Origin of the sequence: Thioalkalivibrio sp. XN279 (assembly GCF_011089885.1) — a bacterium.
In the GTDB taxonomy this organism is placed as follows: Bacteria; Pseudomonadota; Gammaproteobacteria; order Steroidobacterales; family XN24; genus XN24.
The window spans coordinates 1-56,493 of sequence record NZ_JAANBD010000023.1; the positions used below are offsets into that span (position 1 = coordinate 1).

General features: G+C 67.2%; 53 protein-coding genes (1 of these 53 only partly in view). 24 read left to right on the top strand and 29 right to left on the bottom strand.

The genetic code is table 11. The annotated features are described in order from the left end of the window. Positions 1-309: 309 nt before the first annotated feature. Complete coding sequence (locus G8346_RS02895) at positions 310-1,494, bottom strand: iron-containing alcohol dehydrogenase (RefSeq protein WP_166048054.1); 1,185 nt, start codon at positions 1,492-1,494, stop codon at positions 310-312. Between the two features lies 1 nt (position 1,495). After that, positions 1,496-2,020, bottom strand: coding sequence for a hypothetical protein (locus G8346_RS02900; protein ID WP_166048056.1), 525 nt, complete (start codon positions 2,018-2,020; stop codon positions 1,496-1,498). 125 nt (positions 2,021-2,145) lie between these two features. On the opposite strand from G8346_RS02900, the gene G8346_RS02905 reads away from it, so the two are divergent. Next, on the top strand, positions 2,146-2,442 hold the full coding sequence (locus tag G8346_RS02905) for a hypothetical protein (protein ID WP_166048058.1): 297 nt from the start codon (positions 2,146-2,148) through the stop codon (positions 2,440-2,442). On the opposite strand, the gene G8346_RS02910 is transcribed toward G8346_RS02905, so the two are convergent. Beyond that, the gene (locus G8346_RS02910; RefSeq protein WP_166048060.1) at positions 2,439-3,038 is read right to left on the bottom strand and encodes a 1-acyl-sn-glycerol-3-phosphate acyltransferase; all 600 of its coding nucleotides are present in this window, start codon (positions 3,036-3,038) and stop codon (positions 2,439-2,441) included. The genes G8346_RS02905 and G8346_RS02910 overlap by 4 nt on opposite strands. 104 nt (positions 3,039-3,142) lie before the next feature. On the opposite strand from G8346_RS02910, the gene G8346_RS02915 reads away from it, so the two are divergent. After that, positions 3,143-3,616 (top strand): hypothetical protein, encoded by a 474-nt coding sequence (locus G8346_RS02915; protein WP_166048062.1) that lies wholly within the window; start codon positions 3,143-3,145, stop codon positions 3,614-3,616. Between the two features lie 17 nt (positions 3,617-3,633). Here the strand turns inward: G8346_RS02915 and G8346_RS02920 are convergent, their stop codons facing one another. From G8346_RS02920 to G8346_RS02955, 8 genes are all read right to left on the bottom strand, one after another. After that, positions 3,634-4,725, bottom strand: coding sequence for a ketoacyl-ACP synthase III (locus G8346_RS02920; RefSeq protein WP_166048064.1), 1,092 nt, complete (start codon positions 4,723-4,725; stop codon positions 3,634-3,636). Positions 4,726-4,791: 66 nt separating this feature from the next. Then, positions 4,792-5,220, bottom strand: coding sequence for a TA system VapC family ribonuclease toxin (locus G8346_RS02925; RefSeq protein WP_166048066.1), 429 nt, complete (start codon positions 5,218-5,220; stop codon positions 4,792-4,794). Next, positions 5,220-5,468 (bottom strand): hypothetical protein, encoded by a 249-nt coding sequence (locus tag G8346_RS02930; RefSeq protein WP_166048068.1) that lies wholly within the window; start codon positions 5,466-5,468, stop codon positions 5,220-5,222. The genes G8346_RS02925 and G8346_RS02930 overlap by 1 nt, the downstream gene beginning before the upstream one ends. Before the next feature lie 51 nt (positions 5,469-5,519). After that, complete coding sequence (locus tag G8346_RS02935) at positions 5,520-7,013, bottom strand: wax ester/triacylglycerol synthase family O-acyltransferase (protein ID WP_166048070.1); 1,494 nt, start codon at positions 7,011-7,013, stop codon at positions 5,520-5,522. Then, positions 7,010-9,220, bottom strand: a complete 2,211-nt coding sequence (locus tag G8346_RS02940; protein WP_206202558.1) for a saccharopine dehydrogenase NADP-binding domain-containing protein — start codon at positions 9,218-9,220, stop codon at positions 7,010-7,012. Before G8346_RS02940 ends, G8346_RS02935 begins: the two co-directional genes overlap by 4 nt. A gap of 29 nt (positions 9,221-9,249) precedes the next feature. Next, positions 9,250-10,515: an iron-containing alcohol dehydrogenase gene (locus tag G8346_RS02945; RefSeq protein WP_206202559.1), complete on the bottom strand. Its 1,266-nt coding sequence runs from the start codon at positions 10,513-10,515 to the stop codon at positions 9,250-9,252. A gap of 45 nt (positions 10,516-10,560) precedes the next feature. Continuing rightward, on the bottom strand, positions 10,561-11,142 hold the full coding sequence (locus tag G8346_RS02950; protein WP_166048071.1) for an outer membrane beta-barrel protein: 582 nt from the start codon (positions 11,140-11,142) through the stop codon (positions 10,561-10,563). Between the two features lie 31 nt (positions 11,143-11,173). Next, positions 11,174-11,881 (bottom strand): TMEM175 family protein, encoded by a 708-nt coding sequence (locus tag G8346_RS02955; RefSeq protein WP_166048073.1) that lies wholly within the window; start codon positions 11,879-11,881, stop codon positions 11,174-11,176. A gap of 120 nt (positions 11,882-12,001) precedes the next feature. On the opposite strand from G8346_RS02955, the gene ppk2 reads away from it, so the two are divergent. From ppk2 to G8346_RS02970, 3 genes are all read left to right on the top strand, one after another. After that, positions 12,002-12,880: a polyphosphate kinase 2 gene (gene ppk2 / locus G8346_RS02960; protein WP_166048075.1), complete on the top strand. Its 879-nt coding sequence runs from the start codon at positions 12,002-12,004 to the stop codon at positions 12,878-12,880. Between the two features lie 38 nt (positions 12,881-12,918). Next, a complete protein-coding gene (locus G8346_RS02965) occupies positions 12,919-14,151 on the top strand; it encodes an OmpP1/FadL family transporter (protein ID WP_166048077.1) in 1,233 nt (410 codons plus the stop codon). A gap of 79 nt (positions 14,152-14,230) precedes the next feature. Next, positions 14,231-14,602, top strand: coding sequence for a nuclear transport factor 2 family protein (locus G8346_RS02970; protein WP_166048079.1), 372 nt, complete (start codon positions 14,231-14,233; stop codon positions 14,600-14,602). Positions 14,603-14,642: 40 nt separating this feature from the next. Here G8346_RS02970 and G8346_RS02975 read toward each other — a convergent pair whose 3' ends face one another. The 3 genes from G8346_RS02975 to G8346_RS02985 all read right to left on the bottom strand — a co-directional run bounded on the left by G8346_RS02975 (position 14,643) and on the right by G8346_RS02985 (position 16,803). Beyond that, positions 14,643-14,867: a helix-turn-helix transcriptional regulator gene (locus tag G8346_RS02975; RefSeq protein ID WP_166048084.1), complete on the bottom strand. Its 225-nt coding sequence runs from the start codon at positions 14,865-14,867 to the stop codon at positions 14,643-14,645. After that, positions 14,864-15,286: a hypothetical protein gene (locus tag G8346_RS02980; RefSeq protein WP_166048086.1), complete on the bottom strand. Its 423-nt coding sequence runs from the start codon at positions 15,284-15,286 to the stop codon at positions 14,864-14,866. Before G8346_RS02980 ends, G8346_RS02975 begins: the two co-directional genes overlap by 4 nt. Positions 15,287-15,369: 83 nt before the next feature. Then, entirely contained in the window at positions 15,370-16,803 is a 1,434-nt protein-coding gene (locus G8346_RS02985; RefSeq protein WP_166048088.1) for a hypothetical protein, read from the bottom strand. Between the two features lie 74 nt (positions 16,804-16,877). On the opposite strand from G8346_RS02985, the gene G8346_RS02990 reads away from it, so the two are divergent. Further along, positions 16,878-17,702, top strand: coding sequence for a hypothetical protein (locus G8346_RS02990; RefSeq protein ID WP_166048090.1), 825 nt, complete (start codon positions 16,878-16,880; stop codon positions 17,700-17,702). Here G8346_RS02990 and G8346_RS02995 read toward each other — a convergent pair. From G8346_RS02995 to G8346_RS03005, 3 genes are all read right to left on the bottom strand, one after another. Next, a complete protein-coding gene (locus G8346_RS02995) occupies positions 17,693-19,063 on the bottom strand; it encodes a permease prefix domain 1-containing protein (RefSeq protein ID WP_166048092.1) in 1,371 nt (456 codons plus the stop codon). The genes G8346_RS02990 and G8346_RS02995 overlap by 10 nt on opposite strands. A gap of 3 nt (positions 19,064-19,066) precedes the next feature. Next, complete coding sequence (locus tag G8346_RS03000; RefSeq protein WP_166048095.1) at positions 19,067-19,426, bottom strand: PadR family transcriptional regulator; 360 nt, start codon at positions 19,424-19,426, stop codon at positions 19,067-19,069. 101 nt (positions 19,427-19,527) lie between these two features. Next, positions 19,528-21,942, bottom strand: a complete 2,415-nt coding sequence (locus G8346_RS03005) for a fused MFS/spermidine synthase (RefSeq protein ID WP_166048097.1) — start codon at positions 21,940-21,942, stop codon at positions 19,528-19,530. A 189-nt stretch (positions 21,943-22,131) separates the two neighbouring features. Between G8346_RS03005 and G8346_RS03010 the strand changes: the two genes are divergently transcribed. Both G8346_RS03010 and G8346_RS03015 read left to right on the top strand, forming a co-directional pair. Beyond that, a complete protein-coding gene (locus G8346_RS03010; protein ID WP_166048099.1) occupies positions 22,132-22,656 on the top strand; it encodes a hypothetical protein in 525 nt (174 codons plus the stop codon). Continuing rightward, entirely contained in the window at positions 22,653-23,165 is a 513-nt protein-coding gene (locus G8346_RS03015; RefSeq protein ID WP_166048101.1) for a hypothetical protein, read from the top strand. Before G8346_RS03010 ends, G8346_RS03015 begins: the two co-directional genes overlap by 4 nt. Here the strand turns inward: G8346_RS03015 and G8346_RS03020 are convergent. Beyond that, positions 23,128-23,976 carry an alpha/beta fold hydrolase gene (locus G8346_RS03020; RefSeq protein WP_166048103.1) on the bottom strand — a complete coding sequence of 283 codons (849 nt, stop codon included), beginning with the start codon at positions 23,974-23,976 and terminating at the stop codon, positions 23,128-23,130. The two genes, G8346_RS03015 and G8346_RS03020, sit on opposite strands and share 38 nt — an antisense overlap. A 97-nt stretch (positions 23,977-24,073) precedes the next feature. Here G8346_RS03020 and G8346_RS03025 point away from each other — a divergent pair, with 97 nt between their 5' ends. From G8346_RS03025 to G8346_RS03045, 5 genes are all read left to right on the top strand, one after another. After that, the gene (locus G8346_RS03025) at positions 24,074-25,339 is read left to right on the top strand and encodes an MgtC/SapB family protein (RefSeq protein WP_166048105.1); all 1,266 of its coding nucleotides are present in this window, start codon (positions 24,074-24,076) and stop codon (positions 25,337-25,339) included. Between the two features lie 173 nt (positions 25,340-25,512). Next, positions 25,513-26,895, top strand: a complete 1,383-nt coding sequence (gene mgtE, locus G8346_RS03030) for a magnesium transporter (RefSeq protein ID WP_166048107.1) — start codon at positions 25,513-25,515, stop codon at positions 26,893-26,895. A 29-nt stretch (positions 26,896-26,924) separates the two neighbouring features. Then, complete coding sequence (locus tag G8346_RS03035) at positions 26,925-27,797, top strand: neutral zinc metallopeptidase (RefSeq protein ID WP_166048109.1); 873 nt, start codon at positions 26,925-26,927, stop codon at positions 27,795-27,797. 18 nt (positions 27,798-27,815) lie between these two features. Beyond that, positions 27,816-28,850, top strand: a complete 1,035-nt coding sequence (locus tag G8346_RS03040) for a sodium:calcium antiporter (protein ID WP_166048111.1) — start codon at positions 27,816-27,818, stop codon at positions 28,848-28,850. Beyond that, entirely contained in the window at positions 28,847-29,758 is a 912-nt protein-coding gene (locus tag G8346_RS03045; protein WP_166048113.1) for an aldose 1-epimerase, read from the top strand. The genes G8346_RS03040 and G8346_RS03045 overlap by 4 nt, the downstream gene beginning before the upstream one ends. Here G8346_RS03045 and G8346_RS03050 read toward each other — a convergent pair. The 4 genes from G8346_RS03050 to G8346_RS03065 are packed head-to-tail and all read right to left on the bottom strand — an operon-like array spanning position 29,737 to position 34,955. Further along, positions 29,737-31,518 carry a glycoside hydrolase family 2 TIM barrel-domain containing protein gene (locus tag G8346_RS03050; protein WP_166048115.1) on the bottom strand — a complete coding sequence of 594 codons (1,782 nt, stop codon included), beginning with the start codon at positions 31,516-31,518 and terminating at the stop codon, positions 29,737-29,739. The two genes, G8346_RS03045 and G8346_RS03050, sit on opposite strands and share 22 nt — an antisense overlap. A gap of 2 nt (positions 31,519-31,520) precedes the next feature. Continuing rightward, positions 31,521-31,946: an HIT family protein gene (locus G8346_RS03055; protein ID WP_166048116.1), complete on the bottom strand. Its 426-nt coding sequence runs from the start codon at positions 31,944-31,946 to the stop codon at positions 31,521-31,523. Continuing rightward, the gene (locus tag G8346_RS03060) at positions 31,943-32,767 is read right to left on the bottom strand and encodes an amidohydrolase family protein (protein ID WP_166048118.1); all 825 of its coding nucleotides are present in this window, start codon (positions 32,765-32,767) and stop codon (positions 31,943-31,945) included. The genes G8346_RS03055 and G8346_RS03060 overlap by 4 nt, the downstream gene beginning before the upstream one ends. 19 nt (positions 32,768-32,786) lie before the next feature. Then, complete coding sequence (locus tag G8346_RS03065; protein WP_166048120.1) at positions 32,787-34,955, bottom strand: winged helix-turn-helix domain-containing protein; 2,169 nt, start codon at positions 34,953-34,955, stop codon at positions 32,787-32,789. Between the two features lie 206 nt (positions 34,956-35,161). On the opposite strand from G8346_RS03065, the gene G8346_RS03070 reads away from it, so the two are divergent. From G8346_RS03070 to G8346_RS03095, 6 genes are all read left to right on the top strand, one after another. Then, positions 35,162-36,187, top strand: a complete 1,026-nt coding sequence (locus G8346_RS03070) for a hypothetical protein (protein WP_166048122.1) — start codon at positions 35,162-35,164, stop codon at positions 36,185-36,187. A gap of 163 nt (positions 36,188-36,350) precedes the next feature. Continuing rightward, the gene (gene dmeF, locus G8346_RS03075) at positions 36,351-37,325 is read left to right on the top strand and encodes a CDF family Co(II)/Ni(II) efflux transporter DmeF (protein WP_166048125.1); all 975 of its coding nucleotides are present in this window, start codon (positions 36,351-36,353) and stop codon (positions 37,323-37,325) included. A gap of 11 nt (positions 37,326-37,336) precedes the next feature. Then, positions 37,337-38,440 (top strand): SMP-30/gluconolactonase/LRE family protein, encoded by a 1,104-nt coding sequence (locus G8346_RS03080; RefSeq protein ID WP_166048127.1) that lies wholly within the window; start codon positions 37,337-37,339, stop codon positions 38,438-38,440. Positions 38,441-38,487: 47 nt separating this feature from the next. Beyond that, positions 38,488-39,381 carry a DMT family transporter gene (locus G8346_RS03085; protein ID WP_166048129.1) on the top strand — a complete coding sequence of 298 codons (894 nt, stop codon included), beginning with the start codon at positions 38,488-38,490 and terminating at the stop codon, positions 39,379-39,381. Positions 39,382-39,519: 138 nt separating this feature from the next. Then, entirely contained in the window at positions 39,520-40,305 is a 786-nt protein-coding gene (locus tag G8346_RS03090; RefSeq protein ID WP_166048131.1) for a hypothetical protein, read from the top strand. 100 nt (positions 40,306-40,405) lie between these two features. Beyond that, positions 40,406-42,487: a tetratricopeptide repeat protein gene (locus tag G8346_RS03095; protein ID WP_166048133.1), complete on the top strand. Its 2,082-nt coding sequence runs from the start codon at positions 40,406-40,408 to the stop codon at positions 42,485-42,487. Here the strand turns inward: G8346_RS03095 and G8346_RS03100 are convergent, their stop codons facing one another. The 5 genes from G8346_RS03100 to G8346_RS03120 form a co-directional block, all read right to left on the bottom strand. After that, positions 42,488-43,462: a transporter gene (locus G8346_RS03100; protein WP_166048134.1), complete on the bottom strand. Its 975-nt coding sequence runs from the start codon at positions 43,460-43,462 to the stop codon at positions 42,488-42,490. Between the two features lie 30 nt (positions 43,463-43,492). Further along, positions 43,493-43,963: a hypothetical protein gene (locus tag G8346_RS03105; RefSeq protein WP_166048137.1), complete on the bottom strand. Its 471-nt coding sequence runs from the start codon at positions 43,961-43,963 to the stop codon at positions 43,493-43,495. Between the two features lie 120 nt (positions 43,964-44,083). After that, positions 44,084-44,857: a glutaredoxin gene (locus G8346_RS03110; protein ID WP_206202561.1), complete on the bottom strand. Its 774-nt coding sequence runs from the start codon at positions 44,855-44,857 to the stop codon at positions 44,084-44,086. Positions 44,858-45,017: 160 nt separating this feature from the next. Then, positions 45,018-46,799, bottom strand: coding sequence for a TIR domain-containing protein (locus G8346_RS15055; RefSeq protein WP_166048139.1), 1,782 nt, complete (start codon positions 46,797-46,799; stop codon positions 45,018-45,020). 124 nt (positions 46,800-46,923) lie between these two features. Then, positions 46,924-48,363 carry an MFS transporter gene (locus G8346_RS03120; protein ID WP_166048141.1) on the bottom strand — a complete coding sequence of 480 codons (1,440 nt, stop codon included), beginning with the start codon at positions 48,361-48,363 and terminating at the stop codon, positions 46,924-46,926. A gap of 95 nt (positions 48,364-48,458) precedes the next feature. Between G8346_RS03120 and G8346_RS03125 the strand changes: the two genes are divergently transcribed. Together G8346_RS03125 and G8346_RS03130 are read left to right on the top strand one after the other, a co-directional pair. Next, positions 48,459-49,076 (top strand): glutathione S-transferase family protein, encoded by a 618-nt coding sequence (locus G8346_RS03125; protein ID WP_166048143.1) that lies wholly within the window; start codon positions 48,459-48,461, stop codon positions 49,074-49,076. Between the two features lie 51 nt (positions 49,077-49,127). Further along, positions 49,128-50,117 carry an L-threonylcarbamoyladenylate synthase gene (locus G8346_RS03130; protein WP_166048145.1) on the top strand — a complete coding sequence of 330 codons (990 nt, stop codon included), beginning with the start codon at positions 49,128-49,130 and terminating at the stop codon, positions 50,115-50,117. A 244-nt stretch (positions 50,118-50,361) separates the two neighbouring features. Here the strand turns inward: G8346_RS03130 and G8346_RS03135 are convergent, their stop codons facing one another. After that, positions 50,362-52,395 carry an alkyl/aryl-sulfatase gene (locus G8346_RS03135; RefSeq protein ID WP_166048147.1) on the bottom strand — a complete coding sequence of 678 codons (2,034 nt, stop codon included), beginning with the start codon at positions 52,393-52,395 and terminating at the stop codon, positions 50,362-50,364. Positions 52,396-52,648: 253 nt separating this feature from the next. Between G8346_RS03135 and G8346_RS03140 the strand changes: the two genes are divergently transcribed. Next, positions 52,649-54,034 (top strand): MipA/OmpV family protein, encoded by a 1,386-nt coding sequence (locus tag G8346_RS03140; RefSeq protein ID WP_166048149.1) that lies wholly within the window; start codon positions 52,649-52,651, stop codon positions 54,032-54,034. After that, positions 54,031-54,609: a hypothetical protein gene (locus G8346_RS03145; protein WP_166048151.1), complete on the top strand. Its 579-nt coding sequence runs from the start codon at positions 54,031-54,033 to the stop codon at positions 54,607-54,609. Before G8346_RS03140 ends, G8346_RS03145 begins: the two co-directional genes overlap by 4 nt. Here the strand turns inward: G8346_RS03145 and G8346_RS03150 are convergent. Beyond that, the gene (locus tag G8346_RS03150; protein ID WP_166048153.1) at positions 54,606-55,745 is read right to left on the bottom strand and encodes a PQQ-dependent sugar dehydrogenase; all 1,140 of its coding nucleotides are present in this window, start codon (positions 55,743-55,745) and stop codon (positions 54,606-54,608) included. The two genes, G8346_RS03145 and G8346_RS03150, sit on opposite strands and share 4 nt — an antisense overlap. A 123-nt stretch (positions 55,746-55,868) precedes the next feature. Between G8346_RS03150 and dbpA the strand changes: the two genes are divergently transcribed. Continuing rightward, positions 55,869-56,493 carry the beginning of an ATP-dependent RNA helicase DbpA gene (gene dbpA, locus G8346_RS03155; protein WP_166048155.1) on the top strand. Its footprint extends 749 nt past the window's final position, so 625 of the gene's 1,374 nt are visible here — the first part of the coding sequence; the start codon lies at positions 55,869-55,871; the stop codon falls past the right edge of the window.

The following is a 56,493-nucleotide window of genomic DNA, read 5'->3' on the forward strand; positions in this document are numbered from 1 at the left end:
GCCGGCGGTCCGGGCTCGGCTCGGTAAACTGGCGGTCGGTTACGTCGCCATCCGTGTTCTTAATCCGGTCGATTCCGAGCCACGGCCGTTGCCGTCGGCCCGCCGAGCCGCGCTCGGGAGCGTCGGCGGCGGTCCCGGAGTCGCCATGCGCCACCAAAACCCTGCACCTGCAACCCAGCAGCGGGGTCGGGACGTGCAACGCTCACTGAACGAGATAAAGATTTCCGAGTGAAGGGAGCGTTGCACGACGCGGCCCCGCGGTCAGGGGCAGAGTCGCCGGGTCCCGGTGCGGTCGGTTTCTCCGGCGCGCTACCAGGCCCGGCGCAGCACGGCCAGCGCCTCGTCGTGATCGACCTCGACCGGGTTGAAGATGATCGAGCCGTCATCGAGCGACATGGCAGCGACCTGCTCCAGCTGGGATTCCTGCACCTTGCCGGTCTCGGACAGCGTGCGCGGCAGCCCGCAGCGCTGGTGGATCTCGTCCTTCAGCCACTTCAGGTGCGCGATGGCCTTGTCGGCGCGCTGCTCGGGCGGCGTGGCGGCGTAGGTCTCGGCGCCGGCCAGCGGCAGCAGCAATTCGCCGATGGCATCGCGGCGCGCCTCGAGGTTGTACTCCAGCACGGCCGGCAGGAGGATGCTCATGCAGGTGCCGTGGTGGACGTGGCACAGCGCGCCGACGGAGTGGCCGAGGGCGTGCACCAGCCCGACCATGGAGTTGGAGAAGGCGACGCCGGCCATGGCGGCGGCCTGCGCCAGCGCGAGTCGGCCCTCTGCGTCGGCGGGATGGTCCAGCACGTGCAGCAGGTTGGCGGACACGGCGCGGATCGCCGCGGTGGCGTAGGCGTCGCTCATCGGGTTCTTGGCCAGGCAGATGTACGCCTCGCAGGCGTGCGTCATGGCGTCCATGGCGGTGGCGGCCGTGATCTGCGCCGGCAGCCCGAGGGTCATGCGCGGGTCGAGCACCGCCGCGTCGGGCATGAGGAAGGGCGAGGCGAAGGGCAGCTTCACGCCGCGCTCCTCGTCCTTGACGATGGACACGTAGGTGACCTCGGAGCCGGTGCCGGCGGTGGTCGGTATGACCAGCAGCGGCTTGAGGCGGCGCGGCAGGTTGCCGACGCCGGAATATTTCGCCGGGTCGTCGGTCTGGTAGGAGGCGAGGATGTTCGCCGCCTTGGCGGTGTCGATGGGTGAGCCGCCGCCCAGCGCAATGAGCGCATCGCAGCCGGCGTCACGATAGGTCCGCGCGATGGCCTTCACCGCGGCGAGCGAGGAGTCCGGCGGCACCTCGTCGTAGACGGCTGCGATCTCCAGCCCGCCCGTGGCAAGGATCTCGCGCAGCTTCTCCACCAGCCCGGCGCCGGCGACGCCGCGGTCGGTGACCACCAGCGGCCGCTTCGCGCCGAGCGCGCCGAGCTCGAAGGGGATGGTCTCCAGCGCGCGCGCGCCGGCGATCAGCTTCACGGGGCAGAAGAATTCGTAGTAGGTGTCGTTCACGTCAGCTCCTCGTGACCAGGTCGAGCGCGATGCGGCCGTAGATCTTCAGGTTCATGCCCAGCTTCTCCCCGAGCCCGAGGTCCGCGGGGTAGCGCTTCACGCCGCGCGCTGCGATGAAGCGCGGCATCAGCAGCGCCTCGAGGCGGTACATGCAGCGCACCAGGCGGATGCCGGAAGCGAGGTCGCCGTCCACCACCATGCGATCGCGCGCGAACGCGGTCGGCGTGCTCTCGATGAAGGCGAAGACGCGGAATGCGTACTCGAGATGCTTGAAGCGGATGGCCAGGCCCAGCCCGTCGGGGAGGCGCCCGCCGAGATAGCGCAGGCGGCCGTCGGGCGTCTTTTCCAGCACCATGCTGGGCCCGTCGGGCAGGGTGGTCATGGCGATCACGATGCCGTCGGGGAATCCCGCGGCCTCCGCGCGCACCACGGGGTCCACCCGGCTCATGGCGCGCAGGCCCCAGCCGACGATCCGCATCATCACGACGACGTACACGCGCTTCAGGCGCTGGCGGAGGCTGCTCATGGAATCCGGCTCCCCGGTGGTTTTGCGGCGCTGCATCGTAGTGTAGCGCCGCCGGCCGCGTGCGTGTGCCTGTGCGGGCCACGCGCCGCGGCTCGGGCTAGAATCGGCGCCGAGAGAGGTGAGTCATGAGCATGGATTCCCTGAATTGCTGGCGCTGCGGCGCGGCGGTGGTCGACGAGCCCTTGCCCCTGTCGCGCACGGCGGCATGCCGCCAGTGCGGGGCCGAGCTGCACGCCTGCCGCATGTGCGAGTTCTACGACACCAGCAAGGCCAAGGCCTGCCGCGAGCCGGTGGCCGAGCCGGTGTCGGACAAGACGCGCGCCAACTTTTGCGGCTGGTTTCGCCCGCGCTACGGGCTGGCCGGCAAGCAGGACGATGCGGCAGCCGCGGCGCGCAAGGCGCTGGACGACCTGTTCGGCTAGCTCTTGCGGAAGCGCAACTCGCTGGCCTCGCCCGGGCGGCGGCCGCGCTTGTCGGCATAGAAGGCACGGATCAGCTCCATGTCCTGCTCCGCGTCGCCGCTGAAGCGCACGAACTCCCTCAGGCCGACGGTCTTGGACGGGTAGTCGATGAAGCCGAAGCCGACCGGCACACCGGCCCGCACCGCGATCTGGTAGAACCCTGACTTGATGTGATCGGTATGCTTGCGCGTGCCTTCCGGCGCCAGTGCCAGCCACAGCCAGTCATGCGTGCCGAACTGTTCCACCGCTGCGCCGATGAAGCCGCTGGCCGCGCGCCGGTTCACCGGCACACCGCCCATGCGCCGCAGCAAGCCGCCGAAGGGCCAGCGGAACAGCGAGTCCTTGCCCATCCAATTGGTCGCCAGCCCGGTGCCGAAGCGGTACAGCACGGCGATGAGGAAATCCCAGTTCGAGGTGTGCGGGTAAACGATGATCACGCCCCGCGGGCCGGGCAGGGGCGCCACCACCGGCGTCCAGCCCATGGCTTGCAGCAGCCAGAGGCAGAAGCGCCGCCACCAGGACTGGCGCGACGGCTGGGTGGGGCGGTTGAGCTTCATGACTGGAGGCGCTCCCGGGGGTCGACTATGGTTAAGGGGCTAAATGTTGCAGCCAGGACGTGACAGGGGAGAGGTGCAGCACACACAAGCAGAGGAGAGCACCCATGACGACAACCGTTTGCCGGCAGTGTAACGCCGATACCATGCCATTGCGGCTCGGCCGCCTCGAGGGCGAAGAACACGGCGTGCACATAGTAATTGAAGGGCTGCCCGCGCTCGACTGCAGCAACGGGCACAAGCGCTTCCCGACCCCGGAGTTCCCGCTCGAGTTCATCCAGCGCATGCTCGGCGACGAGGGCCTGATCACCGCCGAGCCGGCGGTGGAGAAGGGCCTGTTCCGCAAGCGCCGGCTGTGCCCTGACTGTGGCACGGAGCTGTCCGGCGAGCCGAACGGGAAAAGCACCCACCAGGCCACGGTCGATGTCCCCGACAGCGAGGCGGTCAGCGTCGAGCTTTCGCTGCCGGTGCAGAACTGCAGTTGTGGCCGTGAGGTCACCTTGCCGAAGAGCGAGGTCGAGCGCGGCGTCATGCAGGCGGCGGCGAACGCCTTCCGCAGCGCGGAGATTCCGCCGGGCTGAGCGCCAGTGCGGGGGGGCTACTCCGGCGTCATTTCTCCGCTGCCGCGTTTCGCGGCCAGGTAGCCCTGCACCATTTCCAGCGCGCTCTGCTCGCAGGGCGGCATTTCGACATGGGTCTCGTGCAGCGGCGTGATGCGCTCGCCCCAGCGCAGCAGCTGCGCCGACCAGGTGAGGCCGCCGCCGAAGCCGGTCAGCAGGATGTTGGCGCCGGGCTTGATGCGGCCTTCCTCCAGCGACTCGACCAGCGCCACGGGCACCGTCGCCGCCGACATGTTGCCGTAGCGGTGCACGTTGACGAAGCAGCGGTCCATGGACAGCCCGGCGCGCTTGATCACGGCCTCGATGATGCGCAGGTTGGCCTGGTGCGGCACGACGAGATCGACGTCCTCCGGCCCCATGCCGCACTGTTCGAGCACGGCCTGGCAAGCCTGGCTCATGCCTACCACGGCGCGCTTGAAAATCTCCTGGCCCTCGAACACCCACTGGGTATCGCCGTTGTACCAGCCGCAGTTGGCGTAGCGCTGCCCCATGCCGTGCACCAGCAGGATCTCGCGCACTTCGCCATAGCAGCCGAGCTTGCTGGCGCGCAGGCCCTCGTCCTTGTCCGTCGCCTGCAGCACGGTGGCGGCGCAGCCGTCGCCGAACAGCACCGCCACGCCGCGGTCGGTCCAGTCCATCAACGGCGAGATGAGTTCGCCGCCGATCACCAGCGCGTTGTTCACCACGCCTTGCGAGATCATCGCTGCGGCGCTGGTGAGGCCATAGAGATAGCTGGTGCAGGCGGTGTTCACGTCCATGGCGCCGGCATTCACCGCGCCGATGCGTTTCTGCACACCGGAGGCCGTGTTGGGCACCTGCTGGTCGAAGCTGCAGGTGCCGAAGACGATCAGGTCGAGCGCGTCGGGCGCGAGATCGGCGCAGGCGAGGGCGCGATGCGCCGCGATCGTCCCCATCTCCTCCAGCGACAGGTGGGAGATGCGACGCTCGCGGATCCCGGTGCGGGTGGTGATCCACTCGTCGTCGGTTTCCAGGAAAGTGGAGATGTCGTCGTTGGTCAGCGTAGCCGGTGGCATGCACTTGCCCCAGCCGGTGATGGTCGCGTTTCTCACCCGAGGATTCCCCGCAGCAAATTGCACGATTCTAGCCCAGAACGGGGCCGGGTCATGGGGTCGTGGCTATATCCGGACGAGGTGAGTGTGGGTGGCGCCCGCCACAGAGTTCAGCGGGATCGAGCGGTCGAAGCTGACCAGGCGCGCGTCGTGCTGCACGGCCAGCGCCAGCAGGTAGACGTCCGTGACCTGGCGCGAGCCGAGGACCGCGTTCCAGTCCACCACGCCCTCGTGCAGCAGGCTCACTGCATCAGGCCAGAACGCGTGCCAGCGCGTGGCGGTGGCGGCTCGGAGCCGCGCGGCCACGGCGGCGGCGGGCAGGGCGCCGGGATAGGACGGCTGGGACATGATGCGGATGCAGCCGTTCTCCGTCAGCGGACATGAGGCCCAGCCCTGCTCGATATTGGCCGCCAGCCAGGCGTGGGCGGTTGCATGGTGGACGTGGTCGGCATCGAGCAGCGCGATGAGGACGTTGACGTCCAGCAGCGCCCGCATCAGATGCCCTCTTCGTCCCGCAGCCGCTCCACCAGCTCGTCGCTGACGACGACGCCCCGCGAAGCGAAGGGCCGGAAACCGTAATGCGCCGCCGGCTCGGCGACGACGCCGGTCGTGAGGGCGTCACCCTGGGTCATGGCGCGTCGTAACAGCTCGGACACCACCCGCCCGGTAGTTTTGCGTTCGCGACGCGCGCGTTCCTTGGCCGCGGCCAGTACGTCGTCATCGATATCCAGGGTGGTCCGCATCATCATCTCCGTTGATGCGGTGATGCTAGTGCATCAGGTGCGTTGATGCAATCAGGACGTGCGGCCCCGGCTCCCGGCAGCCCTCTTGCGCGTCGCGCCCGTCTTTTTTCTCGTCGCGGTAGTCTTGCGCCGCGTCTGCGGCTTGCGCCCCAGCAGCGCCGCCTCCAGCTCCTCGACAGCATCCGCCGTGTACACGGCGATCTTCTGCATGCTCGGCACCGTGGTATGGCAGGCCGTAAAGCCGAAGTTCATCAGCCCGGCGTAGCTCTCGCAGGTGATGTTCAGGGCCTGTCCCTGGGTGACGATGGAGGCCGGGTAGATCGCCACCAGCTCGGCGCCGCGGAAATACAGCGGCTGGTCCGGGCCGGGCACGTTGGAGATGGTGATGTTGAACATGGGCCGGATGCGCCCGCCGATGCCGGTCAGCAGGGTGATGATGGTGGGCGCCATCAGCAGCATGGTGTATTGCAGCATGGCGCGGCGCGGCAACTGCCGCACGTGGTCCTTGCCGTGCTGCACTGAGGCCTTGATCGAAGCCAGGCGCAGCTTCGGGTCGACGATGTCGGTGCCGAGCGTGGCGAGGATGAAGCTGATGGCGTTGCCGGCGCCTTCGTCGTCCTTGGGGCGCACCGAGACCGGGATGCCGGCCACCAGCGGCTTTTCCGGCAGGCTGTCGCGTTCCGCCAGGTAACGCCGCAGCGCGCCGCCGCAGACGGTCAGCACGATGTCGTTGATGGTGCAGCCGCCGGCGTCGGCCAGCTTGCGCAGGCGCTCCAGCGGGAACTGCTGGGTGGCGAAGCGCCGCTTCTCGCGAACGCGGCCGTTGAGGATGGACATGGGCGTGTCGAAGGGGATGGCGAGGCCGTCGTCATCGCCGCCGATGCGCTTGAGAAACTGCGCGAAAGCGGTCACGAGCTGCGGCACGGTGCGCACCTGGGCGCGCAAGCCGCCGATGGCCGAGGCCATGACGTTGGCCATGGTCGGCACCGGCGCCGACTTGCCGGGCTGCGACTTGCGCCGGCCGCGCTGGGCCCAGAACGGCGGCAGGTCGAGGCTTTCCTCCCGATCGAAGGACATGGCGCGCTGCAGCAGCATCATGCCGCTGACGCCGTCGATGAGCGAGTGGTGGATCTTGATGAACAGGGCGAAGCGATTGCCCTTCAGCCCCTCGATCACCGTGCATTCCCAGGGCGGCCGGCTGAGGTCGAGAGGCGTGCTCTGCAACAGGCCGATCATCTCGCCCAGCTCGCGCTCGCCGCCCGGCCAGGGCAGGCCGGCGTGGCGCACGTGGTACTCGAGGTCGATGTCCTGGTCTTCGACCCAGGCGGGTACCGGGTTCTTGGTGAAGGGATACTTCAGGCGCCGGTTCCAGGGCGCAGTGAAACTGCGGTGACTGCGGAACTCGGCCATGAGCTGGCGCAGGTAGTCCTTGGGCGCATCGTCGGGCAGGCGGAACTGCAGCAGGCCGCCGACGTGATTGGGCGTGGCCCGCGACTCGGTGAACAGCCAGGCGGTGTCGAGCGGGTTGAGCCGGGTGGCGCTCATTCAGTCGCTTTCTTGCGCGCAGCCGGCTTTTTCTTCGCCGTCGCCTTGCGGGTGGTGGCTTTCTTTTTCGTGGCAGGCTTGCGGGCCGGCGCCTTCTTGCGCGCACTCTTCTTTGCAGCAGCCTTCTTCTTCGCTGCCGGTTTCTGCGCCGGCTTCGCGTCGCCGCCGCCCTGCCAGGTCTTGCGTGCCTCCTTGGCCAGCGCCACCACGCGGGCGATGTCCTCGTCGGTGTAGACGCCGTTGGCGCCGGAGATCGCCGCCAGCTTCATGCCGTGCCTGAGGCCGAGCTTGTAGATCTCCTTGACCTTCTCCCACTCGGTGTCGCGGCCGATGGTGAACACCTCGAAGCGGCCCTCGAGGGCGAGGACGATGGTCTCCGCCAGGCAGGCATAAATCACGTTCGGCGGCAGGCCGATGTTCTTCAGCCCCTTCACCGGCGTCGGCAGCTCGATCTCGCCGGACTCGATGACCAGCACGTCGGGCCGCTTGGCGACCTCTTCGGGCGGCAGGTCCAGCGGCCGCGCCACGTCGGTGATGACGCAGCCGGGCTTCACCTTGGTGATGTCGAGGATCTTCTTGCCGGCGCCCGAGGTCGAGGTGACGATCATGTCCATCTCGCCGAGCAGCTCGTCGTAGTTGGTGGAGCAGACCACGTTGGCGCTCGGCGTGTCCTTGAGGATCGAGGCCTTGAGACGCTCCAGCTTCTTCATGTCGCGCCCGGCGATGACCACTTCCTCGAAGGCCATGGCGAGCAGCCGCGCACTGACCGAGCCGATGGAGCCGGTGGCGCCGATCACCATGGTCTTGGCCATGACGTGCTTGTCCACCGGGTGCAGCTTCACCAGGCCCATGCGTTTCATGGCGTCGTGCGCGGCCCACAGCGCACCCGAGGCGGAGTAGCTGTTGCCGGTGGTGATGGGGATGCGCGCGCGCCGCGCCACGGTGACGCCGGCGTCGCCCACCACCTTGGTGAAGGCGCCCAGGCCCATGATCTGCGCGCCCAGCTTCTCCGCCATCTTCGCCGCGGCGAGCAGGCGGCGGTACGTGAACTCGGGGCTGCGCGCCAGCATTTCCTTGGGCGTGCCGCCGACGGTGATCAGCCAGCCCTCGGCCTCGGCGCCGGTGGGCGAGATGATGTTTTCCATCTTGCAATAGATCATCGGCGGCAGGTGCGCGGCCAGGGACTCGACGCGGTTCATGACGAACTTCGGCGTGCCCTTCGGCACAGGGAAGCCCTTGCGGATGTATTCCTGGCTCAGCGGGTGGATGACGAAGGCGAAGCGGCGGATGTCGCGGAACTTCCCGCTCGGGTGCAGCAGCCGCGGCTTGATGTCGAGCTCCTCGATGATCTCGATGAAATCGTCGTCGGACACGGCCTCGTGGGGCTTGCGCAGGGAAGCGAGGACCATCGCCTCGAGCACGTTGATGCCGACCACCTTCTCGAACAGCTGCGGCGAGACGTCGACCACCAGGTTGACCTTGCAGGCTTTGAAGAAGGCTGCCGCCTCCTCGTCCACCGCCGAGGTGATGAGCGTCTTGCCGGCGAGGTTCTTCGCCGTGCCGACTGCTTTCAGCTCCGGGAAGGTGCCGACGATGACATGGGCCTTGGCCACCTCGCGCGCCATGCACTTGCTCTTGAACCCGGTGAGCGCGCTCTCGAGCATCTCGCCCGGCCGCCCGGACAGGACCATGTCGCTGCCCCTGGCGTACAGCTCCAGCTGGCGCAGGGAGGTGAGCATGGTCGGCGCGCCGGTCTGCGCCAGCGCGTCGGCAAAGCGCAGGTTCGGCGTGTAGTCGGACATCGCCAGCGCCATGTCGTAGTTGCGCATGCCCGAAAGGAACAGCACCAGGTTGTTGTTGAAGTAGCTGCCGAGGTGGTTCTGCACGTAGCGCACCGCGCTGACCTGCAGCAGCCGCCGCAGCTTGGCGCCCGTGGTCACGGGGACGCGCGTCACGACCTTGGTGAGGCGCCGCGTCTCGCGGTTGGTCACGGTGTCCTGGCCGACGTGGTAGTGGTCGGCGACCTCGCCCAGTCCGATGGCGTCCGCCTTGCCCTGCGCGCGCCGCATCAGCTCCCAGGCCCTGTTGACGTCACCGTCGGCGCCCACGCGGCGCACCTGGAAGCGGTGTCCCAGGAAGTCGGTCTCGAATGAGAAATCACGCTCGGACGAGCCCAGCGTGACGGCAACAACTCTCTTCATGCTCATATCTTCGTCCCCAGGTATTCTCTCGCGCCTCAGGCGGCGGCCTTGCGGCGCCGCTCCGGCGGCGCGGACGGCGGCAACACGCGGCGGATGATGTCCTCGCATTGCCGCTGCGTCATGTAGCGCGGCACCGGGTAGCCGGTCTCCGCCTCGTGGCAGGCCGCCTTCGCCAGCGCCGGGATGTCCTCTGCGCGCAAGGCGTCGAGGTGCGTCGGGATCCCCAGTTCCCGGTTCAGTTCGACCACGGCGGCGATGAATTTCTTCGCCAGAGTGCGCTCGTTCTCGTGCTCTTTGCCCAGGCCGGCGCGCACCGCGAGGGCGGCGAGGCGGCCGCCGATCTTCGGCGCCGAGAACTCCAGCACGTGGGGCAGCATGATGGCATTCGCCAGGCCGTGGGGCGTGTGGTACTTGCCGCCGAACTGGTGCGCGATGGCGTGCACGTAGCCGACATTGGCACGGGTGAAGGCCATGCCGGCGTAGGTCGAGGCCAGCGCCATCTTCTCGCGCGCCTCGAGGTTGCCGCCGTCGTGGTAGGCGGTGCGCAGGTTCTCGAAAATGAGCCCGACCGCCGACAGGCCCAGGCCGTCGGTGTAGTCCGTGGCCCACTTGCCGACGAAGGACTCGACCGCGTGTGTCAGCGCGTCCATCCCCGTGGCGGCCGTGATATGCGGTGGCAGCCCGGTCATCAGCGCCGGGTCGAGCGCCGCCATGCGCGGCACGATGCGCGTATCCACGATGACCAGCTTGCTCTCCTTGTCCGGGTCGGAGATCACGGCGGCCACGGTGACCTCGGAGCCGGTGCCCGCGGTCGTCGGCACGGCGTAGACCGGGACCGGGTTGCGCAGGCCCTTGAAGTAGCCGGCCAGCTTGCGCAGCGGCTTGCCCGGGTTGGCGATGGCCACCGCCACGGCCTTGGCGGCGTCCATGGAGGACCCGCCGCCGACCGCCACGATGGCGTCGCAGCCCTCGGCGCGGTAGAAATCGATGGCCCGCTCGACCAGCGGTATCGGCGCGTCCGGCGTGATCTCGTCGAACACGGCGTACTGCGCGCCGCCGGCCTCGAGCGCGTCGGTCAGGCCCTTGAGCAGCCCCAGCTTCACGATCATGGCGTCGGTGACGATCATGAGCTTCTCATGCCCGAATCCCGCCACGGCCTGGCCGAGGCGGCCGCTGGAGCCCGGGCCCACCAGCAGGGTCGGGCGCGGGATGGGCAGGAAGCGGGTCACCATGCCGGCGCCCTTCATCAGGGCGGACAAGCCGGTGGCACGCGGTGCTTCGGGAATCAGGTCGAGAATCACGGGTCAACCTCCGTGGCCGTCACGGGCGCAGCAGTACGGGCGGGCTCAGCGGCCCCAGTGCCAGCGCAGGCCGGCGCCGTAGGAGGTCGATTCCTCCCCGAACACGACCTCGGCACCGAGAGCGAACTGCGGCGTCAGGAAAAAGCGGGCAGCGAGGCCGTAGCTGGTCTCGTCGCCGAGGTCGCTCAGGTCGACGTAATCGACGTAGCCTTCCAGCTCGATGTTGGTGGCCGGGCGTGTGCGCAGGCCGAGGGCGAGTCCGTAGCCGTCGTCGTCCACGGTGACGCCGAAGGTCTCGGCTTCCGCGCTGACGTAGCTGGCTTTGCCGTACATGCTCGAAGCATTCCCGACCGGCCAGGCGTAGCCGAGCCCGAAGTCGTACTCGCGCAGGTCCACGTCGAAGCCGCCGACGTCGATGCCCAGGTCGGAGTAGCCGCCGAACAGGAAGAGGTTTTGCGAGACCTCGAAGGATGCCCGCAGCACGAAGCCGTCGGCATCCTCGTCGAAATCGTCTATGTCGACGCTGGCATACGCGGCGTCGAGGTAGTTGTAGCTGACGCCGTCGGCCTTCAGGACCAGCGGGACGAAGAGCAGGGCACAGCCGAGCGAGATAAGAGCGGAACGCATCTGGATGACTCCGTGTTGCCTGCTCGCGACTCTATCCCCGGCGGTGGCGACGGGCAAGGCGCGCCTGTGTGATCCCGATGGCGGGACCCGCCACGATCAGCAGCATGTAGACCCAGGACGCCAGCGCCAGCCGGTCCTCGGGCAGGGTCCAGGCCAGCACGATCGACAACAGGCCGAAGCTGCCGACGAAGAGCCATGCGACGCTCTCGGCGCCGCAGTCGAAGGACTCGGCGGGGCTCATCTGCAGCCGATGTCGCTGCTGCCAGGCGCGGAAATACAGTCCGGCCACCATGCCGTTCAGGGTAATGAACCCCACCCCGTAGATGGTGAGCAGGCCGCGGAATTCGGCGGTGCTGGCAAGCGAGAAATTCAGCGGCAACCAGCCGCCCGACACGAAATGGAACGCAGCGCCGAACATGATTTTCAGCGGGTAGACATAGATCATCACCACCGTGACGAGGCCGAAGGTGAGCAGTACCGAGCCCAGGTCCTCGAGGCCGAAGCGCTTGCTCCAGGACTGGTGGGCGCGCCAGTAGAGCAGGAGGATCGCGAGGCTGGCGATAAACGCGGGCCCGTCTTTCAGCGCGGCCGCCAGTTCCTGGTAGGACGAGGGGATATCGTCGATGGAGATCGCCAGCAGGGCGGTGGCGAAGGCGAAGGCCGCATCCGTGAAGATGCTGAGGCGCGTGACCTCCTGGCCGCGCTCCGGGAAGGCCTCGGTTTCGTGCCTTGCGGCCATGACGGATCCCCGTGGTCGTGTTGCGTGCAGGACGGATTCTAGCGTCCACGGAACATCGACGCCCCCCGGGATGCGGACGCGCCGGCCTGTGGCACACTCTGCACAGCAAGGAGGTGACCCATGACCAGCGACCTGCCGTTCGACGGGGCGGTAAGCCGTTATCTCGCCGCGGAGGCGCCGGAGGAAGTGCGGCTTGCCGTGGAAGAGGGCAAGAAGCGCGACATCCTCGACGACAGCTATCCGTATGAGCGCTGGCTGAAAAAGCCCGACTACGAGGACGAGCTCGACCGGCTGCAGATCGAGCTGGCGAAATGCCAGCGCTGGGTGCAGGACAGCGGAGCGCGGCTGGTGGTGATCTTCGAGGGTCGCGACGGGGCGGGGAAGGGCGGCGCCATCCGGCGCATGACCATGAACCTCAATCCGCGCGTGGCGCGCGTGGTGGCGCTGTCCAAGCCCAGTGAACGTGAGCGCAGCCAGTGGTATTTCCAGCGCTACGTGCCGCACCTGCCCGCGGCGGGCGAGATCACGCTGTTCGACCGCAGCTGGTACAACCGCGGCGTCATCGAGCAGGTGTTCGGTTTCTGCACGCCGGAGGAGCGCGCCCGGTTCTTTGCACAGCTGCCGGGCTTCGAGAGCACGCTGGTCAGCGAGGGCATCGTGCTGGTGAAGCTGTGGCTCAACGTCGGCCGCGCCGAGCAGCTGCGGCGCATGCTGGCGCGGGAATCCGACCCCCTCAAGCAGTGGAAGCTCAGCGCCATCGACATCCAGGGGCTGGCACGCTGGGACGACTATTCAAACGCCATCGAGCAGACCTTCCGCCGCAGTCACACGCCGGTGGCGCCGTGGACCGTGATCCGGGCCGACGACAAGTACCGCGCGCGGCTGGCCGTGATCCGGGCCGTGCTCGGGGTGCTGGACTACACCGGCAAGGACGAGACCCTGGTGGACGGCAACGACCCGGCGATCTGCGGCGGGCCGGAGCTGTGGCGGCCGGCCTGAACCGGCCGGCTCGGCGAACCTGCAGCCTGGAGAGAGTGATGCTCGGTTCCCGACGCCGTTTGCTCGTCAGCATGTTGTTCCTCACGGCGGCCAGCAGCCCGGCCTTCGCGCGCCCTTACCCGCTCGGCACCGGCCTTGCCGCGTCCGCGGACAGCGCGCAGACCGCGGGCTCCAACCCTGCGGGCATCGCCCGCTTCAACGAGCGCGCGCTCAGCTTCGAGTTGCTGTATTTCAGCAGCGAGTCGCGGTGGGAAAGCGCCTTCAGCGGCACCGGCGCCGAGTTCAACACGAACAGTTCCGGCGACACCGTCGTGCCCCGGGTCGCCCTCGTGCAGCCCATCAACGACAGGTTCACCGCGTCGTTCACTTTCCTCGGCACGGGCTTCTCCGACAACCTCGGGGAGTGGCCGGGACGCTATTTCATCCAGAGCTACGACTCGGTGTTCGTCAGCGCCTTCCCGAGCCTGGCCTACCGCATCAACGAGCAATGGTCGGTCGCCGCCAGCGCGGCAGTCACCTATAACCGCTTCGAGCAGGAGCGGGCGGTCCGCAACATCTTCGACCCTGGCTTTCCCGATGGGCTCTCCAGGATCGAGGCCGACAGCGTTTCGTTCGGGTTCGGGCTGTCAGCGCTCTACCAGGGCAGCGAGCGCACCCGCTGGGGGCTGACCTACAGCTCGGAGATCAATCCGCGGCGCCGTGCAGACAACGCGCTTTCCGGGCTGGGGCCGAACACGGAGGCCGTCATGCGCGGCCTCGGGCTGCTGGAGCGCAACCTCACTATCGAGAGCACGTCGCCGGAGTCCATATTCGCCGGCGTCTACCACGAGTTCGGCAACAGGTCCGCCGTGACGCTGGACGTGGCGTGGATCAACTTCAGCAATTTCCGCCTCTCGGAGTTCTTTTACGACGGCGAGTCTTTCGCGCGCAACGACAGCAGCTATGACGATATCTACGCGCTGAGTGCGAGCTACACGTGGCCGGCCGCGGAGCGCTGGATGCTCGGCGTGGGTGCGATGGCGACCAACCAGATGATCGATGACGAGCAGCGCGGCATGACGCTGCGTCTCGACGCGGCCTGGTCGCTCGGCCTCACGGCCGAATGGCAGTGGACCGACAAGCGCCGGGTGATGATGGGCCTCAGCTACTTCGGCCTCGGCGACGCGCCCGTCGCCACGCCCAGCATCCCGGGTCTCGGCTCGCTGGAGGGCCGGTTCAAGTCCCGCGATACCTTCCTGTTCCAGGTCGGGATAAGCTTCGGGTCGCTTTAGCGCGACGCGCGCCATGGCCGCGATACCCGCTATCATGCTCCCGAAGCTGGCGGCGATGCAGGCCTGAAGGAGCCCGGGAATGTCAGATAACAGCTATGTCGACGAATTGGACCAGGTCACGGCCACCATGCAGGCCTATATCGAGGGCGGGCGCGCCGGCAAGAGCGCCGCGCTCAAGCCGGCCTTCCACGCCGACGCCAACATCTGCGGCTACGTCGGCCCGGACCTGTTCTGCGGCCCGATCCAGGGCTTCTACGACTGGCATGACGAGAACGGCCCGGCGCCCGGCCTCCAGGCGCGCATCGCCAGCATCGACATCGTCGGCACCGCGGCCTCGGTGCGGGTAGACATGGACGACTGGACCGGCCACCGCTTCACCGACTTCTTCACGCTGGTGAAAGTCGACGGCCGCTGGCAGATCCTCAGCAAGGTGTTCTACCTGCATCCCTGAGCCCGGGATGATCGCTAACCTGGCCTGAGGGCTCGGGCGTTCAGTCGCCGGGTTCCGCCTGCCACTGGAACACTTCGTCCAGCGGCACATGGAACACCGCGGCAATGCGGAACGCGGCTTCCAGCGACGGTGAGTACTTCCCCGCCTCGATGGCGGCGACGGTCTGGCGCGTCACGCCGATACGCTTGCCGAGCTCGGCCTGGGTCATTTCACCGTGCTGGAAACGCAGCAGCCGGACGCGGTTACTTATCGTGCCTGCCCTCATGACTGTCGCCGGTAGGCGACAACGGCGACGCCGTGGGACACGAGTTCGGCCAGGACGATCGCGAAGATGGCCCCGTTCACGATGGCCCAGCCGCCGGCGTAGAAAGGCATGATGATCGCGACCATGATCACACCGGCGATCAGCGTGCCGTAGGCGATGCTGACCGAGCGCCGCTCGATTGCGAGGTCGCGCTCGTCGGCCGGCTCCCGGGCGTCCTCCGGTGTCCGCAGGCGAAACACGGCATGGCCGGCCAACAGGATTGCGACCTGGACCGCGACGGCCACGGCGAAGAGCCAGAGCTGGCGCAGGTTAGGCATGGCGTCGTCGGGCGGAGCCGTCGCCACGATCGCGAAATAGGGCCCGAAGGCAACGACCATCGCGAGCAGCGACAGCCAGGCGACTTTCTCCCGGTAAGACATGCTCGATTCCTTCTCAGGCGCCGTTCTGATGGAAAGCATGTTTTACGCGATGGTAAATATCTTTGTCAACGTGTAATAAAAACCTAACTTTCTTCGGGTAGCGGATCCGAATCCGGGATGTCGCCAGCGGGGCTGCCCCGGGGATCGGGCAACGCCCGCTCGAACTCGGGCGCGAACAGGAAAGGGATGTCGAAGTCGAGCCGGGCTTCCGTGTAGCGATCGTCGATCGGGACGTCGTCGCTGCCGGCATGGGGGTTCCAGGTCACTGACAACACCTGCAGCCCCGGCGCAAGGCCGTCGAGCGGCACCACCCCGGTGAGGCCGCGCATGCCCAGGTCCAGCCGCTCGCTGGCGAGGAAACGGCCGAGATCGACGGGCTGCCCGTTCAGGGCCACGGACCACAGCCGCGCCAGGCAGGGGGCGCCGAGTCCCTCTTCCTCGCCGGGGCAAAGGCGCTCCAGCAGGAGGTTGTCGCGGATCGGCTGGTAGGGCAGGAACAGTCGCAGGTGGCTGCCACGCTGCTCGAAGCTGGGGATCATCGGCCGCGCGCGCAGGCGATCCTTGCCGTGGCGCATGTCCTCGTAAAAGCTGCTGCGAAAGACTGCTCCGGCGAAATGCTGCTCCTGCTGGTCGTCCAGGTAGCGGAACTGGTCCGAGACGGTGAAGTTCACGGCGCGGTTGAAGCTGAACTGGCCAAGCACCACGATGGCGATCACGGCCACCACGAACAGGATCATGGCGATGATCGGCCGGGTGTTGCTCTGCAGGGTCAGCTGCACCGGGAGCACCAGTCGCTGCGGCACCAGCCAGCCGTTGATCCTGCTGAGCACGCTGACCAGGCCCCGGAACCACGCCGCACGTTGCAGGGCCGGTACGCGTTGCGCCAGCAGTGCGTCGAGGATCCACAGCAGCACGGCGCTGCCCGCGGCGACGGCCACCAGTCCGAGGGCCGCGGCATTGATGCCGAAATTCGTGGCGCCGAAGCGTGAGCCGACCAGGCCGCCGAGGCTCGCGGCCAGGGTGATCAACAGCACGATCCAGACGATGGCGAGCGCGATGACGCTGATGACCGCGAACAGGGAGGACGCGAGGCGATCGGAGCGTTCGATGGCGCTTTGCAGGTCCGGCAGGCGACGGCGGTAATTTTCCCGCGTGAGAGGCCCGATCCCCGGGGTGCGGTTCCAGTCGATGCCTTGCGGAAACACGGCGCGCAGGCCGATCAGCCCGACCCAATAGGCGCGCGCCAGCAGGTGCAGCAGGAAACATGCGCCCAGGCCGTAGCACAGGCCGGTGAGCAAGAGCAGCGCCGTGCTGCTGCTGACCACCAGGGTCACGGAAAGGTGCATGTAGGCGTCGGCGAACCGCTCGAACAGCCATCCCGGCAAGGTGAACAGGGCGAAGGTGGTCAAGCTCGAGATGATCAGCTCGAGCTCGTCGGTGCGATCGCGCAGGCGCGCCAGCTCCTCGCTGGACTCCGCCGTGTGCGTTCTGGGGTCCCTCTGCTCCTGCTCAGCCATGCGGCACTCCTCCTCGGCAAGCGCGGCCCGTGCGCGGGCTCGCAGCGTCCGGGCAAGGCTGCCACAATACCCGAATGCATACCGTAGTTCCCCTGCAGCGCAGCGCTGCCAGCTGGCTCCAGAGACCCGGCCGCATCTGGCTGAGCTGGAGCATCTTCAATCCCAACGGCCCGACCGTGCATGCCCTTGGCCTGCGCGACACCGAGGTGTCGGGGCGGGCCGAGGTGTTTCATCGCTGGATGCATTTTCTCGGCGGAGAGGACCATTGCCTCGGCTACGTGGACACCCGCGCGGATGACGTGGAGGCGCACATCGCTGAGATCTTCCGCCGCGCTTTCTCGCTGCAGCCCCCGCAGGGCTTTGCGCGCTTCCCCATGGTGACCTGCATCCCCAGCCTCGTGGTCTCGAACGTGTCCGAGGACTGGCAAGCCCTGTTCAAGACCTGTCTCGAGCAGAGCGCCGCGATACAGGCCGCGGACTGGGGGCGCGAGAAGTACCTGCTGGCGAAATACGGCAACCGGCTGTTCGATCGCGCCGGCGAGGAGTTGCGGGAAGCCTACGAGAGAATGCGCCGCGAACAGGCCGCAGGTGACGCGCAGGCTGCCGAAAACCTGGACCTGGTGTACAAGCTGTATCAGCAGGTGCCGACGTTTGCCGAGTGGGAGCCAGGCCGCTACGTGACGCGCGGCCTGCAGGCGGGCGACTTCGAGGCCTGGTGGGACGCGATCACGGCAGTGAGCTTCTGGCCCCCGGTCACGGCCCAGGTGGCGCACGCCTGGAACAACGCCGCCAAGCAGACCACGCTTCCTTGCCGGACGCCGATGGTGGAAGTGCGCGACTTCTTCGCCGCTTACGACCTGCCGATCTTCAGCGCCCTGTCCGTAACGGGTCAGGCGTAGCCGAACAGCGGCGGAAAGATGACCACCACCAACGTCGCCCAGGCAACGTAGACCGGGAGGTAGTCCGTCTGCCAGCGTTCCAGACGGGTGAAGGCTGCACGGCCGCGCAGGAAAAGGATATAGAGCACTGCTGACCATGAGAGGTTGACCAGCAGTATCGCGTTCACGCCCAGCGCCGTAACGCGGTTGGGACTGAAGCCGAAGTCGGAAATGCGCGCGGCAATGGCCCACAACGCAACCGCATCGACCAGCAAGGCGCTCACCACCAGCAGCACCTGCGCGGTGTCGAACAGGCCGGGCGGCGCCTGGGGATCGCGTGCCGAGACGGAGTACAGCAGCAGCCCGAGCACGACCACCAGCAGCAGGTCGAAGGCGATGAGCATGTCGCGCTCGATGTTCACGCCGCGCCCGGTCCAGGCCAGCACCACCAGGAACGTGATGAGCACGGCGGCGAACAGCGGCGTGAACAGGCGTGTCAGCACCGGCGCCATGTTCTCGATGACGCTCTGCTTGGCCTCCACCAGCCAGGCGGCGATCACTACGGCACCCATGGCGCCGCAAGGCAGCAGCCAGGACTCGAAGAAGGGCTCGATGTCGATGCCGATGGCGGAGAAGATCAGCGCCATGAACGCGGCCAGCACGCCGCCGCCCAACGCGATCAGGACGAAATAGATGAACAGCTCGCCGGAGAAGCGGATGAAGTCCATGCGCCCGCCGGTCTCGCGCCAGCGCGCACCGGCGTAGGCGACGCCCACCACCGCCCAGAGCGCGATCGGGAGGTGCAGCACGGCGAGCACCTCGGTGTGGCTGCCGGGCTGGAAGGGCCAGGCATTGGCGAACACCGCCGCGACCACGAAGGCTGCGCCCAGCCAGCGCCATGTGCCGGGCGCCAGCTGCCGTTTCCAGGCGAAATAACCGGTCAGCAGCGGCAGGACGAAAAACGACAGGTTCCGGGCATAGAACATCTCGTGCGCATTGCCCCAGGGCAGGCCGAACAGTTCCGGTAGCTTGATGGCGACGGCCGCCGCGATGGCCAGCAAGAAGGCTGCCCAGGCCTCGGACTCCCCGGCCGCCTGAGCCGGGTCGGCAGACGGCATGATCACCAGCTGCTTCCAAAGGCGTTCGGAGTGCTCGCGCGCGAACTCCCGCGACAACGAATCGAGGTCGCCCATGCGCTTCACGGCGACAAGGAAGGCTTCTTCACTGTCGAGGCCGGCATCCTCGAGGTTCGCCACCTGCTCGCGCAGGTGGTCCTCCAGCTCCGCGACGTCGACCGCATGGATCACTTGGCGCCGGCGCAGGTAGTTGCGCCACTGGCCGATCTGTTCCTCGAGCGCTGCGGCGTGACCCGGGTGCGACATGCTTCAGGTTCCTTGAGGTAGAGGAGGGTCGACCGCGATGGAGCGCCACAGGCCGCGCAGCGTGGCGTCGACCGCCTGCCACTGGCGGCGTTCTTCGGCAAGCTGGGTCCGCCCGTCGGCGGTGATGGAGTAGTACTTGCGGCGGCGGCCGGTCTCGGCGACGGCCCAGCGCGACTTGATGTAGCCCAGGCGTTCCAGCCGGTGCAGGACGGGATAGAGCATCCCGTCCGTCCACTCCATGCGTCCGGCCGAGAGCTCGCGCACCCGCTGCAGGATGGCGTAACCGTAGCTGTCGGATTCGGCCAGGATGGCAAGCACGATCGGCGTGGAGGAGGCGGCGACCAAGTCCTTGTTGATGTCCATGGCGCGGACTTTACCTTGAAGCCCTATACATAGCAATACTATGTATAGGGCGGAGAACAGCGCCTCTGGGCTGGGGCCCGGGAGCAGGGGCCTGCCGTGCCTCAGAAATCCTGGGCGCGCATCTGCTCCTCGTAAACCCGGATATAGTCGCGGTAGTGCCGCGTGTACTTCTTGAAGTGGTTTTCCAGCGCGGTGAGCTCGCCCGCTGAGCCGCTGAAGTACTCGAGCAGGTCTTCCTGCTGGAACTCCAACAGCCGCCCGAGGTTGGGCGCCACGTCCTCGACGTTGTAGAGGTCCATGTCCGAGTACTCGAGGATCGGCCGGTTGTCGGTATGCAGCGCCTGGCCGGCCACCAGCAGGTCGACGTCGTTCTCGCCCAGCAGCAGCATGCTGGCGAGCTCGTAGACGCTGTCGATGTCCAGGGTGCGCAGGTCCGGCGCGACCTGGACCATCTTGGCCCTCAGTTCGGGCAGGTCCACCAGCGTCCGCTCCGGCGTGCCCACCAGGATGATGAAATGCGTCGGGAACTGGGTGAAATACCAGGCGGTGGTGTGCGGGAAGACCGCATCGAACGTGGCGATGAGCGTCTTGAGGTCGTTGAAGGACAAGCCTCCGACCGGCAGCCAGGCCGCCGCGACCCCGGTGGGGCTGAGCGCGTCGCGCATGATCTCGAAATATTCACGCGTATAGAGGTAGGGATTGCGCTTGTACTTGAGGTTGGTGACGTCGGTGACGATGACATCGAATTCCTGTTCGGTCGTGGCGATGTAATTGCGCGCGTCGTCGAGCACGATGTTGAGATTGGGATCCGCGTAGGAATCGTAGTTGACTGAGCTGAACAGCGGCGCGGCCTCGATGATCTTCTCCTCGATCTCGACCGCGTACACGTCGACTTCGTGCAGCAGCATGCTGCCCGAGGTGGTTCCGGTGCCGTAGCCCACGGTCAGTGCCGACCCGGGCTCCTTGGCCAGCAGCAGCGGCACGTGAGCCAGCATCCGCGAGTCGGCCAGCAGCACGATATCCGTGCCGGACACGTTCTGGCCATCGACGAACAGGCCGCGGTAATCGCCGCGCTCGACCGCGCTCACGGTGCCGGACAGGCCCTCGGCGTAGTAGATCACCTCGAAACCACCGGCTGCCGCGCGCATGTCGCGGCCCTTGAGCTCGGCATGGAAAGTCTTGCTGTCGGCGAACACGAGCAGGTTGGCGACGACGGCGACCACCAGCAGCGAGGCCCACTGCAGGCGCGCCGGACGCCGGCCCCGCAGCAGGAAGGCCAGGGCGATCAGCAGGCTCAGGTTGACCAGGATCAGCGTGGTGTTCCACATGCCGACAAAGGGGATGAGCACGAATCCCGTCAGCAGGCTGCCCAGCACGCAGCCAAGCGTGTTGGAGAAAAAGGTGTTGCCGGCCTTGGCCCCGATGCGGTCCACGTCGTGGGCATAGATGCGCACGCCGAGCGGGAACAGGATTCCCATGAAGACGGCGGGGATGAACGACACCGTGAAGGCGAGCGCCATGCCGAGCGTCAGCTGGCTCGCCGGCGTCGCGTCCGCGAGCAGGAGGGTCAGCGCCTCGAACTGGCGGAATATCAGCAGCACGACGGCGCCGCTGAAGGCCGTGACGATGCAGACGGCGCTGAACCAGGCCTCGAGATCCTGGCGGCGGTCCACGGTGCGCGCGACGAACCAGGCGCCGACGGAGAACCCGAGCAGGAACCCGGCCAGGATGAGCGCGAAGGCCTGCGAGGTCGACAGCCCGTAGGTGGACAGGATGCGCACCCACAGCATCTCGTAGCCCAGGCTGATGAAGCCGGTGAGAAACAGGAAGGCCAGCATGTACGTGTAAGGCGCCTGCCCGGCAGGAACGGGCTGGACAGCCTGCGAGCCGCGCTTGCTCAGCGCCACGATCAGGGCCACGAGCAGGTTGCCGCCGATGGCGATCATCAGCGTGCCGATGACGCCGAACAGGCGCACGAACACGAAACCGGTCAGCAGTACGCCGGCACTGGCCCCCAGGGTGTTGAGGTAATACAGCTTGCTGAAGCTGGAGCCGAGGTTCTCCGGGTTGCGCAGGAAGTACTTGGCGAGCAACGGCATGGTGCCGCCGATCAGGAACACCGGCGGCAGCAGCACCAGCGTCGACAAGAGGAGGCGTGCGACGGAGAGCCCGTAGAAGCCGAGGTTGTTGTAGGCGTACTCGTAGAGGTAGCGGTAGACCGGCAGCGCCTCGATGACCACGTAGGCCAGCAGCGAAGTGGCCGCGATGCCGATTTCCACGTACAGGTAGACCCGCAACGGGTCGCGGATGCGCTCCGACCAGCGGCCGAAGAAATAACTGCCCAGGCCCAGGCCCAGCAGGAACACCGCGACCACCGTGGCGACGGCGAAGCTGCTGACACCGAAAACCAGGCCCAGCAGGCGCACCCAGATCAGCTGGTAGATCAGGGCGGAGGCGCCCGAGATGAAAATGGCCGTGAAGAGCAGCCTGTTACTCAGGTTCAGAACCATCAGCATGAGCCCTCGGGCTGGGTTGGCTGTACCGGCGCCAGGCCTGCAACGGCAGGCACGACACGCGTGGGCGAGCGGCCATATTACCCACGGAAAACGTGCCGTCGGGAATTCGCAACAACCCCTAGTGGAGCGATGGCCACGGGCAGGAAATGGGAATGGCGGGATTTCCGCCTGCAGTGCGTTAACCGGTACATGAACCTCTCGCACCAGGACGCCGGTCGCATCGAGCTCGAGCACGTGCCCGCCCAGTGGGTGATCGGGCTCGGCGCGGTGTGCTTCGTCCTCGTGATCGGACTCGTGCGGGCGCTGTTCGAGGGCGCCGTCCAGGGGGCACTGGTCGCGCTGGCGATGCTGGCCGCATTGTCCTGGTTTGTCCTCACGCGCGTCTTCCGCCGCTTCCGGCTGGTGCTGGATCGCGGCACCGGAGTGGTGCGCGTCACCGCCAGCACGGTGTTCGGCGAAACCGAGACGACTTACCCGCTCGGCGACCTGCTGCGCGTTGAGGTCGACACCCGCTACGAAGAGGGCCACAGCGCTGCGCAGCCGACCCTCGCGCTGGTGCTGGCCGATGCCGGCAAGCCGCGCCGCGTGCGCCTCGACCCGTTCCGACCCCGCCCCGAGGACCTGCTGTGGGCGTCCGGGCGGATCAATGCGTGGCTGGGGACGGACCCCGACACGCGACAAGAAGCCAGCGATGCAGGAGAGTCGAGGCCATGAAAGTCGTCACCAACACCCCGGAGGAGCTCGAACTCCTGATCGAGCTGCCGAAATTCATCCTCTGGTTCATGCTGGGCCCGATCGCGCTGTTCGGCGGGCTGTTCACGCTGGCGCTGCTGCTGGGCGGCGAGTTCCTCAATGCGCTCGGCACGGGGCTGGTGATCGGCGCCATCGTGGCCGTGGGCGGCTACTTCATCACCCAGCGCACCCGATTGCAGCTCAACGCTCGCGACGGCAAGGTGTACCTGCTGCGCACTTCGTGGCTCGAGCGCCGCACGCACGACTTTCCCCTCGAGCACCTCGACGGCGCCGAGGTCGAGCAGCGCCAGGATCGCCGTGACCACGATGGCGGCACGAACCGGCCGACCAGCACCGTCAGCCTGGTATTCAACAACACCCGCCCGGCGACCCGGGTGCCGCTCACGCTCTGGGCGGTGTCCGGCGGCGGCTCCGGCATGCTGGCGAACGCGATCAACGACTGGCTGCGCGAGCGAGCTCAAGATGCTTGAGCAAAACTTCGTTCAGGTGTTCCGCCTGCCCGATCGGCGTCCAGTGGTCGCCGGGAAAGCGCTGGTAGCGCCACGGCCCGTCCACCCACTGCGCTGAACGGGTCATCTGCGACTCGAGCAGGAAGCGATCGCCCTCGGCCCAGATGCCCAGGGTCGGCGCGCTCGGCTTTGGCTGCTTCTGCAGGAGGATAGTCGCCACATTGGCGCGGTAGATGCGCAGCGCCGCGGTCATGCGGCCGGGGCGACGCAGTCGCTCGAGCACCTGCTGCTTGCGCGGATGCTGGAAGTAGCGGGTGAGGCTGAGCGGACTGTCGCCCTGGAGCAGCCGGTCGCTGATCCCGGCGAGCAGGAAGTAATAGGTGTACCAGGCCAGCAGCTTCTGTTTCAGGCCGGCGCGGGCGTAGGCGGTGGGATGGCCGACGCCGAGCACGGCGAGGCTCCGGACTCGGTCGGGGAAGTGTCCCGCGAGCAGCCAGGCCAGCACCGACCCCCAGTCGTGACCGACCACGTGGGCCCGGTCGATGCCCAGTTCGTCCAGCAGCGCGACGTGATCGCGCACGATCTCGAGGGCGCGGTAGTCGCCCAGCCGGGGCGCGATGTCGGACTCGCCGCAACCGACGGTGTCCGGCGCTATGCAACGGTAGCCCGCCGCATGCAGGGCGGAAACCTGTTCCGACCACAGTCTCGCCTCGTCGGGAAAGCCGTGCAGCAGGAGTACCGTCGGCCGTGTCCCGTCTCCCGGCGCGGAGTCCAGGTAGGAGAGCGTGAGGCCGCGGTGATCGAAGTGGCGGCGCGGCGCGATGCTGTGCACGACGAACCTCGCGGGCTGGCGTTGCCGTGGCTCCCGAGTCTGCCACGGGACAGGTGTGCCTGCTACGGCATCCGCCTGGGCCGACTATATTTGTGGCATGAGCGAGGCGCAGCTTGCCTTCTATTACCTCGGCGTGGCGCTGGCGATCGGCCTGCTGATCGGCATCGAGCGCGGCTGGCATGAGCGCGAGGCCGGGGAGGGCCGGCGCATCGCCGGGGTCCGTACCTACGGGCTGATTGGGCTGATGGGCGGCGTCCTGGCCTTGCTGGCGGAGCAACGCGGCACGCTCGTGCTGGGGCTGGCGTTTATCGGGCTGGCGGGTGCGCTCGCCGCCGTCTACGTGGTCAACCAGCAGCAGGGCGACGACGACGTCGGCATCACCAGCCTGGTCGCCGGACTGCTCACTTTCGCTTTCGGCGCCCTGGCCGCCACGGGCGAGGTCGCGCTTGCCGCGGCCGGCGGGGTCGTGACGACGCTGCTGTTGAGCCACAAGCCGGTGCTGCACCGCTGGGTCGGCAGCCTCGAGGCGGGTGAGCTGCAGGCCGCGATCAAGCTGCTGCTGATCTCGGTGGTGCTGCTGCCGATATTGCCCAACCAGGGGTTCGGGCCGTGGCAGGCGCTCAATCCGTACGCCATCTGGTGGATGGTGGTGCTGATCGCGTTGATCTCCTTCGCCGGTTATGTCGCCATCAAGGTGGCCGGCGCCCGCCGCGGCACCGTGTTCACTGGCCTGTTCGGCGGGCTGGCGTCCTCCACCGCCGTGACGCTGCACTTTTCCCGCATGTGCCGGCGCAAGTCCAGTGCGGCGCCGATCCTGGCCACCGGCATCCTGCTCGCCTGCGGCACCATGTTCCCGCGCATGCTGCTGGTCGCCAGCGTGCTCAATCCCGGCCTGTTCCAGCTGCTGGTGCTGCCTGCCGCGGTGATGGCGCTGATGGCCTACGGGCCGGCGGCCGCCTACTGGCGCGGTTCATCCAGCGACAACGTGGACTCGGACGCATTGCTGAAGAACCCGCTCGAGCTACGCACCGCACTCGGCTTCGGCGTCCTGCTGGCGCTCGTCATGCTGCTCGGCAAGGCCTTGCGTCACTGGTTCGGGGCGGGCGGCGTGCTGGCGCTCGCCGCGGCCTCCGGTGTCGCGGACGTCGACGCCATCACGCTCTCCCTGGCGCGCATGACCCAGGACGACCTGGCGCTGCCGATCGCGGCCACCGGAATCGTCATCGCCGCAGCGGTGAACAGCCTCGTCAAGGGCGGCATGGCCACCTTTATCGGCGGGCGCAGGATCGGCATGTATGTAGGCCTGCCGCTGCTGGTTGCTGCCGGTGCTGGTCTGCTGACGGTGTGGCTCTGGGTCTGGTAGGGGATTCTCGTCCTGGGACAGCCCGGCCGGCCTGCATTGCCAATTACGCCCTGGCCCTGGTCTACGCAGCGTGCGCGGGAGAAACTGGCGACCCTGAGGGAGGCAGGCTGAGCTTTCGCCACGGCACTCCGCGTAAGATATCGGGGCCACGCCGAGTATAAGGGAGCCCCCCGATGCAGCAGCCGGAGCACAGCGAGGACGTCGCCGAAGTCCTCGAGGAAATCACCCCCGAGCAGTGGCAGGTGATCCGTGCCGCCATCGCGGCGGAGGACGCGCTCGCGCTGAAGACGGCGCTCGAGCCCGTCCATCCGGCGGACATCGCCGACCTCCTCGAGCAGCTCGACTCGGAGCAGCGGACAACTTTTCTCCGGCTCTACGCCTCGGAATTCGAAGGCGACATCCTCTCCGAGATCGACGAGTCGATCCGCGAGGAAGTCATCGAGGTCCTGCCGCCGGAGGTGCTGGCCGAGGCGGTGCGGGAGCTCGACTCGGACGACCTGGTGGACATCCTCGAGGACCTCGAGCAGCCCGAGCGCGACTTCATTCTCGACTCGCTGGAGAGCGAGGACCGCGAGGCGGTGCAGAGCGCCATGGCCTGGCCGGAGGGCTCGGCCGGCCGCCTGATGCAGGTGGAGACGGTCACCGCCCCCGAGCATTTCAGCGTCGGCGAGATGATCGACTACCTGCGCTCCGCCGAGTGGCTGCCCGACCAGTTCTATCACATCATCCTGGTCGATCCCGACGGCCATCCTACGGGCTACGCCACGCTCGGGCGGGTGCTGGCCTCGCGGCGCGACGTGCTGCTGAAAGACATCACCGAGGAGAGCTTCCGCACCGTGAAAGCGGCGGAAGACGAGGCCGAGGTGGCACACCTGTTCAACAAGTACCACCTGATCTCGATGCCCGTCACCGACGAGTCCGGGCAGCTCGTCGGGGTGATCACCATCGACGACGCTATGAACGTGCTCGACGAGGAGCTGGAAGAGGACATCCTGCGCCTGGCCGGCGTCAGCGAGGAGAGCTCGCTCAGCGACCGCATCTGGGACACCACGCGCGGGCGCTTCATATGGTTGTTCATCAACCTGCTGACAGCAATCTTCGCTTCCTTCGTGATCTCGTTGTTCGAGGAAGAGCTCGAGGCGATGGTGGCGCTGGCGGTGCTGATGCCGATCGTGGCCTCGATGGGCGGCAATGCCGGCACGCAGTCGATGACCGTGGCCGTGCGCGCCCTGGCCACGAGGGAGTTGACCGGCCAGAATGCACGGCGCGTGCTATGGCGCGAGGTCGTGGTCGGCGTGCTGAACGGCGGCGCCTTCGGCATGATCATGTCCCTGGTCGTCGCGTACTGGTTCGGCGTCCCGATGCTCGCGGCGGTCATCGCCATGGCCATGATGTTGACCCTGGCGGCGGCGGCCTTCGCCGGTATCGTGCTGCCGCTGGCGCTCGACAAGCTGGGCGTCGATCCTGCGCTGGCATCGGGGCCCTTCGTTACCACGGTGACCGACGTGGTGGGGTTCTTCGCGTTCCTCGGGTTGGCGTCGCTGGTTCTGCTCTGAGGCCGTCGGGCGCAAGTGGGAGTCATGGCATGAAATGGAAAGGTCGTCGCGGCAGCACGAATGTCGAGGACGCGCGCGGCCGGCGCGTGGCGGCGGGCGCCGGCGGGTTGGGCATGATCCTCAACCTGGTCGGCCGGACCTTCGGCATCAAGGGCATCCTGGTGCTGGTGGTGCTCGGTTTCATCGGCTGGCAGATGGGCCTGCTGGATCCTGCTGCGCTCATGGGCGGCGGCCAGGTGCAGGAGACGGCTTACCAGCCGAGCCCGGAAGAGCAGGAGCGCTTCGAGTTCGTGCGCGTCGTGCTGGCCGACACCGAAGACGTGTGGGCGCGGGAGTTCGAGCGTATCGGCCGGCAGTACGTCGAGCCCGGGCTGGTGATCTACAGCGGCCAGTACCCCACCGCCTGCGGCATGGGCGATGCGCGCATGGGACCGTTCTACTGCCCGGCGGACCGCAAGATCTACATCGACCTGACGTTCTACGATGAGCTGGCGCGGGCTTTCGATGCGCCGGGCGATTTCGCCCAGGCCTACGTCATCGCCCACGAGGTCGGCCACCACGTGCAGAACCTGCTCGGCATCTCCGAGCAGGTCGCCGCGCTGCGTGGCCGCCCCGAGTACAACCAGAACTCCGTGCGCCTGGAACTCCAGGCCGACTACCTGGCCGGCGTGTGGGCCCACCACAACCACCAGTACCTGGAGCACGGCGACATCGAAGAGGCGATGCGCGCCGCGAACCAGATCGGCGACGACGCCATCCAGCAGCGCACCCAGGGCCGGATCGCGCCCCATGCCTTCACTCACGGCAGTTCCGAGCAGCGTATGCGCTGGTTCAAGCGCGGCCTGGAGAGCGGCCGGGTCGAGGAAGGCGACACCTTCGAACCGGCCTACGAGCGGCTTTGACGGGGCTCCGCCCGCAGCGTGGAAAGTTTTTTTCAACAACTGGCGCTGCCGTGGATCGGCGCCGCATTCCTGCTCTCCGGCGTGGTGATCGCCGTGGTCGGCACGATACTCACCGGGGTGGTCGACCGGCTTGCCGACCGGACGCGCCTGGGCGAAGCAATCAGCGGCGGACTGATGCTGGGCGCCACCACGTCGTTGCCGGATATCGTCGTCTCGGCCTCCGCCGCCGCCTCGGGGCACGCCGAGCTCGCCGTGAGCAACGCCCTGGGCGGTATCGCGGTGCAGACAGTGTTCCTGGTCATGGCGGACATCGCCTACCGGCGCGCCAATCTCGAGCATGCCGCGGCGTCGCTGACCAACCTGTTCAGCGCCACGCTGCTCATCATGCTGCTCGCTACGTCGCTGCTGGCCGCGACCGGGCCCGAGATGGCGCTGTGGGCGATTCACCCGGCTACGCCGGCGCTGTTCGTGATCTACCTGCTGGTGCAGCGGATGGCGGCACGCCACCGTGACGATCCGGCCTGGTATCCCGCGGAGACCAGGGAGACCGTTCCGGACGAGCCGGAGGCGCGGAACGTCCGCGCCTCGCTGGCAGGGTTATGGCTGCGCTTCGCCGGCGCCGCGCTGACTGTCGCGGTCGCGGGCTACGTGGTAGCGCAAAGCGGTATCACGCTCACGGAGAAGACCGGGCTCTCGAGCAGCCTGGTCGGCGTGATGTTCACCGGCTTCACCACCTCCTGCGCGGAGCTGGTGGTCGCGATCGCCGCCGTGCGCCGGGGCGCGCTCACCCTGGCAGTCGGCGGCGTCATCGGCGGCAACGCCTTCGACGCCCTCCTGATTCCCATCAGCGACCTCGCCTACCGCGAAGGTTCGGTGTATCACGCGCTTCCCGACCGGCCCATGTTCCTCATGGCCGTGACCATACTCATGACCACGGTGCTGCTGCTGGGCCTGTTGCGGCGCCAGAGGCGCGGCATCGCCAACATCGGCTTCGAGGGCTCCATCGTACTGCTGCTCTACGCCGGGATGGTGGCGTACCTGGTGTTCTCATGAGGACCGCCTGCAAGGCCCTCGCGGCGTTGTTGATCTTCGGCCAGGCCGCGGCGGCTGAAGTGCATACGCTCGCTGAAGGCCCGTTGCGCATCCAGATCGATGCGGCGACGGACGGTGACGCGGCTGAGTTCGGGCCGCGCTTCGATCGCACCGCCGTGGTGCGCAGCGTGCAGCTGGATGGCGTCGAGCTGCTCGGTCCGTGGGGGCTCAGCGACGAGTTCGGTCTCTTCGGCGATGGCGTGCTCGGCTATGAAACTGCGGGCATCGGCGAGACCTTCCTCAAGATCGGGGTGGGGCGGCTGTTGCGCGACACGGCCGCGAGCTACCAGTTTGCGCATCCCTATCCCGTGGACCAGTTGTTCCCCGTCGAGACGACACCCGGTGCCGCATCGCTCTCAGTCAGCCAGCGCTCTGAGGGCGACGGCCCCTGGCAGTACCTTTACCGCAAGTCCTACGCGCTGGCCGGCGCGGACGGTCTCACCATCCACTATGAGCTGACCAACACCGGCCCCACGGCTTGGACCTTCGAGCACTACAACCACCACTGGTTCCGGCTGGATGGCGCGGCGGTCGGTCCGGGGTACGCAGTGGTCACCGGCTTCGACCTGCCGCAGGCCGAGACCGCCTTCCGGCATGCGCCGCGTTCGCTCCACATGCAGGCGCCGCTCGCGCCCGGCGGCGCCGCCTACTACGCCGGCGACCTCGTCGGCGTGCCGGCCGCTGCGAACACGTTCACGGTCCAGGTCGATGGCGCCGTCCTGGTGCACTACCAGGCCGAATTCACGCCGCACCGCCTTGCCCTGTACGCTGCAGAAGACGGCTTCTGCCCGGAGGTCTTCATGCGCGCGGCCCTCGAGCCGGGCGAGACCGTCAGCTGGTCGGCGACCTACCGCTTCCGCACGAACTGAATGCTGTCCAGGTAAACCGTGACTGAGCTGCGTTGCCCGGTCAGGGTCACGACGAAGCCGGTCTTGAGGCTCGACAGGTCGACCTTTTTCAGCGGGATGCGATAGCGGCGCCATTCCTGCTCGAGCACGATCCCCTCGACTTTCGCCTGGCCCGAATCCGGATGCGCGGCGTCTGCGCCGAGGAGCCCGACGCCGAAGCCGACCTGCTCGCCGCCGAATTCACCGCGCGCCCACAACTCGAGATGCGTGGCGCCCGTGAGGTCATAGCCGCCGTCCTGGTCGCCCCAGTTGTTGGGGGGATGCTGCCAGGCCACCCCCGCCCAGCCGAACTCGCCGCTGTAACGCAGCTTGATGCAGGCCTTGCCGGCATGACAGTTCTCGGCGTGGGCGCCGTCCAGCGTCAGCGACTCGGTGCCGCCCATCCAGCCGGAGGGCGCCCAGGGCATGCCCTCGAAGCCGTCGTGGTAGACGAAGAACGGCAGCTGCGTGCGCACCTCGCCTTTGACCCGCAGTGGCAGGTTGGCCGTGGCTGCGTTGCCGTTCTCGTCGTAGGCGTAGAGGAAAAGCCGGTAAGCGCCCGGCTCGCGCGGCATGCGCACCGCTGCGCCCTCGACGCCGCTCTCGAGGATGGCGTCTTCGATATCCGGCAGCACGGGCCGAAAATCACCGCCGGTCAGGTAGTCCCCGGATTCCTGCCGCAGCGCCCAGCGTGCGCGCAGCGGCCCGCCTTCAGGATCCTCGATCGCGGCGGTGACGCGCACGCGCGCGCCCGGGTCCACCTCGGCATCGCCAACCAGCACCAGCGGCGCCACGGTCGGCGCGCGGTCCTGCGGTGCCGCGCCCGACCACAGCTCGGTCATGGCATCGATAGCGCCGAGCTTCGCGCCGTCCTCGAGGAACATGCCGAACCACGTGCTGGTGCCTTCCATCTTGGCGCCCCAGTTGAAAGCGTAGGCGCCTAGCGCGAGACCGGGCGCGCCGGCCACGGCCTGCGTGTAGGCATGGCGGTAGAAGGCGGCCTTTTCGCTGCTGGTCTGCTCGATGGGCGCGCCCCACGCGGTCTTGCCCGCCTCCCAGGGGCCGATGGGGCCGAACTCCGTGAGCACATAGGGTTTGGTGCCGCCGGCCTCGTGGTAGCGCTCGGGCAGGGACGGTGCACCACCATAGGAATTGATGCCGTGAATATCGATGGCGGAGAGGCCGCGCACGCTCTTCACCCGCTCCCCGCCGATCTCCGCCGTCACCGTCATGGTCGGGTGCAGCGGGTCGAGTTCCTTGACCATGGCGGCGACTTCATTCACCGCGGCCCAGATGCGGGGATCGTCGCCCTCGCCGAAGCCCTCCATCTCGTTGCCGATGCCCCACAGCAGCAGCGCCGGGTGATCGCGGTAACGCAGCACGGCCTGGCGGGCGCGCTCGAGTTGCTGCGCGACCTGCTCGGGGTCGCCGTAATCGAAGCCGTGGCGCTCGTGGCCCAGCCAGATGCCGACGGTCACCGTCATGCCGAGCGCATGCGCCTCGTCGAGCAGGGCGTCGAGGTCGTCCGCGCCCCAGGTGCGCACGGAATTTGCGCCGGCCGCTGCGAGTTGCTGCAATGAGCCGGCCCCGCCGGCGCCGCGAATGAAGTACGGCTCGCCGCCGCGCAGCAATTGCCAGCCCTCTTCGGTCTCCCGCAGTTCCACCGGGATGGCCTGTGCGGACGCAACAGACGGCAGCAACGCCAGGCTGCCCAAGAGCAGGAAGAGGGCAATTGCACGCATGGTCATCCGCTATGCAGCGCTGCTGCTGCAATAAAGCCGGCGATTTCCCTGGTCTTCTCCGGGTCCCAGGCAGGGCCCGGCGGCAGGCTGCCCCACACCACGCCCGGCCAGCACGGATCGCCGGGGTGGCGCCCCACGACGTGGACGTGCAGTTGCGGCACCAGGTTGCCGATGGCCGCTACGTTGATCTTCTGCGCGCCGAGCGACTGCTTCAGGTAACGGGCCAGCGTGTCGATCTCGGTGTCGAGCGCCTGGCGACTGTGCGCATCCAGCTCATAAAGCTCGCGTACATCGGCGCCCACTTCCGGCACCAGTATCAGCCAGGGCAGGCTCGCGTTCCGGTGCAGCAGGACGTGACTGAGGGATAAGCGGCCGACCTCGTGGCAGTCGGCCAGCAGCTGGGGATGGATCTCGAAGGCGCTGCTCAAGCCGTTCCCGCGTCGCCGACGTCGATCTTGAACAGCCGGGCGGCATTGCGCCACGCGATGCCTTCTTTCGCTTCGTCCGCCAGCTCAAGGCTGTCGAAGAAGCGCCGGTAGGTGGGCATCCCGGCGAGCGGCCAGTCCGTGCCGTACATGAGCTGCTTCCCGGGATCACCCATGTAGCTGATCATGTCGCGTACCCGCTGCACCATGTAACGCTCGAACTCGTAGTGGAAGTCGCCCAGCGTCAGGCCGGAGATGTCGGCCAGGACGTTGTCGTTCTTGTACAGCACCTCGGCGGCGTCCTGGAACCACGGGTTGCCGAGGTGGCAGATGACGAATCTCACGTCCGGGTAATCCACCGCGACGTCGTCCACCAGCAGCGGATGCGCCTGCCTGACCTTGGCGTGCTTGGAGTAGGTGTCGCCGCAATGGATCATCACCGGCACGTCGTATTTCGCCGCGATGCGAAAGACGCTCTCCAGCGATGGGTCGTTGATGGCGTAGCGGTCATAGCCGGGGTAGAGCTTGATGCCCTTCACCAGGCCGTCGCGGATGCGCTCCTCCAGGTTGAAGAGGTCGGTGCGCTCCTCAGGGTCGCGCCAGCGCAGCCCCTCGATGATGGTGATGCGCGGATCACCGTCGACGGCGCGGATCACTTCGTCGACGTGCGGTCGCTGCGCGTTGACCTTGTAAGAGGTCAGCACCACCGCATGGTCTACGCCGTTCTCCTCCATGGCGGCATAGAGCTCGGCCAGGGCATCGTCGACGGTGCGTTGGCGGTTCTCGTCGTAGGTGTTCAGGTGTACATGGCAGTCGATCAGCATGCGTCTATGTTAACGCGGATTAGCCGCGCTCGAAGTCTGCAAGCAATGCGATAAACTGCGCGTCGTCGCGCATCGAGTCGTAATAGGGCAGGAACGGCTCGATGAACGGCATGGCCTGGCTGGGCTCGACGAAGGCTGCGCGCAGGCAATCGACTGCTGCAGCCACCGCTGCCGCCATGCCGAGCGCGCGGCAGGCGTAATGGCGCTGCATGACCAGTTCCGCCAGGTCGTCGTTGGCTGCGCGCAGCCAGGTCCTGGTCAAGCGCTCGCTCTCGTCCTTGCGCCCCTCGGCGGCGGCGAGCAAGGCCCTGGCGAGGTAGGCATTGCCGCTGAAGCCGCCGAGTCCCGTATCCTGCCCGGCTTGCAGGCGCGCCCGCGTCTCGGCGGCGAGAGGATGCGTGGGATCGAACCCGTGCTGCAGCCAGTAGGTGATGACACGGGCCAGCAGGGCATCGGGCACGCCGATGAAACGCCAGGACTGGCTCGCAAGCTCGCCCGCTTCGAAGGCGTCGAGGAGGGCATTGGCGCCAGCATAGTCTCGCGCCATGATGTGTGCTTCCCAAAGGTTAAAGGGCGTCGCTTCTGCGCCGTAGTCCCGGTGCACGGCCGCCACCTCCGTCACCAGCAGGCGCGGATCACGGTGTTCCTGCATGCGCAGCAGGCTGCGTATCCAGGCCGTGCCGTAGGTTTCCACTCCGGCCCTCTCGATCTCGTCCATGGCTTCATCGTAGCGGTGGGCCAATGCCAGGTTGTAGACGAGCCGGTTGGTCCAGTAGGTGCTGCGAGGATCCAGCATCCGCACCTTCCGGATGGACTCGATGCCGCCGGTGATATCGCCCTGGCGACGCTGGATCCAGGACTGCAATTCCAGTATGTGCACGTCGCTCGGTCGCAGCGCGTGCGCCGCGCTGACCAACGCGAAGGCGCGATCGTGATCCTTGAGGATGTAGTAGGTGTAATAGCTTTGCGCCAGCAGGTATTCCCATGACTGGGGCGCAAGCGTCCGGATGTGCTCCAGCATGCGCTCGAGCCGCAGGATCTGGTCCGGATCGCGCTGGCGGATGTTGGCGAAACTGAGCGCCCCGGCCAGTTCCGCCCAGGCGCGCACAAAGCCCGGGTCCAGCGCCACGGCCCGCTCGAGGCCGGCGATGTAAGCGGGCGCGCTGATGGTGCGGGTCTCGCGCAACTCCATGGCCTCGTGGTAGGCGCGATAAGCCGCCATGTTATCCGTGGGAAGCACGCTCAGCTGCGTGGCCTCCTCGGGGCTCAGCGTGCGATTCATCGCGGCGGCGATCGAGCGCGCGATCTCCGCCTGGATGCTGAAGATGTTCCTGGGAGTCAATGCGCGGTCGTACTGCTGCGCCCACATGTGCGCGTCGGAGCGGGCGTCGATCAGCTGGACGTTGATGCGAATCTGGTCGCCGACGCGCTGCACCCCGCCCTCGAGGATCGCATCGGCGCCGAGCTCACGGCCGATCTGGCGAATGTTGCGCTCTACGTCACGATATTCGGCCACCGAGGTGCGCGAGACCACCCGGATCGACTCGAGCTGGGCCAGCTGGGTGAGCAAGTCGTCGTGCACGCCGCGGGCAAAGAACTCGCTGTCACCCGCCATGTCCGCGGAAATGAACGGCAGCACGGCGACCATGGGCGTGCCGGCCATCGCCATGTCGCGCGCCGGGGGCTCGCTGTCGCCGAACATGTTGACGGCGCCGACGACCACCAGCGCCAGCACGCCGGCGAGCGCGCCGAGCACCCAGGCTTTGCGGCGGGGTAAACGGGCCGGGGCAGGCCGCTCCTCCGCTGGAGCCGCCGCCATCGCCGGCGGCTCGGTATCCGCCGCGACCGCGGCCGCGACAGGCGGCGGGAAGTGGCTGATGAAGCCGCGCCGCACCACCGTCTCGATATAGGCGTTCCGGTCATGCGGCGACAGTTTGTTGCGCAGGATCGAGATGCAGCGATTGATGGCGTCGTCGGAGACGATGCGGTTGTCCCAGACCGCGGCAATCAGTTCGTCCCGGCTGACCAGGGTGTCTTGGTGGCACAGAAAGTAATGCAGCAGCCTGGCGACCTGCGGCTCGAGGCGGAGGCTGGTCGTCCCGTCGCTGAGGTCGCCGGTGCCGGCGTCGAAGCGCCAGTGACCGAAGGCGTGCAGTGCCGGGATGTTGCTGCCGGCTTGGCTCATCATGGGACCTCAGGGACCGGAATCAGGGATTCATCAGCACAAAATCAGGGTTTGATCGGGCGAGCGGGCGCGCCTGCCGCCATGCTCCATCCCCAGGCTGCCGCATCGCCGTGGCATGCCGCCGGCCCAGGCGCACGATTGTAGAGGCAATTGTCGCGCGGGAGCCGGAAACAAGGAAAACGAGTTCGATCCGAATACCTGGAGGCAGAATGAACAAGAAACTTCTACTTGCGACGGCGGCGGTGGGCTCGCTGCTGCTCGGGCTGGCGCTGCTGGTCGTATTGTCGGTGCCCGCACATGCCGGCGAAAAGGCCTTTGCCAAGATCGTTCCCGCGCTGACCGGCGCGCCGCCGGAGGGGTTCACGATCGGCAAGGGTGCGACGGCCTATAACAGCTCCGTCGACGGCTCCATCTACAAGGTCGACCTGCGCAGCGGCAAGGGCGAAGTCCTGGTCGAGGCCGAGGATCCGGAAAACTTCGACCTGTTCGCCGGGGATTGCTACAAGCTGGGCATGCGTGTTGATCCGCGCAGCAACTACCTGTTCGTAGCGGGGTGCGTGGTCGGCAATGCCATGGTGTTCGACGCCGAGACCGGTGCAGAGATCGCCAATTACGAGCTCGCCCCCTTCGGCACGGTCATCAATGACCTGGCCATCACCCGCGAGGCCGTCTACTTCACCGACTTCTCCGGCCTGAGCGGACCGTTTCTCTACCGGCTGCAGCTGGCGAAGAACGGCCGGCTGCCCAAGAACAACGCTATCCTGCCGATCGCGTTGACCGGTGACTTCCTCACCGACGACCAGAACGGCGACCCCGGTTACAAGGCCAATGGCATTGTGGCCACGCCGAACGGCAAGACCCTGATTGTCGGCAACTCGAACAATGCGCAGATCTACCGCGTAGACCCCGCCACCGGGCACACGGACAGGATCGAGCTGGACCAGCCCCTGGTCGGCTTCATCGACGGCATCGTGCTGCGCGACCGCAAGCTTTACATCCTGGTCCCGAGCTTTGACCCGTCCGTACCGGACAGCATCCAGGTGGTCGCCCTGGACAAGGGGCTGCGCAGCGGCAAGCTGGTGGCCAGCATCACGGACCCGGACCTGGACGGCGTGGCGAGTGGCGCGTTCTTCGGCAATTCCCTGTACGTGAACAATGCACGTTACTTCACGTTCCCGGGGGGCGATACCGAGTACTGGCTCACCAAGCTGAAAATCAACAAGTTCAAGCCATGAGCTGGGCTGGTTTGTCCCTGGCGGCGGCGTGGCTGCCGCCAGGGACGACCGTTGCTGCTTGAGAAAGATTCGCATTTCGGTATGCCCGTATTCGGGCTGCACGGCGCCAGGCCTATCCTGAGGGGATCCCGCGAGGGGCGCTGCTGGCCCCGGAGAGCCCCAGATGCACCGATCCGCGCCGGAGTCGTGGACCCACGACCACGTGTTCGACAACGACCTGAAGCGCGACGGCGAGTCGCGCACGCTCATCGTCGTCTGCGTGACCGCGGCCATGATGGTGATCGAGATCGTGGCCGGGCTGGCCTACGGGTCCATGGCGCTGCTGGCCGACGGGCTGCACATGGCGTCCCACACCGCCGCGCTCGGCCTGGCGCTGGTCGCCTACGTTGTCGCGCGTCGCCTGGCCCGGGACAGCCGCTTTTCTTTCGGCGTCGGCAAGATCAACACGCTGGCCGGATTCGCCAGCGCCATCCTGCTGCTCGGCTTCGCGGCCCTGATGATGACCGAGAGCGTCGGCCGCCTCATGAATCCCGTCGAGATCGTGTTCGACTCGGCGTTGCTGGTGGCCGTGATCGGCCTGGTGGTCAACGGCCTGAGTGCATGGATCCTGTCGTCGTCCTCGCATCATGGCGGGCACGGCCACGCGCATGAGCACGGGCATGGGCACGGGCATGGGCACGGCCATCATCATCACCATCACGACCATCACCACGACGACCACAACCTGCGCGCAGCCTACCTGCACGTCCTGGCCGACGCGCTGACCTCGATCCTGGCCATCGTGGCGCTGCTGGCGGGCAAGTACTTCGGCGCCGTGTGGCTCGACGCCGCGATGGGCATCGTCGGCGCGGTGCTGGTGACGCGTTGGTCAATTGGCCTGATCCGGGATTCGTCCCGGGTCCTGCTCGACTACCAGGCGGCGCCCGAGATGCTGGCGCAAATCAGGGCGGCGCTGGAGGCGCGGCCCGGAGATCGCGTCACGGACTTGCACGTGTGGACTATCGGCCCCGGGGTGCGCGCAGCGGAAGTCGCCGTGTTGAGCGCAGAGCCGGAGACGCCGGGCTTCTACAAGGCGCGCCTGCCGCGCGACTGCGGCATCGCGCATGCTACCGTTGAGGTCCACCGCGCCTCGTCGTAAGGAACTGGACAATGAAATACGCGCCCTACCGCCTCCTCGCGCTCCTGGTAGCGCCGGCAGTCGCCCTCGCATTTGCCTGGCCCGGCACGTCGGCCGCGGAAACCGGGTGCGAGCCGGAGGGGGAATATCGCTTCATCTGCGGTCCGCGCAGCGCCGAAGACCTGGTGCGGATCCCTGGCACCGAGTGGATCATCGCCAGCGGCATGATTGCCGGCGCTCCGATGTACCTGGTGGACGCCCGGAACAAGACCTGGAGCGAGCTCTACCCGGGTGAGGCGCCGCGTGCAGCGCAGGACATGGAGACGTATGGCGCCTGTCCCGGTGCGCCGCCGGCCGGCACGCTCGTCAGCCACGGGTTGAACATCAGGGCACGCGCCGACGGCGGCGCGACGCTGTACGTGGTCGGCCACGGCGGCCGCGAGGCCATCGAGGTGTTCGACGTCGATACCAGCGGTGAGGCGCCGGAGCTGACCTGGCGGGGTTGCGTGCCGACGCCGGGCGGCATGGCGGCGAACAGCGTTGCCTCGCTGGCCGACGGCTCGCTGCTGGCCACCATCCCGCTGTATCCGGGCGTCCCGATCGGCGCAGCGCTCGCCGGCAACAATACCGGCGCCGTGTACCGCTGGTCCCCGGGTGATGCCGGCTTCATCCGGGTCGAGGGCTCGGAGTTGCCGTATGCCAACGGCATCGAGGTCTCGGCCGACGGCACCGAGTTCTACATCGCGTCTTCAGGCCTGTTGCAGGTGCTGGCCTACGCCAACACCAACCCCACGCGGCTGCTGCGCAGCAGCGACACCCTGGCGTTCGTGCCCGACAACCTGCGCATGGGTGAGGATGGGCGGCTGCTGACGGCCGGGCTGGACGTGGAAGATCCGGGGTGCGGAGTGGTGGCGTTGTCGGCCGACTTCAAGCTCGAAGAATTCGCCGCCTGTCCCCGTGCATTCACGGTGTGGAGCGTCGATCCGGTGTCCATGCAGGGCAGGGCGCTGGCCACCTCGCCGGCCATCGAGCACTTCAGCAACATCACCATCGGCATCACCGTGGGTGACGAGCTCTGGATCGGGATCTTCCTCGGGGACCGGATCGCTTACCGGTCGCTGGCGCAAGCGGAGTGACGGTGGGCGAGGCGCTCAGGCTGCTTTAGTCGCTCCGGAGCCGCTCAATGCCGCTCGGCAACGAACAGCGCGCAGTGCTCTTCGGCCTCGGCGCGGTGCTGTTGTGGTCCACCGTCGCGACCGCCTTCAAGCTCTCGCTGCAGTACCTGTCGCCGGTGCAGCTGCTGGCCTGGGCGAGCGTGGTGTCGTTGCTGACGCTCGGCGTGCTGCTGGTCGCGACCGGGCGGCTCGCCGGGGTGCTGCGCGGCAGCCGGCGCGACTACCTGCGCTCGCTGGCGCTCGGGCTCATCAACCCGCTGTGCTACTACCTCGTGCTGTTCGAGGCCTACGACCGCCTGCCGGCGCAGGAAGCCCAGCCGCTGAATTACACTTGGGCGTTTACCCTCGCGCTGCTCGCAGTGCCGCTGCTCGGCCATCGCCTCACCCGCGCCGATGTGCTCGGCGGCGTGGTGGCCTACGCGGGCGTCTGGGTGATCGCCACGCGCGGCGAGGTGTTCGGCCTCGCGTTCGCCAGCCCGGCCGGTGTCGCGCTGGCGCTCGGCAGCACCGTGTTGTGGGCGCTGTACTGGATCTACAGCACGCGCGACAAGCGCGATCCGCTGGTGGCGCTGTTCTGCAATTTCGCCCTCGGGCTGCCGTTTGTGCTCTTGGCGTGCGCGCTCACCGACGGCCTCGCGGTGCCGGACTGGCGTGGCCTCGCCGGTGCGGCATGGGTAGGCGTGTTCGAGATGGGTCTCGCCTTCGCCCTGTGGCTCAGCGCGCTGCGGCTGACGCGGAACACCGCGCGCATCAGCAACCTGATCTTTCTCTCGCCCTTCCTGTCGCTGTTCTTCATCCGCGCCTTCGTCGGCGAGACGATCCTGCCTTCGACCTGGCTCGGCCTGGCGCTGATCGTGACCGGGCTGGCGGCGCAGCAATGGTTGCGGCCGCGGCCGCGTTGACACTGCACCGGGAGGCGTCGCTTGTCGACGTTTCCTATACTCTGTGCCAGGCTGCAGCAAAGATCCGCCGCAGCATGCAGAACGACAGCGGCACACGACGCATGAGCTGCAGCACCGAGAGCCCGGAGGAGGTGGACGATGATGGCAACACGACGCACGGCCGTGCTGGCGGCAACAACCCTGCTGGCGGGATGGAGCATCGGGGCCGGCACCGCCCTGGGCGCAAACGCGGAAATCCGCGTTGAAACCTCGCCGCCGGCCGTTGCCGGAGAGCTGCGATTCGAAGGCCTGCCGGCGGGCGCGGTGTCCCTGGCGGAAGACGGCACCGGCTTGCTTTCGGCCGAGGTTGGCGCCGGAAGCCACGTCTCCTCACTGGCGTGGATGGATCCGGCACTGGTGGACGCCGGCTACCGCCTCGTCGAAATCACGTGTGACGACATGGCGAGCGCACGAAGCAGCCATGGCGACAGCATGCAGGGCACGGCGACTTTCGAGGTCGAAGAGGGCGAGACAGTGGCGTGCATTTTCCGCCTGGCGATTGCCTCGGCCTGCACCTGCCCCAGGGAAGGGACCTGGCGGGTCGACAACCATCCCGGCAGTATGGCCTGCACCGGCGCGATGTCGATGACCATGCCGCTGGCGCCGAGCAAGAGCCGCGGCAAGCTCTCCGTGAATGACGGTTGCACGCGTATCGTCGCCGCGGGCATGTCCGAGGACGAGGCGGACCTCGACATGGCGCTGCAGCCCGACTGCAGCTGGCTGGGCACGGTGGGCGGCTCGCAGGACGGCATCCCGATGACCATCACCTTCCGCTGGAACGTGGAAAGCGAGGAGCGCATCACGGGGAATCTCGAGTCCACCGTGTCGCAGCAGGGCATGACCTGCCGCATGTCGCGCACTTACCAGCTGGATTTCGCCGACTGACGGCGCAGCCGCGGGCGGCAATCACTGCCGCAAGTCCACAACTGGCCGAATCGCGTTTATGCTTCGTCTCTCGACAGCAGTATGAAAGACGCGAGAGGCCATGGCCGGGAGCTCGTTCTTCGCGGAACTCCGCAGGCGGAAGGTCATCCAGTCCGCCGCGATCTACTTTGCGGTGGCCTGGGGCGTCGTCGAGGTCACGGTCACCGTAGTCGAGCAGCTGTTCCTGCCGCAGTGGGTATCGACCGTCGCGGTCATTGCTTTCGTCATGGGGTTTCCCGTGGCGATGTTTCTTGCCTGGACCTTCGATCTCACCTCCGAGGGACTGGAGCGCACCCCGGTCTCCAGCCGTCGCGGCAAGGCCACCATCGGCGGCGCCCTGCTGCTGTTGACGGCGGGAACGGCCGGGCTGTTCTTCCTCATCAGGCCGGGACTGGAATCCAACGTCGAACAGGCGAGAGCAGTTTCGGTCCTGCCCAACAGCATCGCGGTGCTGCCCTTCGAGAACACGGGATCGGACCCGGCCGATGCGTACCTGGGTGACGGCCTCAGCGACGAGTTGCGCGACCAGCTCGGACAGGTGCCAGGCCTCCGGGTAGCGGCCCGGTCTTCCTCCGTGGCTGCCCGCCAGCAGGGCCTCGCGGCCCAGGCCGCGTCGGAGAAGCTGGGCGTCGCCAGCCTGGTCGAGGGCAGCATGCGGCGCCAGGGAAGCCGGTTGCGGATCTCCGTGCAGCTGATCGAAGGGCGCACCGGCCTGGCGCTCTGGTCGCAGACTTTCGAGCGCAGCCCTGCGGAGCTGGTGAAAGTCCAGGAGGAAATCGTGCGCGCCGTGGCAGCGCAGGTGCTGCCGGAGGGCGATTACGAGCTGGGTCGCCCCGCCACAAGGGATGCTTCCGCCCACGAGAAGATGCTCCTGGCGCGGTATTACGAGCAACGAGTCCGGAATCGCGAGACGGTGGACCAGGACCTGCTGGTGCAGGCCGTGGAGCTGTACCGCGAGGCCAGCGAGGCCGATCCGGAGTCGGCGCTGGCCCATGCCCGGTTGGGCGCTGCCCTGCTTTTCCTGGGCGACCTCGACGGCGCCGAGGCGCCGATCTTCCGGGCGCTCGCGCTCGACCCGGGTTTATCGGAAGTGCAGAACACGGTGGGGCTGTACTACTGGGCGCGGGGACTGCCGGAAGCGGGCCCTGCTTTCGAACGGGCTGTGGCGCTCAACAGCAACAACGTGGACGCGTTGCACAACTACGCCGAGTGGCACTGGTTCCAGTACGACCGGGGCGGCCTGCCGGAACTGCTGGAGCGCGCCGTCGCGCTCGACCCGCTTTCCCTGTCGCGCCATGCGGCGCTTGGGGAGTACTACGGCAAAGAGGGCCAGGTGGACAAGGTGCAGGCCATCATCCGCAGCGTGCGCGAGCTGTTCGATGGCGTCGAGTCCTATCGCCTGATCGGCCGCCTGCAGGAACTCATGGGCAACGTCGACGAGGCGATTGCCTGGACCCTGCGGGCCCGCGACGCCGAGCCCGACAACCCGGATCACCGCGGCCGGCTGGCCGAGCTGTACGCTCTTCTCGGCGACTTCGAGACCACCCTGGCGCTCGAACCAGAACCCAGCCTGGGCCTGCTGTTCCTGATGCGGCGATACCAGCAGCTGATCGACCTGGCAGAACTGCAGATGATCGAGTATCCGGACGATATCTCCGTGCGCTACCTGCTTGCCTTTGCCTACCACGCGGCGGGTAATCACCCGGCCGCCATCCGCATCCTGAGCACGACCGGCCAGCCCGACATCGTGCTCAACAACACGACCCGGACCGTCAGTGACCACCTCGGCTTTTTCACCCTGATCGATGCGCTGGCTGCCGCAGGCGAGAAGGAAACGGCACGCATGCTGGCGCTGGCGGTAGACGGATTCCATACGGGCTACAACACCAGCTGGTGGTACCACTTCCACGTCGGCTGCATGGATGCGCTCCTCGGCCGGACCGAAGGCAGTCTCGACCGTTTCGCGCTGATCAAGGACAGCCCGGAGTTGCCGTGGGAGCCTCTGCTGCGCGACTTTTACTGCGTGCAGCGGCTCACTGACGATCCCCCCTACCAGGACGTGCTGCGACATACGGAAGAGCGCAGGCAAGTACTACGCGAGCGTCTCCCCGCGACCCTGGCGGCTCATAACGTGGTGCCCTGATCAGTCGCGGCCGAAGAAGCGGGTGATCCCCACGGTGAACGCGTTGTCGACTTCGTTCGACTGGTCCGTGTAGACGGACGTGTAGTACTGGAACGAAACGACGTGCTTGCGGCTCAGGACGTAATCCAGTCCGAGGCCGACGTTCGTGTAGCGGTGCGCGAGCAGGCGGTCGTGTTGCCACCAGATCGGCGTATCGAAGTCCGCCGGGTCCTGGTAGAACGGATCGTCGGTGATGTCCTGCGGCATCCGCAGCCCGTTGGGCGTGTTCTTGTAGGAGACGAACAGGCTGGCAAAGAATCTCGGCGTGAAGTAATAACCGGCCGAGCCGAACGCGAGCCAGTGGTTGACGTTCACCCCGAGCGATCTCTCGCTGATGACGTAGGCGACGCTCGCACTGAAATACCAGTCGGAAAAGTAGGGCTGGAAGCCGAGGTCCACGCCGACGGGAATGCGCCACAGGTTCGGGCCGATGATCGCCTTGCCGTAGAAGGGGTAATCAGTCGTGGGGACGCCGTAAGAGATGAACGGCGTGACGCTCAGCGGTCCTTCGAGCGCCCGGTAACGCACGCCGACGGTCAGGTCCTGGAAGCCGCCGTGGTAGTCGCCGTCGTCCACGAGCGTGCGGTCCGGCGGGTCGAAATTCACGAACTCGCGAAAGTCGTGCGGCCCCGTGCCCTGGTGCTGTTTCTGTATGTACGGCAGGCTGGCGAACACCGTCCAGCGCGGCCCGAGTGCGTAGTCGCCGGAGAGCAGCAGCACATGGGAGTCGGTGGTGCCGACGTCGCCGCCCTGCTGGAAGAGGGCGGAGTCGTCGTAGAAATCACCGGTACGTATGTACTGGTACTCGATCCGCAGGCTCGCATCGCCCTTCGACTGCGCCTGGGCTGCTGCGGGGGTGGCCTCAAAAAGAAGGCCAAGGGCGCCGAGCGCGACCAGGGACAAAGGCTTTGGGTGGTCGGAGAACATGGAAGTCACGGCTTGCGATGCTCCCCGATCGACCGAGGCCTAGGTGCCTGAGCGCTTCAGTGACTCATGGATTGCCCTGAGGTAATGCTTGATCTCGTGCCGATCGGCAACCATGACCCTGGCGTAGTCCCGCTGCGCGATCTCCGCCTCGCTCCTGTTGAGGGCCACGGGCAGGAAGTCGACCTTCGACGTGGTATTGCTCACTTCCACTGCGGCGCGGTCGTCGTAAGGAGCGATCACGACATCGTACTCGCCCCGGGCGAGCACATTGCTGAGTTCGACCTGGTTGTCCACCACGCGCACGCCATGCCCCGCGTCGGCGAGCGCTGCAGCGAGCTGCTGGGCACTTTCGGAATGGCCATACACCAGGACATTGCCCGGCAAGGGCGCCGTGTAGGCGCGGTAGGAAACGTTCTGGCCGACACGGTAGAGGCTGTCACCGCAGGCCATGGCCAATGGGGAGGCGAGCACCGCCGCGAGAGTGGCGAAAACCTTGAGGCGAATTCCCATTGCTGAACCCTCCGACCCGAGAAACGCTGGGCGCGCCGCTAAATATCTAGCACATGGTCAAAAACTGCGCAATTCCCGAAAGGCATGGCGTTCCTGCTGCAGTGCACCGTTGGCGCGGTGTCAGAGCTGCAGCACGTACACCCGCAGCGGCATCCAGATGCCCATCAGGACCATGACCAGGTTCTCGGTCAACGAAACGAACCCCAGCGGCACGTTCGAGTCGCCGCCGACGCACGCGCACTTGAGCTCGCGGCGGTCGATATAGACGGCCTTGAACACCGAGAAGGCGCCGATAGTGCCGATGAACAGCGCAACCGGCGCAGCCAGCCAGACCAGCGCGCCGGCCACCATGAGGATGCCCGCCAGCGTCTCGGCGAACGGATAAACGTAGGCGTAGCGCACCTTGCGCTGGGCGAGCAGGTCATAGTTGAGGAACATGTTGCTGAAGCTTTCCAGGTCCTTGAGCTTCTGCAGGCCCAGCAGGCACATGGCGAAGGCGACGAACCACTCGAGGGTGCGCAGGCCGAGCAGTGAATGCGTCGCCGTCCAGCTGGTCGCCAGCGCCAGCAGCAGCGCAGTCGAGAAGATGGCGACGACCGGGCGGTAGCTGGTGGCCTCGGGGTCCGGCGCCGGCTTGCCGAAATACTCTCTCAGCTCGTCATAGCCGCCGATGCGCTCGCCGCCGATAAAGGTCTGCGGCGTGGTGTCGACGCTGTGCTTCTCCTGGAAGGCGTCGGTTTCCTCGCGCGTGGTGAGCCAGCGATCGTCAACCTCGAAGCCCTTTCGCTCCAGCAAGGCCTTGCTCTTGAGCCCGAAGGGACAGACGTGGTCATGCATGACCATGCGGTAGAGCGTGGCCCTGCGTTCCGTGGCGTTGTTGCCAGCCTGGTTCATCTTGCACCCTGCATTCCGTACACACTGAAAGTCTAGTAGTACCTCGCCGCTCATGCAGGGCGGGTGCTTGCAGTCCCTTCCAGGGAAATGGAATCGCAGCGGTTGCGACGGACCCGAGATCCGCCCCGGTGATGGCTTCTCGCGAAGCTGGCGGGTCCGGCTAGTGTCCGGAGGTCAGCGCGATGAACTCGGGATCGTCGCGCAGGGGATCGAGATCGGGGTCGTTCTTGGTCCAGCCCGGAATGTCGGTGCCGCCGGCGATGGCCTGGCGCAGCGCGTCCACGGCCTTCCGGATTTCACCCAGCTGGGCATACAGGCAGGCGCCGTTGTACAGCATCACCGAATCGCCGGGGCTCATCTCCAGCGCGGTAGAGCCTTCCTCGATAGCTTCATCACGCCGGCCCAGTTCGGCCAGGGCAATGGCGTAGAACATCCGGGCCCGGGAGTCATCCGGGTTCTGCAGCAAATACGTCGGCAACACCTCGTCGGCCAGCTTGATGGCCAAGGCATCTGCCTCCTCGGTTTCACCCATGACCTGCAGTGCCATACGCAGGTCGGCATAGGCCACGTAGAATCGTGGCTTCAGTTCAATCACCCGGCGGCACAGTTCGGCCGCTTCTTTGGCGTTGCCCAGTGTCAGGTGGATCCTGCTGAGGATCCAGTAGGCGATGAAATCGTCGGGGTTGAGCTCGATGGCCTTGCGGCCCGACTCCGCCGCCTCGTCGAACTTGCCCCAGCTGAAATACGACAGTCCCATGGCGGTGTAGGCCTCGGGCAGGTTGTTGTCGTACATCAACGCCTTGAAACTGAGTTCCTGGGCCTTGGTCCGGTAGGCCTCTTCGCGCGAGAAATACTGGTACATCTGGCCATAGGCGCTGGAACAGGCCGCATAGGCGGCCGCGTAGCGCGGGTCGAGCTCGATGGCTTTTTCGAACAGCTGGATGGCGTATTCGACGCTGCGCTTGGTCAGGCGATAGAGGTAGTCCTGGCCGCGCAGGTAGAGGTCGTAGGCATTCGCGTTCACTGTCTGGCGCTTGGTCAGCGAGACCTCTTCAGCGAAGCTGAGCCGCAACTTCAACGCCTCGACGATCTGCTTCGCGACCTGCTCCTGGATGTCGAAAATGTCGTCCAGCATGCCCTTGTACGTGTTGCCCCACAGTTGCCGGTTGGTGGCGGCGTCCACCAGCTGCACGGTGATGCGCACAGAGTCGCGGAAACGTCGCACGCTGCCGCCCACGACATAGCGCGCGCCGAGCTCCTTGCCGATGAGCCGGATGTCCTGCTTCGTATCCTTGAACTGCATGGAAGCCCAGCGCGAGATCAGGTCGATCTCGCTCACCAGCGACAGGCGCGCGATCAGTTCTTCCGTGAGCCCGTCACTGAAATAGTCGGTCTCCTCGTCCGGGCTGATGTTGTGGAAGGGCAGCACCGCCAACGCGCCGGGCTCGATGGGATGATCCGCGTCCGGCGCGGCCGGGGCGACCGCCTGTACAGGCTGCGGTTCGGGTCGGGCCGCCGGCGCGGCCTTCTTGACGGGCACGCCGATGCGCTCGAGCGAACGCACGATGACGCGCAGGTTTTCGTCCGGGTCGCCCTGGAAATACTCGATGTGCTGGATGCCCGCGAGCTGGTACTTGAGGCCGGCCGGAATCTGCGTCGGCTCGAGGTGCACCGGCAGGATGTGTCCCTTGCGCTCGCTGGTCAGGATCACTTCCTTGGCCACGTTGTGCGAGTTGACCGCAGAGGGCGTGACCATCAGCAGGAGCACCTTGGCGCCGTCCAGCGCATTGACGATCTCCTCGCTCCACATGGTCGCCGCGTCGATGCCGCCGACGTCCATCCATACCGCCACGCCCGACGCGCGCAGCTTCTCCGCCAGGGCAATGACCTTGTCCTTGTCCTCGCGCGAGTAGCTGATGAATACGTCCGCGGATTCTCTCACTGCATCGCCTGCGTGTTTCGGCCCGATGGTTCACGGGGGCAATCCCGGCCATCCACGTCGACCTGAGCCGCCAAGACTAGCTGAATGCGTCGGCGCTGAGAAGGACGCGGCAACGCGCCGGCGCCTATATCCGGAAATCCGTGCCGCGCGTCAGCCAGTGGCGGAGGAAATACGCAACCACGCAGCCGGCGAGGGCATAGAGGCCTAGGTAAAGCCACATGGCTTCGGGGCGGTCCCAGTAGCTGAGCTGGTGGTTGATCATCGCCTCCTGCAGCGCCACCGCCTGGCCGTCGATCACCACTTCCTCCGGCGACCACCGATTCAGCATGTGTCCCGACATGGCGCTCACCACGGTCTTGGCCAGGAACCAGGGGATGAGCGACATGCCGAGGTAGGCGCCCTCCTGGCCCTTGGGCGCGATCGCCGCCGTGTACTCGTACAGCTTGGGTGACCACACCACTTCGCCCACCGTGAGCAGGATCATGCAGGCGATCGCCATCTGGTAATGGGCAGCCTGGATCGAGGTGCCCCAGGCGGTCCAGGGCACGGCCATGGGCAGCAGCGCGATCGACGAGATCATGGCGCCGTAGATGAGCATCTTGAAGACGTTGAAGCGGTTGGCCAGCGGGATGAACAGCACCAGGCCGATCACGATGCCGATGGGGTTGATGGCGCTGAGCGTGCCGATGGCCGCGTCGGGACCGATGGTGCGCAGCCAGTACTTCGGCATCAGCAGGTATAGGTAGACGAACACGGCGCGGACGCCGAGGATCAGCGCCACCAGCACCAATAACTGCCGCAGTGCCGGCTCGTGGATCATCTCCCTGAAGATCTGCAGCGGCCGCTTGCGCACCACGGTCGCGTCCTCTGGTTCCTCGGCCACCACCTCGTCCGGGCCGACCAGCTGATCCTCGCGCCGGATCAGGGTCACGCGCACCACCAGGCACAACACGGCCGTGATCACGCCCATGGTGAAGATGTGCACGTTGGGCAGGTCCAGGGCGCGGCGGACGATGTCGATGGAGAAGCCGGCGGCGGCCGCCCCGATGTTCATGAACAGGTACCAGAGGTTGAAGCCGGCGCCGCGGGAGCGCTTGCTGGTGAAGCGGTTGGTGGCGGCCTGGAAGGTGGTCTGCACGGCGGCCATGGCCGGCGCCATGAGCAGGAAGATGATCGCGGCGAGCACGCCGCGGTAGGGCAGGGACGGCGTAAGCCCGACTACCACCATGGCGAGGCGCAGCACCAGGAGTGTCCACATGGACAGGTCGACCGACTTCCTGATCCCGAACCAGTCCGTGTACATGCCGGAGAACAGCAGCAGGAGCGAGGTCGCCGAGGTGAAGATGGTGATGGTGTACCCGGCCCACTCGTCGCTCATGCCCAGGTCTTCCGACAGGAACACCGCGGCGATGGTCAGCATGGCGAAGTAGGCGATGCAGTCCAGCAGGTTGACCAGCTGGATGCCCCAGTACTCTGCGCGCGTCTCGCGCAGGACCCCGAAGTCCCGGATGTAGGCGACCACGGCTTCGCGTGGAGAGCGCCTGGGCGTTGCTGTGGCGGTCATCGGCCGAGTTTGCCCTAAGGGCCGCGCCGGCGCGAGGTCGGATGATCTATCCTTGGCCCCACCCCTGTCCGTGCCGACTCGCAAGGAGACTTGCCATGAGCGAAGAACTGGTTTTCTACACGAACCCGATGTCCCGCGGCCGCATGGTGCGGTGGATGCTCGAAGAGACCGGCGCGCCCTACCGCACGGAAATCCTCGAGTACGGCAAGAGCATGAAGTCGGCCGAGTACCTGGCGGTCAACCCGCTGGGCAAGGTCCCCGCGATCCGCCACGGCGCTGCGGTCGTCACCGAGACTGCGGCTATATGTGCGTATCTTGCCGACGCCTTCCCGGCAGCCGGCCTGGCGCCGCCGCCCCGGCAGCGCGCCGCGTACTACCGCTGGCTGTTCTTCTTCGCCGGCCCGCTCGAGGCCGTCATCATCAACCGCGCCCTCAATTTCGAAGTGCCGGCCGAGAAACGCATGATGGCAGGCTACGGCGGCTTCGAGCAGATGATGGACATCGTCGAGCAGGCGCTCTCGGCGAGCGAGTACATTGCCGGCGATGCCTTCTCCGCTGCGGACGTGTACTGCGGTTCGCAGGTCGGCTTCGGCCTGCAGTTCGGCTCGATGGAGAAGCGCCCGGCCTTCGTGGACTACTGGAAGCGGATCAGCGACCGGGATGCCTATCGCCGGGCGCGGGAGATCGATGACGCGCTGGTAGCCGACGCATAGCCGGAGCTTGGCAAGCGCCGGTTGCCGGCGCCGCTGCTATTATCCGCGCCCATGACGCCCCCCAGCGCCCCCGTACCGGTCTCGCCCGACGCTATTGCCAGGGCGGCGCAACTGCTGCGCGCGGGCGGGGTGGTGGCGATCCCGACCGAGACCGTCTATGGGCTGGGCGCCGTGGCGATGAACCCGGTAGCGGTGCGGCGCGTGTTCGCCATCAAGGGCCGGCCGGTGAACCATCCGCTCATCGTTCACCTCGCTTCGGCCGAGGCCTTGCCAGAATGGGCGTACGAGATCCCGGATGCTGCATGGCTGCTAGCGGAGCGCTTCTGGCCCGGCCCGCTGACGCTGGTGCTGCCGCGCCGGCCCCGGGTGCCCGACGAGGTAACCGGGGGCCAGGACTCGGTTGCGTTGCGCGTGCCGGCCCAGCCGGTGGCGCGCGAACTGATCGCTGCAGCAGGCGCGCTGGCGGCGCCGTCCGCTAATCGCTTCGGCCGCGTGTCGCCGACCACTGCCGCGCATGTGCTGGCCGAGCTCGGGGATGACGTGGACATGATCCTCGACGCCGGCCCCTGCCAGGTCGGCCTCGAGTCCACCATCGTCAGCCTGCTCGAGGGCCAGCCCGCGCTGCTGCGTCCCGGTGGTGTCACCGTGGCTGAGCTCGAGGCTGTGCTGGGCCGCCCGGTGGTCGCGCCGCCGCAGGACCTGCGCGCGCCCGGCCGGCTCGCCTCGCATTACGCGCCGGCCACGCCGCTGGAGCTGGTCGCCGCGAGCGAACTCCCGGCGCAGCTTGCGGCGTCAAGCGCAGCAGGCACGAAGGTCGCGGTCGTCGCTTACAGCCCGGATGCCATCGCCGCCGCCGAAGCCGCCGGTACCTTGGTGGCGACCATGCCGGCCGATGCTGCGGAGTACGGCCGCCAGATGTACGCCACGCTACGCCGGCTGGATGCAGCGGGTCACGACCTGATCTTGGTGGAGGCGCCGCCGACGGCGCCGGAATGGCTCGCGGTGCGGGATCGCCTTACGCGCGCCGCACATCGAGGCTGACCTGCTCGTCGACGAAGGTCTTCAGCGCTTCGGGCAGGGAAATGTTCATCGTGCTCATGCCGCGAACCTAGCGAGCTTGGCAAAATTTGGCAAGGTGGCGGCTGGGTGCGGCGGGCGACCAGCGGTCCGTCAGCGCTCGCGCCCGCCGCCGGCGGCCAGGGATGCTGCGCGAAAGACGCACGCTGGGCGGCGAGCACGGCATGCATCCTGTTTATGGTCGCGCTCATGAACGTCTTCCCGTCGCCTAGAACGCGGGCGCGCGCGGCTGCGGCGGCACGGTGCCGCCCGTGCCGGGCAGGATCTGGAAGTCGAGGTTGAAGGTGTCCAGCATGCCCAACAGCCGGGTGAGATGCTGCGCGTCGCCCTCCAGCTTCGCCTTCCCGGCCGCGGCCTGGTCGGCCAACGTTGCCTGGCCCATCATCACCGCATCCAGGTCCCGCCGATCGATGGTGAGGGTCAGGTCGGCGTCGTCGCGGCGGAAGCCCTCGATGCTGGTGAGGGTGCCGTGGCTCAGCTCCACCACGAACTGCTCGCCGTTGTCCGGCGTGATGATGTTGATGACGCTGTGGGCGTCTCCGGCCTTGTCGCTGTTGAGCCGCACGGCGAGGTAGTCGAGCCACAGGCCGGTGCTCATGGCGCGCACCAGGTCGGGGCCGTAGCTGGTCGGCGTCATGCCCTGGGGGATGCCGGAGCGCAGCTCCAGCGCTCCGGCGAGGAAGCTGTTGCGCACGCTGGTGCTCTCCTGCTGGTAGCCGAGCTGTTCCCAGGTGTCGGCCAACAGGTCGCGCGCCGGCTGCAGGTCGGGGCGGGCGAACACCAGCTTGTTGAGGATTTCCTGGGCATGGCGGTACTGGCCGGCGGCGTAGAGCTCGCGCCCCTTCGCCATGATGGCGTCGGGGCCGCCCATCATTTCCACGTACAGCGGCGCTGACTCCCGCGGCGACAGCGGCAGGAGAGTCGCCGGGTTGGCGTCCCAGTAGCCCAGGTAGCGATTCACCACCGCGCGGCTGTTGTGGCCCTCGGAGCCGTGGTAGCTGCGCGCCGTCCACTCCGATTGCAGGCTCTCGGGCAGGCGGTAGACGTTGTGGATCTCGTTGATGGTGACGCCCTGGTTGGCGAGGTTGAGGACCTTGTTGTTGAGGTGGGCATAGGCGTCGCGCTGGGTGCGCAGCACCTCCTGGATCCGCTCGTTGCCCCAACGCGGCCACGAGTGCGCCGAGAACATCACCTCGGCTTCGCGCCCGAAGTGGTAGAGCGCGGCGTTGATCTGCCGCGACCACTCCAGCGGGTCGCGCACCAGTGCGCCGCGCAGGGTGTAGATGTTGTGGATGGTGGCGGAGATGTTCTCCGCGGCCCAGAACACCTTCCAGTCCGGGAACCAGGTGTTCATCTCGGCCGGCGCCTCGGTGCCGGGCGTGTTCTGGAACACCATGCGCACGCCGTCGATGGTCAGTTCCTCGAAGTCCGCCTCGATGGTCCGGGTCGGCGCGATCAGGCCGACGTTGCCGACGGCGATGTTCTTGCCGATCGCCTGGTCCACGTGGCCCGCCGGGTGGCGCGGCAGCAGCACCCCGTACTGGTAGAACAGCCGCCGTGTCATGGCGTTGCCGGCGTAGACGTTCTCCGCGATCGCCTCGTGCAGGAAGCCGGCCGGCGCGATCACGGGCACCTTGCCGCTGCGCACGTCGGCTTCGTCGACCACGCCGCGGACGCCGCCGAAGTGATCGGCATGGGAATGGGAATAGACCACGGCGACCACGGGGAACTCGCCCAGGTGCTCGTTGACCAGGGCCAGCGCCGCGGCCGCAGTTTCCCGGGTGGTGAGGGTGTCGAACACGATCCAGCCGGTGTCGCCCTTGATGAAGCTGATATTGGCCAGGTCGAAGCCGCGCACCTGGTAGATCTTGCCGGGCACCACCTCGTACAGGCCGTAGGCCATGTTCAGGATGGCCTGGCGCTGCAGCGAGGGATGGATGGTGGCGAAGTCCTCGCCGCCCATGAGCCACTCGTAGTTGCCCATGTCCCAGGCGATCCCGCCGGCGTCGTTGCGGATCTGCCGTGCGGCGGGCGCCGCAATGAAGCCGCGGCGAGATTCCTCGAAGTCACGCTCGTCCTCGAACGGCAGGCTCGCGCGCAAGGCGGTGTGCCGGTCCATGGTGAAGACCGAGGGCGGCTTGCCGGCGGGATGGAAATGTTCGCCGGCCACTGCGCTGCCCCAGGCAAGCAGCAGCAGCAAGGGCGCGACACGGCGCAACGGTCCAGGCGTCAGGGTCGTCATGGGCAGGTGCTCGGGCTGAATTCGGGAAGGGTGTCGGCGCACCCTAAAGGCCTGCCCGCAAATACGTCAAATACATAGAGCGTCATACGGCGATGCGCTTTAGGTATAGGGGCAGATCCGCGACAACTCCGCCATCGCTCGAGCTGGCGTTCCGCCTCGCCCGGTGTCTCGAGGCGCCCTTCGAGGACGTGTTCAGTTACGCGGAGTGAGTCTGCCGTTCCAAGCGGCGACAAAGCTTGTCTATACTGCGCCGGTGACAAGCAGCACGCGCCCGCTCGGCCTGGTCGCATCCTTTGCGCTGCTGCTCGCGGCCGCCCCGGCGCCGGCCACCGACGTCCACACCATTCCGATCATCTACGCCCCCGAGGGCACGCCGGCACTCGGCGCTGGCCTGCGCCTGTCGAACAATCCCACTATCGGCGATCTCGACGTCGTCGACCTGGTGCCGCTGTACCTCTACGAGGGGCGTTATCTCTACGCCCACGGCACCGAGTTCGGTGCCCACCTGTTCCGCAACGACACCTTCCGCTTCGGCGTTCTCGGGCGCTATCGCTTCCAGCGCATCGAGGCCGGCGACAATCCGCTGCTGGCCGGGCTGGAAGACCGCGACCAGACGCTGGACGGCGGCGTGTCCGCCCAGGTCCGCGGCGGCTGGGGCCAGCTGCAGGCCGAGTGGCTCACGGACACGCTCGGCCGCCACGACGGCGAGGAGTTCAACCTCACGTACCGCTACCGTTTCGAGCGCGGCGACCTGAAGCTCTCGCCCTTCATCACTTCCAGCTGGCAGGACCGCGACCTGGCCGGCTACTACTTCGGCGTCAGTGCCGAGGAGTCCGGGCCGGGCCTGCCGGCCTACGACCCCGGCAGCGCACGCAATTTCACCTACGGCCTGAACACCTGGTACCAGGTGACGGACCGGGTGTTCGTGTTCGGCAACGTCGGGTTCACGTCCTACGACAAGAGCATCCACCGCAGCCCGCTGGTGGACGAGCGCCAGCAGGTCGAGGCCTTCGTCGGCTCCGGCTACTTGTTCGGCAGCGTCCGCAAGCAGGACCGGGTGCCCTATGACCGCACCGGCGAGTGGTCCTTCCGCGTCAACGCCGGCTGGCTCGCGGAGGAAAACATCTTTCCCTACCTGATGGTCGGCGACTGGAAGGGCAGCTCGCGCACCACGACCCCCATCGGCGGCCTGACGGTCGGCAGGCTGCTGAGCGGCGGGCCGCGGGTCGACTTCTACGGCAAGCTGGCGCTGTTCCGCCATTTCGAGCGCGACAACCAGCCGGACTTCTGGAATTACACCGCCTACATCATGGCCATGGGCAAGGGCTACCTGCCGTGGTCGGACGAGCTCGCGTTCCGCTACGGCTTCGGCTTCGGCGTCTCCTACGCGGAGCGCGTGCCCACGGTCGAGGTCATCAAGCAGAGCTCCCGGGACGAGAACTACGCGCGGTTCCTGAACTACCTGGAATTCCAGGCGGACGTGCCGATCGACCAGTTCGTTCGCTGGAAGCCGCTGCGCAACTGCTTCGCCGGGGTCACCGTGGTCCATCGCTCCGGCATCTTCGGCACGGCCGACATCCTCGGCAACGTCTCGGGCGGCTCGGACTGGGTGACCCTGCACCTGGAGTGCATGCGATGAGAAGCGTATGGCTGCTGGCGGCACTGCTGTGGGCCGGTACGGCATCGGCGATCGACTGGCAGCCGGACCCGGAGGTTGCGCTGCAGGTGGAGGTGGCCGAGACCCTGCGGACCGCGCTGGAACAGCAGCCGGAGTTGCAGCGCTTTTTCGACGAGGCCTGCGGGATCGCCGTGTTCCCGCGCGTGGTGCGGGTCGGCCTGGCCCTCGGCGGCGGACGCGGGCGGGGCCTGCTGCTCGCGGATGACGGCGTGCTGGGCGAGGTGACGCAGAGCGCGCTCACGCTGGGTTTCCAGGCCGGCGCCCAGTCGTTCCGCCAGCTGATTTTCTTCCGCAGCTGCGAGGCGATGGAAGAGTTCACCGAGAACGGGAACCTCGGGCGCTGGTCCGGCCGGCTCGAGTTCCAGGGCCGCGCGGCAATGCAGGCCGGTCGCGCCGGCGGGGCGGCGGATCCCGGTTTCATCGGTGACGTGGCGATCTTCAGCCTGTCCGGCCGCGGCCTGATGCTCGAGCTGGCGGCCGGCAGTGTGCGTTACCGCTTCACGCCCGCAACACCCGCACCTCGGCCGGCCGACTAGTCCTTCGGGGTGAGCCTGAGCAGCCGGCCCCGGCTGTCCCCGCGCTCGTCCTCGAGGACCCAGATGCTGCCGTCGGGGGCTTCCTCGACGCTCCGGATGCGGGCTCCCATGTCGTAGCGCTCGATTTCACGGGCATTCTCGCCGTCGAGCTCGATCCGTACGAGCGCTCGCGACGATAGGCCCGCCGCCAGGGCCTGTCCCCGCCAGCCCTCGAACAGACCGCCGCGATAGATCATCACGTCGGCCGGCGAGATGACGGGGGTCCACGATGCGGCAGGCTTCGCGAACTCGGGGCGGGTGTCGTGATCCGGGATCTCCCGGCCGTCGTAGTGGTCGCCGTTGGAGACCGCCGGGTAGCCGTAGTTGGCGGCCCGGACGATGAGGTTCAGTTCGTCGCCGCCGGCCGGGCCCATCTCGATTACCCAGAGCCGGCCTGCCGCGTCGAAGGCGAGGCCGAGCGGATTACGGTGGCCGAGGGACCAGATCTCGTCGTAGACGCCGATATCGTCCACCAGGGGGTTGTCTTCGCGGTAGGCGACGAAGGGATTGTCCCGGGGTGCCGAGCCGTCCTCGTTCAGCCGCAGGACCTTGCCCATGTTCGACTGCATGTCCTGCGCCGGCGTGAACTTCTGGCGGTCGCCGGAAGTGACCCAGAGGTAGCCGGCGTCGTCGAACGCCAGCCGGTGACCGTAGTGACCGTAGCCGACGACCTTCGGATACTGGCGCCAGATGACCTTGGCGTCGTCGAGCGTCCCGCCACGGGCAGTCAGCGTGAGCACGGCGCGCACCACGGCCGCGCCCCGGGTGTCGCCGACGCCGGCTTCGGCGTAGCTCAGGAAGACGACGCCATTGGCGGCGAAGTCCGGGTGCGGCACGACGTCCCCAAGGCCGCCCTGGCCGCCGTAGTCCACGTCGGGCACGCCGCTTACCGGCCGGGACTTCTGGCCGTCCTGCGTGACCACAAGCAGGTTGCCTTTCTTTTCGGTGACCAGCATGCGGCCATCGGGCAGGAAGGCCAGGGCCCAGGGTTCATCGAAGGAGGTGATCGCCTCGACTTCGAAGGGCAGGTCGCCCTCGGCCTGGGCGTTGGCCAGCGCGAGCAGGCCGAGAGTCAAGGTGAGAATCCGCTTGGTCATGGTTGCGCTCGTTTTCGTCGACTTCAGTTTCACTCTAGCCAAAGCCGAGCAGGGCTGCCACGACGGCCCGGCTCCTGCCTGGGCCACCGGGTAGCAAGTGGCTGCGCCATGCGATCATGGCGCATGGATTCCTTCAGCGCACTGCCCCTGATTCCCGCCCTGCGCCAGGCCATCGATGCGATCGGCTACACCGAGCCGACGCCGATCCAGGCGCAGACCCTGCCCGCCATCCTCGCCGGACGAGATCTCATCGCCAAGGCGCCAACCGGCAGCGGCAAGACGGCGGCCTTCGGCCTTGGACTGCTGCAGCGGCTCGACCCGGCCCGCATTTCCACCCAGTCGCTGGTGCTGTGCCCGACGCGCGAGCTGGCCGACCAGGTCGCCAGGGAGTTGCGGCGCCTGGCGATGGGCATTCCCAACGTGAAGCTCACACTGCTCACCGGCGGCGTGCCGCTGGGCCCGCAACTGGCGTCGCTGACGCATGCGCCGCACATCGTGGTCGGCACGCCGGGCCGGGTGCAGGACATGCTGCGCCGGCGCGTGCTGGACCCGCACGGCATCTCGGCGCTGGTGCTGGACGAGGCCGACCGCATGCTCGACATGGGCTTCGAGCAGGCGCTGCAGGAGATCCTCGGCCAGCTGCCGCGCAAGCGGCAGACATTGCTGTTCTCCGCCACCTGGCCCGAGGCCATTCGCGCCATCGGGCGCAGCGCACTGCGGGACGCGCTGGAAGTCGCGGTGGAGAGCG

Coding starts and splice junctions, on each gene's coding strand:
- G8346_RS03000 (WP_166048095.1), bottom strand. CDS start 19,426: ATGGACATCAACAAGGACTTGGTCGCCGCCTCCTCCACGCCGATCGTG.
- G8346_RS03145 (WP_166048151.1), top strand. CDS start 54,031: ATGAGAAGCGTATGGCTGCTGGCGGCACTGCTGTGGGCCGGTACGGCA.
- G8346_RS03025 (WP_166048105.1), top strand. CDS start 24,074: ATGAGCGAGGCGCAGCTTGCCTTCTATTACCTCGGCGTGGCGCTGGCG.
- G8346_RS03045 (WP_166048113.1), top strand. CDS start 28,847: ATGAGGACCGCCTGCAAGGCCCTCGCGGCGTTGTTGATCTTCGGCCAG.
- G8346_RS02955 (WP_166048073.1), bottom strand. CDS start 11,881: ATGGCCGCAAGGCACGAAACCGAGGCCTTCCCGGAGCGCGGCCAGGAG.
- G8346_RS02985 (WP_166048088.1), bottom strand. CDS start 16,803: ATGGCTGAGCAGGAGCAGAGGGACCCCAGAACGCACACGGCGGAGTCC.
- G8346_RS02965 (WP_166048077.1), top strand. CDS start 12,919: ATGCTCGGTTCCCGACGCCGTTTGCTCGTCAGCATGTTGTTCCTCACG.
- G8346_RS02915 (WP_166048062.1), top strand. CDS start 3,143: ATGACGACAACCGTTTGCCGGCAGTGTAACGCCGATACCATGCCATTG.
- G8346_RS02910 (WP_166048060.1), bottom strand. CDS start 3,038: ATGAAGCTCAACCGCCCCACCCAGCCGTCGCGCCAGTCCTGGTGGCGG.
- G8346_RS03035 (WP_166048109.1), top strand. CDS start 26,925: ATGAAATGGAAAGGTCGTCGCGGCAGCACGAATGTCGAGGACGCGCGC.
- G8346_RS03050 (WP_166048115.1), bottom strand. CDS start 31,518: ATGCGTGCAATTGCCCTCTTCCTGCTCTTGGGCAGCCTGGCGTTGCTG.
- G8346_RS03065 (WP_166048120.1), bottom strand. CDS start 34,955: ATGATGAGCCAAGCCGGCAGCAACATCCCGGCACTGCACGCCTTCGGT.
- G8346_RS03105 (WP_166048137.1), bottom strand. CDS start 43,963: ATGGGAATTCGCCTCAAGGTTTTCGCCACTCTCGCGGCGGTGCTCGCC.
- G8346_RS02995 (WP_166048092.1), bottom strand. CDS start 19,063: ATGTCGCACCCGGGTCACGCCGCAGCGCTCGAGGAACAGATCGGCCAG.
- G8346_RS03080 (WP_166048127.1), top strand. CDS start 37,337: ATGAAATACGCGCCCTACCGCCTCCTCGCGCTCCTGGTAGCGCCGGCA.
- mgtE (WP_166048107.1), top strand. CDS start 25,513: ATGCAGCAGCCGGAGCACAGCGAGGACGTCGCCGAAGTCCTCGAGGAA.
- G8346_RS02970 (WP_166048079.1), top strand. CDS start 14,231: ATGTCAGATAACAGCTATGTCGACGAATTGGACCAGGTCACGGCCACC.
- G8346_RS03150 (WP_166048153.1), bottom strand. CDS start 55,745: ATGACCAAGCGGATTCTCACCTTGACTCTCGGCCTGCTCGCGCTGGCC.
- G8346_RS02980 (WP_166048086.1), bottom strand. CDS start 15,286: ATGTCTTACCGGGAGAAAGTCGCCTGGCTGTCGCTGCTCGCGATGGTC.
- G8346_RS02905 (WP_166048058.1), top strand. CDS start 2,146: ATGAGCATGGATTCCCTGAATTGCTGGCGCTGCGGCGCGGCGGTGGTC.
- G8346_RS03010 (WP_166048099.1), top strand. CDS start 22,132: ATGAACCTCTCGCACCAGGACGCCGGTCGCATCGAGCTCGAGCACGTG.
- G8346_RS03005 (WP_166048097.1), bottom strand. CDS start 21,942: ATGCTGATGGTTCTGAACCTGAGTAACAGGCTGCTCTTCACGGCCATT.
- dmeF (WP_166048125.1), top strand. CDS start 36,351: ATGCACCGATCCGCGCCGGAGTCGTGGACCCACGACCACGTGTTCGAC.
- G8346_RS02930 (WP_166048068.1), bottom strand. CDS start 5,468: ATGCGGACCACCCTGGATATCGATGACGACGTACTGGCCGCGGCCAAG.
- G8346_RS03130 (WP_166048145.1), top strand. CDS start 49,128: ATGACGCCCCCCAGCGCCCCCGTACCGGTCTCGCCCGACGCTATTGCC.
- G8346_RS03085 (WP_166048129.1), top strand. CDS start 38,488: ATGCCGCTCGGCAACGAACAGCGCGCAGTGCTCTTCGGCCTCGGCGCG.
- G8346_RS03015 (WP_166048101.1), top strand. CDS start 22,653: ATGAAAGTCGTCACCAACACCCCGGAGGAGCTCGAACTCCTGATCGAG.
- G8346_RS03070 (WP_166048122.1), top strand. CDS start 35,162: ATGAACAAGAAACTTCTACTTGCGACGGCGGCGGTGGGCTCGCTGCTG.
- G8346_RS02940 (WP_206202558.1), bottom strand. CDS start 9,220: ATGAGCATGAAGAGAGTTGTTGCCGTCACGCTGGGCTCGTCCGAGCGT.
- G8346_RS03095 (WP_166048133.1), top strand. CDS start 40,406: ATGGCCGGGAGCTCGTTCTTCGCGGAACTCCGCAGGCGGAAGGTCATC.
- G8346_RS03110 (WP_206202561.1), bottom strand. CDS start 44,857: ATGAACCAGGCTGGCAACAACGCCACGGAACGCAGGGCCACGCTCTAC.
- G8346_RS02935 (WP_166048070.1), bottom strand. CDS start 7,013: ATGAGCGCCACCCGGCTCAACCCGCTCGACACCGCCTGGCTGTTCACC.
- G8346_RS02975 (WP_166048084.1), bottom strand. CDS start 14,867: ATGAGGGCAGGCACGATAAGTAACCGCGTCCGGCTGCTGCGTTTCCAG.
- G8346_RS02950 (WP_166048071.1), bottom strand. CDS start 11,142: ATGCGTTCCGCTCTTATCTCGCTCGGCTGTGCCCTGCTCTTCGTCCCG.
- G8346_RS02990 (WP_166048090.1), top strand. CDS start 16,878: ATGCATACCGTAGTTCCCCTGCAGCGCAGCGCTGCCAGCTGGCTCCAG.
- G8346_RS02900 (WP_166048056.1), bottom strand. CDS start 2,020: ATGAGCAGCCTCCGCCAGCGCCTGAAGCGCGTGTACGTCGTCGTGATG.
- G8346_RS02925 (WP_166048066.1), bottom strand. CDS start 5,220: ATGCGGGCGCTGCTGGACGTCAACGTCCTCATCGCGCTGCTCGATGCC.
- G8346_RS03120 (WP_166048141.1), bottom strand. CDS start 48,363: ATGACCGCCACAGCAACGCCCAGGCGCTCTCCACGCGAAGCCGTGGTC.
- G8346_RS03060 (WP_166048118.1), bottom strand. CDS start 32,767: ATGCTGATCGACTGCCATGTACACCTGAACACCTACGACGAGAACCGC.
- ppk2 (WP_166048075.1), top strand. CDS start 12,002: ATGACCAGCGACCTGCCGTTCGACGGGGCGGTAAGCCGTTATCTCGCC.
- G8346_RS03135 (WP_166048147.1), bottom strand. CDS start 52,395: ATGACGACCCTGACGCCTGGACCGTTGCGCCGTGTCGCGCCCTTGCTG.
- G8346_RS03125 (WP_166048143.1), top strand. CDS start 48,459: ATGAGCGAAGAACTGGTTTTCTACACGAACCCGATGTCCCGCGGCCGC.
- G8346_RS03090 (WP_166048131.1), top strand. CDS start 39,520: ATGATGGCAACACGACGCACGGCCGTGCTGGCGGCAACAACCCTGCTG.